This is a genomic window from Chloroflexota bacterium (assembly GCA_035652535.1).
In the GTDB taxonomy this organism is placed as follows: Bacteria; Chloroflexota; UBA6077; order UBA6077; family SHYK01; genus DASRDP01.
The window spans coordinates 1-57671 of the sequence record DASRDP010000121.1 but is presented as its reverse complement, the minus strand read 5'-3'; the positions used below and the strand labels follow the sequence as shown (position 1 = coordinate 57671).

The following is a 57671-nucleotide window of genomic DNA, read 5'->3' as shown; positions in this document are numbered from 1 at the left end:
TCGCTGGAGGTCCTGCGGCCCTTCCTCGAGGATCCCAGCATCCGCAAGTCGAGCCCGAACGTGAAGCAAGCGATGGTTGCGCTGGCGCGCTGCGGCGTGTCGCTGCGCGGCGCAGATTTCGACTCCAGCCTCGCCGCCTATCTCGTCGAGGCCTCGCAGCGCACGCTGAGCCTCCAGGACCTGTCGTGGTCGCGGCTCAACCGCGAGCTACCCGGCATCAAGAGCGTGACCGGCGAGGGACGGTCGGCGCTTCCGCTCGATGCCGTCCCCATCGACCGCATGGCCGCGCACCTGTGCGACGAGTCCGAAGCGCTTGTCGAGCTGGAGCCGATCCTGCTGCGCGAGCTGACCGACTCGGGTCTCGACGAGCTGTACCACGAGGTGGAGTTGCCGCTGGTCGACGTGCTGGCATCGATGGAGCTGGCCGGAGTCGCGGTCGACGTCCCGTATCTGATGGAGTTCAGCCGCGAGCTGCACGAGCGCCTCACGACCGTCGAGAGCGGGATATTCGCGGCCGTCGGCCACGAGTTCAACATCAACTCGTCGCAGCAGCTCGCGACCGTGCTATTTGACGAGCTGGCGCTGGGGGGCGGGAAGCGGACCGCCACCGGGCGGGCGTCGACGGCGGCCGACGTCCTGACATCGCTGCGCGGCGTCCATCCGGTGATCGAACTCATCCTCGAGCATCGGGAGCTGACCAAGCTGAAGTCGACCTACGTCGATGCGCTCCCGCTCCTGGTGCACCCGGAGACCGGGCGGATTCATACGACCTTCAATCAAACGGTGGCCGCAACGGGCCGCCTCTCATCCGCCGAGCCGAATCTCCAGAACATCCCGGTGCGTACCGAGCTGGGACGGCGAGTCCGCCAGGCGTTCATCGCCCCGGAGGCCGGTTGGAAGCTCCTGTCTGCCGACTACAGCCAGATCGAGCTGCGCGTCCAGGCCCACCTGACCCAGGACCCGACCCTCCTCGAGGCGTTCCGTCTGGGCCTCGACGTGCACGCGGCCACGGCGGCCGAGCTGTTCGGCGTCGAGGTCGACGCGGTGACTCCCGATCAGCGCCGCCTCGCCAAGACGGCGAACTTCGCCATCATCTACGGAATCAGCGCCTTCGGTTTCGCCGAGCAGACGGGGCTGACGCAGGCACAGGCAGCCGACTTCATCCGCAACTACTTCGAGCGATTCAACGGCGTCAGCGCATTCCAGAAGCGGCTCATCGCCGAGGCGCGTGAGACGGGCTCCGTGTCAACCCTCCTTGGAAGGAAGCGCACGATTCCCGAGCTGCGGTCGCACGTCCATGCCGTGCGCGCGGCGGGCGAGCGCATGGCCATCAATGCCCCGGTTCAGGGCACAGCCAGCGACATCATCAAGATCGCGATGACGCGCCTCCGGGACGCGATGGCGGATCGGGCGATGCGGTCGCGCATGGTTCTGCAGGTGCACGATGAGCTGCTCTTTGAGGCGCCCGACGAAGAGTTGGACGACCTCAAAGCGATGGCGAAGGAGATCATGGAAGGCGCCCTGATCCTGAGCGTACCGCTGGTCGTGGATCTGCGCGCGGCCCCGAACTGGGGCGCGATGTACTAGCTCAACGTTCCGGCGGGGAAAAACCCCGCCCAAGTCGAATCTGCCGTTCCCGTCCGGTAGGGCTTGTCCCCAGCCGAGCCCACGATCCAGCAGCTGTCCACCATCGCCTGGGTCCTCTACACACCATCGCGGGGCTCGCGCAGCGCTCTGCGGGGCAGCTGAGGCGGTACCATAGCCCGGGCGAAATCGCCCGGGAGGATAGCGATGCGATCAGCCGCTGAGCGGCGCCAGGCATTTCGAACGATGCTCAACGGGGCCGACCTCGTCGTGGCCCCAAGCTGCCCCGATCCTCTCACCGCCCGGCTGGTCGAGCGGATGGGCTTTCCCGCCATCCACGCGTCGGGGAGCGTCTTCCACCGAACCATGGGCTACGCGGACGCCGGCGTCCTCACGATGCACGAGATGCTCGACCGAATCTGGGCCCTCGCGGACGGGTGCGATCTGCCCGTCATCGCCGACGCAGACACCGGCTTCGGAAACGTCGTGAACGTGGTGCGGACAATACGCGAGTACGAGCGGGCGGGCGCATGCGCGATCCACATCGAGGACCAGGTCACCCCAAAGCGGCCCACGCACCAGGGCGTCGAGGGCGAAACCATCTCGCGCAAGGAGATGGTGAACAAGATTCGAGCGGCGGTCGACGCTCGCTCTGACCCGAACTTCATCATCATCGCTCGGTCCGAAGTCAAGGGCGACCCGAAGGAGGTCGTCGAGCGGCTGGCCGAATGCGTCGAGGCGGGAGCCGACGCGGCATGGGCCGGCGGTGACGAGAAGGCCGTTCGAGCGTTGCGAGCCGCGACCCCGGCCGCGCTCGTCGGCGTGCTGCCTCGCGGCGCCACGGCGAAGCAGTACAAGGAGTGGGGGGCGAACTGCGGCGTGATCCCGGGGGCGCTCCAAACGGCGGCGCTCCATGCCCAGAAGCTGTTGCTGGAAGAGCTGAAGCGGACGGGCACCACGGCCGGCTATTTCGCGGGGATTCCCGGCATCGAGGAGATGCAGCAGTTCTACAGTCGGCAAGGGAACGACGAGCTGGAAGCGATCGAAAAGCGGTTCGGCGGCGGGTGAGCGTGGGCGAATCCGCGACTCGGCTCGCTCGGCGGCCCGTCGCCGTGCGGATCGGCGGACTCGCCGTCGGCCTCGTCTTCGCCGCCGTCGTCTATTCTTGGGCGCCAGGGCCGCGACCGGCCGGCGCGGACGACCAGATGGTAATCGGCGTGTCTCAGGAGGGGAGGCCGCTCGTCGTCTCCCGCGTCGGGGATGGTCCGTCGTCGCTTTTCATCATCGGCGGGCAGCACGGCGGCCCCGAGGCGAACACCGTTCGCCTGGCGGAGCAGCTCCTGGCGCATTTTCAAGAACACGTCGATGAGATCCCGCCGAATCTTCATCTGGACGTCATGACCGTCGCAAACCCAGACGGCCTCGCCTCGGGCGCCCGACAATACGCCAGCGGGGTGGACCCGAACCGCAACTGGGGCGGGCCGGACTGGGCGGCCGACGCCGCCGACAGCAATGGTGTGTTTCGCCCGGGTATCGGAGGCGCGGAGCCGTTCTCCGAGCCGGAGACACAGGCCGAGCGCGACTACATCCTGCAGACGGACCCGCTCTTCACCATTAATTACCACAGTCGCGGAGGATTCATCTTCGGCGGCCGCACGGAGCTGTCCGGACGCCTCGCCGACGCCTACGCCGACGCCGCGGGCTACCGGCGGAGCGGGGCCGGCGGCGCCAGGAGCCTGCTGGGTTATCGAGCGACCGGAAGCATGAACGTCTGGATGGGCGACCAGGGCTACGCCGCGATCCTGGTCGAGCTGACGTCGTCGACGGAGGCGGAGCTCGGCCGTAATCTGGCGGGCGTCCGGGCCGTACTCGCCATCCTCAGCGCGGGTTGACCGTCGCCGCGAGCGAGCCGCAGCTCGTTCGTGTGCGGTCTGGCGGCTGGGTTCGGGTCGCGGGAGTGAACCGGTGTGGGGGGAGCGCTCCCCCCACACCGGTTTCGCGATCGGTTGGTCGCGGAGTGCGTCGAGGCAGCGGCGCCAAGGTGACCGGGCCCCCCGCTCCCGCCGAAGCGGGGCGAAGGGCCTCGAATGCCCCCGCTCCCACCGAAGCGGGGCGAAGGGCCTCGAATGCCCCCGCTCCCGCCGAAACGGGGCGAAGGGCCTCGCATGCCCCCTCTCCCGCCGAAGCGGGAGAGGGCGGGGGTGAGGGCAGCCCACAGCCTGGCGCCGCATGCCTCCCTCAGGACTCTAGCGGTCCGACGGCGACATCGGGTCGGCCGAGCTGTTGGCCGACCCCTGGTCTCCACCGGCCGCCGCGCTCTGCGTGCCGCCCTCGCCGCCCACGGCCAGCGACCGCGAGCGACTCTTGCCGCCGTTGCCACCGGTGGCGTTGTTATCGCTCTGGCTCACGACCGAGTTGTCGCTGGTGTTCATCCCGCCGGACGAGTCGCAGCCACAGTCCCCGGAGGAGCCGCCGTTCGACCACTCGGATCCGCTCGACTTCGGAGACGAGCAGCCCCAGGGGTCACGGATCCCGCCGCCATTGGCGCATTGAGGGGTGACGTTCACGCCCTGCGCCGCGCCGATGGAGCCCTTCGAGCCATTCGAGCCAGCCTTGGCGTTGCCGCCGTCGCCGCCCGTGCTCTCGGAGTGGCTCTTCGCGTTCCCGCCATTGGCGCCCTTGTTGGTCGCGCTGACGACCGAGGGCATTCCGTGCGGATGGCTGGAGTAGCAACCACACGCGTTCGACCAGATCCCGCCGGCATAGCCCGGTGAATCGCTCTGGCCAAACCAGCCACCGTTCCAGGAGCCGGAATCGCCCGAGTCGCAGCCGCACCAATCGCTCGATCCCTGGCCGCTCGCAGTGGCCGTCTGGGTGCCGCCGTTGCCGCCGAAGCTCGTCGCCGAGCTGGTGCTCTTGCCGCCGTTGCCGCCGGCGGCCGTGTTGCCGCTCTGGCTCGTGACCGAGTTCGAGCTGCTGTTGCCGCCGCTCGTGCTGTCGCACCCGCACGAGTCTCCGCCGCTCATCCAGGAACCGTGGGAATGCCCACCTCCCTGGTGCGTGTACTGCGGGGCCACGTTGATCCCCTGGATCACGCCGGCCGAGTGCCCGGCGCCGTTGGATCCGGCGCTCGCGTTGCCGCCGTTGCCCCCGGAGCTTTCGGACGAGCTGCGCGCGTTCCCGCCGTTTGCGCCGGCGTTCTTCGCGGATACCCGCTGGCCCGAGGACTGGTGGGAATCACACCCGCAATTGGAGGAATCGCTCGATCCCTGGCCGCTCGCGGTGGCCGTCTGGGAGCCGCCATTGCCGCCGAAGCTCGTCGCCGAGCTGGTGCTCTTGCCGCCGCTGCCGCCGACGGCCGTGTTGCCGCTCTGGCTCGTGACCGAGTTCGAGCTGGTGTTGTCGCCGTGGCCCGTGAGCTGGACGGTCGTCTGCGGCGCCACGTTCACGCCCTGAACGACGACCAGCGAACCGTTCGCCGAGTTCGAGCCGGCGCTGGCGCTTCCACCATTGCCGCCCGTGCTCTCCGAGTGGCTCTTCGCATTGCCGCCGTTCGCGCCGAAGTTGCCCGCGCTGACGCTGCTTCCGCCGTGCGAGCCACCGCAGCACCCGCTGATCCATCCATTGCCGCCGCCGTTGGCAGTGGCTGTCTGGGTTCCGCCGTTCCCGCCGGTGCTGCTGGCGCTGCTGCTGCTCTTGCCCCCGTTGCCGCCGGTGGCGCTGTTGTTCGACTGGCTGGTCACGGAGTTACTGCTGGAGTTGTCTCCATGTCCGGTTCCCTGGATCGCCGTTTGGGGCGCGACGTTCACGCCCTGAATGGCGATGAGGGAATGACTCGCGGAGTTCGACCCTGCGCTGGCATTGCCGCCGTTGCCACCGGTGCTGCTCGACTTGCTCGACGCGTTTCCACCGTTGGCGCCGACATTCGTCGCGCTCGTCTGCTGAGACGGATGGGATGCCTGGCAGCACGGGTTCGAGCCGTGCGATGGCCCCTCATTCGACACGCCCGACGGCTGCGACGGACAGCACGGGTTCGAGCCGTGCGATGGCCCGTCACTCGACACGCCCGACGGCTGCGACTGGCAGCAGCCGGAACCGGTGTTATGGAGCGTGCTCGGCCCGCTGAGCGGCAGCGTTGCTCCGCCCGGCTGGCTCAGTCCACCGCCAGCGGGCGAGCCACCGCCCGGCTGACTCAAGCCACCCACAGCCGGGGAGGTGGCCCCTCCTGCGCCCGGAAGGCTCGGGCCATTGGCGAGGGGAGCCGCCGGAGGCGCGCTGGGTACGATGCCGCCGGGCGCCGCGCCTTGCCCGCCTCCGGAGGACCCGCCGAGCACGCCGCCCGGTGAGAGGACTTGCGCCGACGCCGCGTCGGGCCCGGTCAGGAGAAGGAACGCGCTGGCTAGCGCGAGACCCACGGCGAGGCCGGCCAGGCGGTGAAGGGGCAAGCCCCCGGTTCGGTTGCAGAGTTGCATTGATGCAACCTCCTGGTTGTTGCTGATTCCGTTTCGTTTTCCGCTGGTGACGCGCATCTGCACACGCGATCCGGCGGAGTCCCGTTGAGGACGGGTGGGGCGCCGTGCACCGGGCGACCTGGCAGGGTCGAGACCCGAAGTGGGCGCCGCCACCCGCCTCGATCTCGCGACGACAGGCTCGTTGAATGGGCCCACGGCTGGCGCCTGCGCTGGCAGCAGCAGATGCGCTTGGCGCCGGTCGCGTCCCGAACGACGATGAGTCGCGCGAGGGCGGGTGGGGCGCCTAGCCTGGGGGTGCAGCTGGGGCGAACGCCCAGCTCGGGAGCCGCTCGGTCCGGGCGGCAACACGGCCAAGCGGCCGGAGGAGGATCAGGATTGAAGTGAGAAGGATGGCAACCGCTCCCCCCGCGCTGGCGCCACCGCTGGCGTCGCCGTTGGCGAGCAGGCCGAAAGGCGTGACTGATCCCAGGGGCGGCTGCGGAACCGGACTTCGGAGCGGGGAGAAGGGGCTGAGCGGCGCCACGACCGCGCCGCGGACCGCGCGAGCCGCGATCTTCGGCGCGGAAAGGGAAGATGGCCTGGCCTTTGCGTCGGCCTCTGACCGGCGCGTGGATGCGCCGAAGGCGGCGACGTGGGCCGATTGCGGCGCACCAATAGCCTGGCCGGGTCCGCGCTCGGGCGAGGATCCGCCGCCGCCCATTGGGAGCCGAAGGATCGTCGCGGGGTTCGCCGCCGGCGCGGACGCGAGGACACCATTTCGCGCGGCTGGGCCAGCGCCGGGCCCGTCCTCGTCGCCTGTCCCGTCATGCGACTGGTCCGGGTTGCGAACTGACGACGCCGGGAAGGAGCCGATGACCGCGTCCTGCGCTGAGAAGGGCTGCGGCAGAGCTGAGGCTCCTCCTCCCACCCGTGCTGATGGCGCGTCCGGTGACACGCCGGACGGGCGGACGCGAGGTCGACCACCGAACGACACGCTCTCGGTTTCGACTCCCCCCTCGAGCCCGACGAGAACGTCCTGGACTGCACCGGCCACGCCGTCGACGGCCGTGATGCCTTGCTGGCCCAGCGCATCGGACTGCTGGGCCAGTTCGGCCACGGGGGCAAGGGCTGACGTGAAGGGCTTCCTCATCGGCTCAGTGACCGCCCCGACGCGGTCGCCCAGGAGGCTCAATGCGGTTCCTACCACGGAATTCACCGGGCCGGTGGCTGTCGCACGCGGCTCGGTCAAGTCCGAGACCGGAGCGAGCCCCGATTTGGCGGGCTGGATCGCGGCACCGATCGGGCCGGTTGCGGCCGCGAAGGGCTCCGTCAGCGGCGCCGCGAGGCGCTCAAGCGTGCCGGTAGCAAAGCTGGAGGTTGGCTGGACGAGCGCGATGACGGGAGCGACCGCTGTCACGACGGGCTGCGCAGTGGGCGCGATAGCGGACTCGATGCTCCCGCCGATGATGTTCAGGGTCGGCTCGAGGGTGGTCGCCACCGGCGCGACCGTCGCCGCCAGCGGCTGGGTAACGGGCGCCGCCAGGTTCGCGACGGCGCCTCCCGCGAGACGCACGGTCGGCTGGAGGGTGGTCGCCACCGGCGTGACGGTCGGCGCCAGCTCCTCGGTCAACGAAGTCGTTGGGGCAAGGATGGTCGGAAGCGGGTGGGCCACGGGTCCCGAGAGGCTGTCGATGGTCCCCGCAGCACCGCGGATGGTGGCCTGGAGCAGGGAGCTGCCCGTCTGGGTCAGGGCCGCCGGAGCGAGGGGTGAGGTGGCGGGCTGGGTCGGTCCAGTTGGTCCGGATGTGATGGCCGCGAGCCCGGTCCCTTGCCGAGCCAGCCTCGTGGTGCGCTGTGATGGCGCCTGGATCAGAGCGGGCGCGCTCTCCAGCGGCTGCCGAAGCGCCGACGTCGTCCCGACGACTGGCGATTCGAGGGCACCCGCCGCAGCGGACAGCGCACCGCGGGTTGTCCCGGGCGCCAGGCCGTGGGTTGCCGAGCCAACGGCCGGCAATCGTTGCGGAATCGCGCCCGCCGTCGTGGACGGCGCCGCCAGGGATGCGCCCGCACGCCCGAACGCGGTCGTCGGAATGGAGCTTCGCTCGGACGATCCGGCGGAGGCCGTGCCGGTGCGAGGGGATCGGACGACCGAGTTGACTACGGGCGGCGCGGCGCTCGTCGCCGATCCAATTGCGGCGCTCGCTGGGCTGGACGGCCTGGATGCGCCCCGCGCCGTCAGGTCGCGGGCGGTGCCTCCCATGGAGGCCGCGCTGATTGGGCTGGCGCCGGTTACGGTGTTGACCACGGACGAGACCGGACGGGTCACGCTTGCCACATTGGTCGCTGCGCCGGCCGACGGATCCGATTGCCCGTGGAGTGGGGTTGTCGCGCCCGCGCTGGGTCCCGGAACGGCGGATGGGCCGGATGAGCCGGCCGCCCTTTCGCCGCCCGTCGACGACGACTGGTGGAGCGGTGTCGTGGCGCCGGCGCCGGGCCCCGGCGCGACCGACGGGCTCGACACGCGAGCGGTGGCGCTCTGCACCAGTCGGCCCGCGCTATTCGCGAGCAACTCGGTCGCGTTCGCCGCGCCCCCGCGAGGTCCGGGTTGCGGGGCCTTCGGCGGCGCGCCGGTCGGGCCTGCTCCCGTTGCCGCGTGGCTGGCTGCATTGGCTGCGCTCCCGGCCTGGGAGCCCCCGTTCGATGCGCCACTCGCGATGTGGCTCGCGGTGCTCGCGACGCTGCTCGTGGCGCTCGTCACACCGCCTGCTGACTGGCTTGCACCGCTCGCGGCGCCGGTTACTGCGCGGGTAGCGGTGCTGAGGGCGCCTCCCGTCCCGGACCCTGACGTTCCCGCCGCAGATGCCACGGACGGGATCGCCATACCGATCAAGGCCAGCAGGGCTGAGACCAGAAGCGTGTGCTCAGGGAGATGGAGGATTCGACTCGACAACAGCTCGATTCCAAATGGGATTCGGCAGAAACAAAAACGCAGCAGCTTTACCCCCCAGCCTCTCGCTGGGCGATCGCTGCTGCCTTCATCCGGATGGAACCTCTGCCAAAGCCCCGTCCGGGGGTAGCGTCCGTGACCGAACACCAACGGTATTCATGTAACACGGTCAGCCTGATCGGCACAAGAGTGCGGGGGGAGCTGTCGCACGGCTGTAACGGCGCGCGCCGATCAGCTGCTATAGATGGTTCTGAGGCGCGCCTTCTCCACCTTCCCCATCGCGTTTCGGGGCAGCGTCTCGGCAAACTCCACTCGACGCGGGCACTTGTATGGCGCGAGGCGGGTCCGCGCCTCCGCCATGACCTGGTCCGCCGACAGCTCGGCGCCAGACGCTCGGATGATGACCGCCGTCACTCGCTCGCCCCAATCCGGGTCCGGCAGCCCGATCACGGCGCAGTCCTCCACGCCACGGATCGCGCCCAGGGCGTTCTCTACCTCCGCGGGATAGACGTTCAGCCCCCCGCTGATGATCAGGTCTTTGGCGCGGCCCACGATTTCGTAGTAGCCATCCGCGTCCTGTCGACCCAGGTCGCCGGTACGGAACCAGCCGTCCACGAAGGTCTCGGCGGTCTTCTCGGGCGCGTGGTAGTAACCGGCGAACACATTGGGACCCCGCACCCAGATCTCGCCGACATCCCCCTGTGCGACATCCGTCCCTTTTTCCGCGTCGACGAGCCGAACGCGAACGCCCGGCAGCGGCACTCCGATCTTGCCGGGCTTGCGCTCGCCCTGGAGGGGATTGGAGATGTTCATGCCTGTCTCCGTCAATCCATACCGCTCGAGGATGGTGTGGCCCGTTCGCTGCCGGAACGCGTTGAAGTCGGCGACGCTGAGCGGCGCCGACCCGGACACGAACAGGCGTACGGACTCGCATACCGCGGGAGTGAGATCCGCGTCGGCAGCGAGCCGGTGGTACATGGTGGGCACACCCATGAAGAGGGTTGCCCGCGGAAGAAGCTCGATCACCTGGGATGGGTCGAACCTCGGGAGGAATAGCATGGTCGCGCCTGCCCCCAGCGCCGCGGTGGCGGCCACGAACAGCCCATGGACGTGAAAAAGCGGGAGCGCGTGGAGGAGCACGTCGTCTGCCCGCCAACCCCACGCCTCGTGCAGGGCCTCGGTGTTGGCGATCAGGTTCGCGTGCGTGAGCATGGCTCCCTTGGGCGCTCCCGTCGTGCCGGACGTGTAGAGAATCGCGGCGAGGGGGTCCGCACCCGAGACAGCGACGGACTCGAAGTCCGGTGGGGCTGCGGCCGCGCGCTGCTGAAATGTCCCCGATGTCCCGTCGACGTCCAGGGTCTCAACGCGCCTGGCGCCCGCCTCGCGACTAGCGGCTTCAAGCGCGGCAATTCGCTCGGGCGCTCCGAGCAGGAGCGCGGTCCCCGAGTCGCGCACGTAGTACGCCACCTCGGCGACCGTGCAGCTTGGGTTGATCGGAACGAGCGGAGTCCCAGCGCGCAAGCACCCGAGATAGAGGGCGAGGAAGTCCGGGCATTTCTCGACCTGGACGGCGACGCGGTCGCCTGCCGACAGCCCAGCGTCGGTCAACGCGCGCGCCATTTGACCCGATCGCGCCAAAAGCTCGGCATAGCTTTGCGCGCCACCTTCAGGGAAAACGAGCGCGGGTTTGCCTGGATCTCTGGGGAAGCCCGCCCGAAGGCGGTCGAAAAGGTTTTCGGACACAACGCACCCCCGGCAGGACACGAGTATGCGGAAACGCAGCTCAATCCTACCGGATCGCCTTCAATGCTCCGCCGCGCCGGCGCGGCGGGGTTATAACTAGCCCTGCACCATGCCTGTCACCCAGTCCAGTTGGAGCGCACGAAATGCTGCGACGTCGCGCGAGCCATTTCGCGAGAGACCATCGCCCTTGACTTGCGTGCCGAGCTGGGCGAGCCGCCCGGCTCTTGTCGGCCTCGCCCTCGTCCTCTCTGCCTGCGGTGCCAGCGGGTCCGCGCCAGCGCCAGGTCCTGCGACGGGCGGGCAGGCGGCCCCGCCCGCAAAGACGCTCGTTGTCGGGATCCAGCGCGAGCCCACCGACCTCGGCGTCCTGTTCGGCCAGGCCACGGGCACGACGGCAGGCGGGGCCGGCAGTATCAAAATCATGGTGCACGACCGGCTCGCCGTCGAGAAGGATCTCGATCGATGGGAGCCACAGCTCGCCCTGGCCCTGCCATCGATCGCTGAGGGGACCTGGACGGTCAATGCCGACGGGACGATGGACACGACCTGGCGGCTGCACCGGAACGTCCGTTGGCACGACGGCGCGCCCTTCACATCCGACGATCTCCTCTTCTCGTTCCAGATCTTTATGGACCCCGACCTCCCGACGACCGGCAGCCAGCGCCGCTTCATGCAGTCGGCCAGCGCGCCCGATCCCCTGAACTTCGTGATCCACCGGTCGGGCACGTACGTCGACGCGCCCCAGGGAAACATCGGCGTCGTGCGTCCGCGCCACATCCTCGGGGATCTCTATGAGCGGGACAAAGAAGCCTTCACCAACAGCCCGTGGTTCACGACCGAGTTCATCGGCCTGGGGCCATACAAGCTGGAATCCTGGGAGCTGGGGTCGCATCTGGATCTCGCGCGCTTCGACGACTACTATCGCGGCCGGCCGCCACTGGACCGGATCGTCGTTCGATTCGTGGGCGATCCCAACGCGCTGGTCGCCGGTATCCTGGCGGGCGAGCTGGACGTGGTGCTGCCCGTCACCGTAGATCTCGACGCGGCACTCGATCTGAAGCGCCGGTGGGAAGGGACGGGCAATCAGGTGACCGTATGTATTCGGGCGCGATCCCGAGCGCGGCCAACCGATGGAGCGGCTTCAACCGCGGTGGCTACAACAGTCCCGTTGCCGACGATCTCTTCGAACGCCTGAACGTGACGATCGACGACGGCGAGCGCACGGCCATCATCCGCGACATGTTGCGCGAGCTGATGGGCAACGTCGTCCTTATGCCGCTGTACTGGGAGGTGGTGCCCACCCTCATGGTCAAGGGCGTGACAGGCCCCAAACACGTCGGCACCGATACGACCCGCAACATCTTCGAGTGGGACCGGTCGTGAGGCGGCTTACCTCGTGAATCGAAGGAGCTGGGCCGTCAGCTCGGCGTGGGCGATGTGCTCTTTCGCGTGGCCGTACGTGTTGACGGCCCACTCCACTCCGGTCAAGACCTGGTCGTGGGGGCGCGAGTACGACGCCGTGAGCGCATCCTCGGAGATCAGGGCGAACATCTCGTCGACGCGGTCATCCGCCTCGTCGAGCAGCCGCAGTAATTCGCTCGCGGTCGTCGGGCGCGAAACGAAGTCGGCTGGGAGATTCCGGTCGACTGGATGGCCTGCGAGGCCGAAGAGCATTCCCTTTTCCGAAGCGACCGTGTGGCGTACGAGCACCGCGATGCTGTTGGTTTCGGGCCCAGGGGTCCAGCTCAGGGCTTCCGGCGCGAGGTCGACCACGACCTGCCTGTACCGTTCGTGAATCTCGTGAAACCATCGACCGAGCGTATCGAGGCGAACCTCCACGTTCGGCACCTCCGAATCAATTGCTGACGCGCCAATCATAACCGGGACGCCCGAGGAGCAGAACATGGTCCTGTACCTCTCCCATCAGGACACCGGAGACATGGACCTCCGCATGAAGGAGGTGGTTCCGAGCTTCGAGCAGGCGTATCGCATCATCGGCGAGGGCGTCGCCACGACCCAGTATCGCGTCCGTCTGGTCCACCCGCCGCTGCGGGACGGGCGCGGGACCGGCCGTCCCTGGGAGCGCGACCTGCGGATCCTGCCCGCCATCATCCCGGGGATGGGGACGGCCTGTCGGCTGGGGGCGACGGCGCGCGGGCACGGGGGTGGCGTGCTCCTCGTGTACTGGGACTACGAGACGATGGCGCTGCGGTGCATCATCTCCGACGAACTGGTGCACGGCGTTCGGAGCGCGGCGCCCGACGGGCCCTTCACGAAGTATCTGGCCAAGGCCGACGCGCGTGTGCTGGGCGTCATCGGAACGGGGCGCATCGCCCGCTGGGCGGCCGAGGCCGCGTGGTCTCAGCGGCCCATCGACACGGTCCAGGTCTTCAGCCGAGACCCTGCCCATCGAGAGGAGTTCTGCGCCTTCATCGGATCGCGGCTCGGCGTGAAGACCATCGACTGCCGATCCAGCGACGAGGCCGTACACGGCGCCGACGTCGTGGTCATGGCGACAGCCACTCGCACGCCCGTCATCAACGGCGAGGCCATCAGCCCCGGGTGCACGGTTATCTCCAATACGCCCGAAGAGTTCGACGTCGCCAGCATCCGCCGCGCGAGCCGAATCGTCACGACATCCGCCGAAGAGGTGATGGCCCACGTGCCGCCGATGCAGGCCGTGTATGACCTGATCCAGTCGGGGGAGCTACCGCCCGACGGCGGCATGGTGGAGATTACCGACGTGGTGGCCGGCCGCGATCCGGGCCGGCGCTCGGACGACGAGATCATCGTGTGCCTCAATGCCGGGTCGGGTGTCCACGACGTGGCGGCGGCGAAGTACGTGTACGAGCGCGCGCGGCAGCTCGGCCTCGGGACCGAGCTGCCGACGTAGACGGCTGGGCTCTTACGGCTCCTCCGCGATGCGCTGGATCTGCTCGGCGGTCAGGCGGTAACCCACCCAATCGTCGAGCGGCGCGGCGCCCAGCCCGCGATAGAACTCGATAGCGGGGGCGTTCCACTTCAGCACCTGCCACTCCATCCGGCCGCAGCCCCGCGCGACCGCCTCGCGCGCCAGGGCGCGCATCAGCGCATGACCGACGCCGTGGCGGCGCTCGCGCTCCAGCACGAAGATGTCCTCGAGGTACAGGGACGGCCGCGCCAAAAACGTGCTGTACGTCATGAAATACAGCGCGTACCCGATTGCGCGCCCGCCGCGCTCGGCCAGCAGAACGAAAAACGGCGGCGGCTCGGCCACGGCATCCAGCGCCAGGCGCGCTCGCGCCGCAGGGTCAGGCCCGGGAAGGCGCTCGTAGTCGGCGAGCGCTTGGATCAGCTCGAGAAAGGCGGGGACGTCCCCTGCACCCATCTGACGGACGCGGACGGCGTGGTCGTCGGCCGGGGAAGCCGCCGCGTGCTCGGTCACCGGACGTTCGTCAGGAGGACGGGTTGCCGGTGCCGTCCGCCTCGTCGACGCGTGCGAGGAAGCGAACGGCCGCGCTTCGGGTCTCGGCGGTCTCGCCGTGCCCGGTCCCGGGGAACACCTGAACCTGGGCCTGGACGCCCGCGCGGCGCAGCCAGCGCGCGTACGACTGGGCCCGCTCGACGCGCTCATCGCCCAGGTACGGGTCCCACTGGTGCGGCACGTCGGATGGATCGACGTCCTGCGAGCCGACGCCAATCCAGAAGGGGATCGAAGAGAAGTCATCCGCGTCGAACGACCACCCGAAGAGGTCGGGAAAATCACTCACCCCGAACGGGAACGGCAGCGCCATCGTCCCATCGGTCGACGAGACTGGGAGCGTGTAGGTGCCGGACGACATCATCGCCACGGCCTCGACCCGCCGAGGGAAGGCCAGCGCGAACCGATGGGCGGTCTGCGCTCCGCGAGAGAATCCGTAGACCAGGGCATGTCGCCGAGTGTTGTGGCCGATCAGGTCCGGGAGCCGGTCGAGCATGGTCGCGATGCGCGTCGCGTTGGCCGGGTCCTCGATCCGCAGCTCTGCCGGGTCCCGCCAATCGCCGTACCCGAAGGTCGGCGCTAGGACGGCCCACCCGAATTCGTCGGCTTGCTGGCGCAGGGCGTCCGCCTCGTCGCTGCCCGTGCCGCCCATCCCGTGGAGGACCACGAGGGGCGTCAACGGCCGACTACGGAGTGGCGGAACGTGGATCGCGAACTCCTCCACCTGCAGATCGGCTGACGTGCCGCCCACATCGATTGCCGTTTGATCGGCGCCAGCCTGCGCCGCCGAGTCGGCCCTCATGGGGTCGATAGGCGCCGCCGGCAGCTCCTGGGCGGCCGCGCCGTGCGTGGCCAGGCGAGCGAGGCCGGCGGCGCAGGCGAAGAGCAAGAATCCCAGGGTCCAGGGGCCGAGGCGCGCGAGTGGCCGACGGCGGGCGCGGTTGACTTCGTCGCTGCGCTGCAATGACAGTTTGGTGACCTCCTGGGGTCATCAGTCTAACATAAGAGAATCGTAAGAAGCGGCCGGGACGCTGTGGTACAAATTCGAGCATGGGTCCCACACAGCGCTGCCGCGGACCGGTCCGGACCTACATGACCGCGAGGCTCCTCCCGCCATGAACCGCGCTCCGCCCGCGTCCCACGACTCGACACGCTGGGGCCCCTATGTGCCCACCGAAGCGGGACGGGATGTCCGGATCGATCTCCTTCGCGGCTATTGTGTCTTCGCGATGGTCGTGGACCATCTCGCCGGGCCCTCTGTCCTCTACGGGCTCACCGGCGGCAATCGCTTCTACACCTCGGCCGCCGAGGCGTTCATCTTCATCTCCGGTCTCGTGATGGGTCTCGTCTATCGACGGCTCGTCGAGCGGGATGGGCTGGGCGCATCGCTTCGGCGGGCGATCGAGCGCTCGGCTACGCTGTATCTCCTGACGGTCACCCTCTCGCTGCTCTTCATCCCGCTCTCTGAGCAGCTCGACCTGCACTGGGCTCAGGGCGTGAGCTTCGAGGACCCGGTCGGTTTCGTCGTCTCAATCCTCACCCTGCACCGCACCTACTACCTGGTTGACATCCCGCTCCTGTACACCATCGTGATCCTGCTCTCGCCTCTGGCTCTCGCCATGCTGTCTCAGGGTCGAACGGCTGTGGTCCTCGCGCTCTCGTGGCTGGTGTGGGCCGCCTACCAGTTCTTCCCGGACCAGGCGGAATTCCCCTGGCAGATCGCGGGCAACAATCTCTTCTACCTGTCGGCCTGGCAGGTGTTCTTCATCACCGGCATGGTGCTCGGCTGGCACCATGGGACGCTGACGCGCCGCCTCGCGGCGTTCCCCCGACGCGCCGCGCTGCTCGTTTCAGGCGGCCTCTTCGCCCTCCTCATCGCCATCTATGACCTGACCGGAAATCTCGCATGGCTCTGGCCCACGGACCCGGATCGCGTCCGCACGGTTCAGGTGTTCCTGTTGGAGATGCTCTTCGCAAAAGGAGACGTGCGGCCGGGACGGATCGTCGCGTCCGTTGTGGTATTCGGGTTCTTCTACTTGCTGGTCACGGAGCTGTGGGTGCCGATCCGGCGCGGGCTTGGGTGGTTTCTCATCCCCCTCGGGCAGAGCGCGCTCTACGCGTACGCGGCGCACGTCGTCCTGGCGATTCCTGTGGCGCTGCTCGTCGATTCCCTCACCCTGCCCGATCGGCTCGTCGGCCCGTTCAACGGGGTGATCCAGATCGTCTCGCTCTTGATCATCTGGTTGCTGATTCGCCTGCGCGTCCTCTTCGTGAGCCCGAATCGGGGCTGGGCCCGGTACGCCTGGCCGGCGGCCGCCACGATTGCGTGTCTGGTTCTGCTGCCGCTGGATCCCTCCCCGACGGTGCCTGGCCTGGCATCGGCAACCGTGGAGCCGGACCCCTACGCCTCTCGCGTGGCGCGCGCCTTCGGGACTCCGGTCCCCGGCCGGCCGCCTCGAGGTGCCGATACGCCGGTGGCGCTCCCGCGCCCGAGCCTGCGGCAGCCGCTTGCCCAACATCTCCCATCCAGCGAGCCGCCGGCCAGCCCGTACGTCGGCCAGATTCGCGGGCTGTTTCGGAACATGGAGTTCTACAGCCCGTCCTTGAGCAAGGAGATGCCCTACCTCATCTACCTTCCGCCGGACTACGAGACGGAGGGGAGGCGGTACCCGGTGCTGTACATGCTCCACGGATATAGCGGCTCCAACGAGGAGTGGGCCGCATACGGGCTGATCGACGTCGCCGACCGGATGATCGCTGCGAAGGTCATCATGCCCCTCATCATCGTGTTGCCCCAGGGGGACTACAGCTACTGGGTGAACCTGGCGGACGATGGCCCCAAGTACGGCGACTACATCGCCCACGATCTGGTGCGCCACATCAACGCGACGTACCGCGTGCTGCCGGGCCAAGCCCACCGGGCCATCGGCGGGTTATCCATGGGCGGCGCTGGCGCGCTGACTCAGGCGTTCCACAATCCGCAGATCTTCGGCGTGGTCGGCGCCCATAGCCCATCCCTGCCGCGGGACGACGGCTCGCGGCCGTTTCTGGGCGAGGGGGCGGATTTTCAGACGCGCGACCCGATCTCTCTTGCTCGTAGCGCCCCCGACATCGACCAGCTGCAGATCTGGATCGACGTTGGGGACGAGGACGACTGGCTCGAGCGGGTCGAGCAGCTTCACACGACGCTCGATCGGCGTGGCATCGCCACCGTCTTCCAGGAATTTCCGGGCGACCACGACGGCGACTACTGGGCAGCCCACATCCCTGACTACCTGCGGTTTTACGACCAGGCGCTGAACCCCGAGCGTCGGCTCTGATCCTCACTGCGCTGTCCGCTGTTCGCGATACCCTCTTCGCTGCTACGATGACATGAGGCGCCGAGTTCGGCGGCGAATGACGCGAGGCGACGATCATGGCGACGAATCCCGATGTCGAATCCGGGCGGGAGCCATGGTCGATCCCGTACGATCCCCACGCAACCCTCGACGACATCTTCTACTGCTTTCGCCTTCTCCTCGGGCGGAGCCCCCACCGCGAAGAGTGGAGGGGCCACTCAGGGTATGAGGGCGCCGAGCTCGAAGGGGTCGTGAGCGCCTATCTGCTCTCGCTCGAATTCCAGCAGCGCGGCCTCCTCCGGCGCGAACCGCCGCAGGGGATCGCAGTAACCGAGATCGAAGGATTCAAGATCTTGACCGCCGCGGACGACCTTGCCGTCAGCGCGCAGCTGCGCAAGGGCAGCTACGAGCCCGGCGTCACGAGCGTGTTCCGCCGGTTCGTCAAGCCCGGGATGAACGTCGTCGACGTCGGCGCGAACATCGGCTACTACACCATGCTTTCCGCATCGATCGTTGGACCCACTGGCCACGTCCTGGCCGTCGAGCCGAATCCCCAAAACGTCAAGCTGCTCGAGGCGAGCCGCCGGGTGAACGGCTTCGATAACGTCACCGCCGTGCAGGCAGCGGCCGGCCGCGCGACGGGCCTGCTAATTCTGAACTCGTCTTATTCGAACGGAACGACCTCGGATCTTCCGCCGGAATTCACAGACGCCTTCATGGCGATGGAGACCGTGCCCTGTTTGCGGCTTGACGCCTTGACCGCTGAAAAACGTCCCATACGGTTCATCAAGATCGACGTCGAAGGGGCGGAATACAACGCGCTTTTGGGCTGCCAAAGCGTTATCGAGTCGGACCGTCCGGTGATCGTGACCGAATTCAGCCCCGGCTCCATGCCCGGCATCTCGCACATCCAGGGAGAGGAGTATCTTCGTTGGCTCACGCGTCTTCGCTACCGACTTGGCGTCATTGAGCCGGAAGGCAGTGTCGGAGATTTTGACCGGGACATCCCGGGCATCATGTCGGTGTACGATGCGCGCGCCAGCGACCATCTGGATATCCTGGCGCAACCCCAGGAGACGACGGCGGGGATCTAATTTTTCACGACGCGCTGGGCTTCCGCGAGCCAATCGTGGGCGTGGTGGGCGGGCGGAACCCAGCTCGGCGACCACCCGAGCCACCGCACCGCGAGATGGAGGCGGCATGCATCGAGGGCGTCCGCGAACGCCGGGTCCGCGCATCGGCCGTAGGTGTTGGATGCGCCGCGATACGCGTCGATGATGGCCGACCGCTCCGACTCGCTCCATCCTCCAGCCGCGAGCGCGGCGAGGTCGATGAGTCCGGGCGCGATGGCCGCCATCTCCCAATCGATGGGACAGACCGATTGGGACGCATCGTCGCGAATGAGAATGTTCGCCGCGAAGAACTCCCCGTGGATCACGGTTGCTGGAAGCGACAGGAGGCGGGGAATCGCCGCGTCGTGCGCGTCGACGACCGCGTCAATCTGGTCGTGCCTGGCGCTCCCACGGGCAAAGGCTCGCGCCCGATCGCTCCAGGTACGGTAGTAGCGCTCCTCGTATCGGAGGAGGTGGGCCGATGGCGCGATCGCTCGGGCGGCAGGGGCGAGCTGATCATGAAATCGCGCGGCCCAGCCGGCGGCGTGAAGCCATGATTCCAGGCCGCCGATCTGAAACAACAGCGACCCCTGCACCAGTTCGAGTACCAGCACGTATCGAGCGGATCGCGGCTCCACGATCGCGCCGAACCAGGTGGGGCCGACGCCGTATGGGTCCAGCGCGACGCGATAGGTCTCGATCTCGCGCACGGGGTCGACCACGAATCGCGGCTTCACGCTCGCGCTGCCGGGGTACGCGTCGTGTCCCGCGTCCTTGCACACGAGGCGGATGACCGAACCGTCGGCGCGGGTGACCTCGACCTCGTCCAGCGCCGCGCTGCTTCGACTGGGCGACGGGCGCGACTCGACGGCCACGACGGCGGGGCGTGGGCCGAGCTTCGCGGCAACGATGTCCCGAATCGCATCCGTGAGATCGAAGCCAATCCCGCCGGGTTGCGAGCGGATCACGAGGCCGCCCCGATCTCGCGGAGGATTCGGGACAGGACGAGATCAGAGCCGAAGAGCTCCTCCGCCAGGGCGCGGGCCCGGATCGCATGTCGTCGGTAGTCAGCGCGAACCGCTTCCAGCGCGCTGATCGCCTCGTCAACGGAGGCGAAGGAGAGCAGCCCCTCTCCGGTCGGCACGTGCCGGCTGAAGCCGGTCTCCTGGGCGACGACCGGGCGACTGGTCGCGAGGTAACAGGCCGACCGGTCGCTAAACCAGCCGCAGCGGGACAGCACGTACCCGCTCTTCGCGATTCCCAGCTCGGCGTACGAGCGCTGGATGAAGCGCTGGTACGCGTCGGGCGACGCGGCGACCTTTGTCGGGTCGATGGTCGTCCAGCCGTGCCGCGCGAGGGCGTCCAGATCGCGGCGCTCATGCGCGTGGATCGAGAGAGCGAGAAGGAATCGCTCGCGCGAGCGCGTGGGGATATCCATGAGCTGCCTCGTGGAGTGCGCCTTCTGTCCAAACAGGACGCCGTCGACTTCGATAGAGCCGTAACTGCGCCAGTTGCCGACCGTCGTTATCGGACCGGCATCCGGCGGGTCCACAGCCGGCCAGCGATCGAGGACGACCGGCGGCAGCGTGCGAATCCAGGTCACACCGCAGGTGGGGACCGGGCAGTCGGGCTCTCCGAGACCCAGTCCAACCGTGATGAAATGCGTGTGATCCGCCATCCCGACGTCGATCCCCTCGACCGCATGCCACAGCTGATTGAAGGCGGGGTCGAGATCTACGTACGCGCGAATGGGGATACTGCTGGTGATCTCCGGCCTGGCCAGCACGCCGGAAAGGTTGATGAGCGCGTCGCAACGGGCGGCAGCGCGCTGGAGGTCGCCAAACGTTGCGCCAACGGTTTCCCTGGTTCCAGCGAGGAGGAGCGCCGCCGAGCCGTCCAGGCCAAAGCGCCGGACCGTCGCCAGAAAGTAGGCGGCATTGTCCGAAGCCAGGAGGGATGCGCCGGTCGGCACGAGCGACGCTGCCGCGACCGGCTCGATGAAAAAGACGTCGTGGCCGAGGCGGCGCAGGCCGAGAACGTACTGGAGCGTGGCCCAGGTCGCTCCGCCGTGATGCGGCGTCGCGGCGAGCATGCCGCTCACAAGGAGCTTCTTCACTCACCAATCCTCGCGCATCAGGCGGCGAACGTGTGTTGAGGCCGATCGACGGATCGATCCCGCGAGTCCCCCGGGCGTTTCCGGCAGATGCCATTCGCGATCTTGAGCTGCGTGGCGGCGACTGCCTGCCAGGAATCGTGGCGGACGCGTTCGCTCGCGCGCTCTACGATCTCGCCGCCGAGGTCGGGGTTTTCCAGAATGGTCACTATCCCGTCTGCGATACCCGTCGGCGACGCGTCGTCGATCTGATACACGAGGTCCGCCACGTCGGCGAAGATTCGCTGCCGAGTGGTCAGCACCGGTCGGCTCGAGGCGAGCGGGAGACGAACAGCTCCGCTCGCCGATTCTGCGCTCTCGTGGTAGGGCAGCACGACGACGTCCGATGCCTGGAGGCCGGCAAGAATTTGCCGCGCCTCGAGGTACTCGGAAATGATGGCGCAGTGTCGGTCCAAGCCCAGCGCCCGTACGCGTTCCTGACAGATTTCGTGGTATGCGCGGGAGCGCGCATCCGGATGGAGCGCGGTTAGGGCGAGAAGCAGCACATCGGGATAGCGTTCGCGAAGCAGCGCGAGCGCCTCGATGGTCTCCATCAGCCCCTTGTGAGGAAGCGCGAAGCCAAACATCGCGATGATGGGAGCACGGGAGATCCCAAGGCTCCGCCGAACATCGCATCGGTCCCGGTCGGGGTACGGAGTGTAGGGATGTGGGGATCTGGCAACGTTTCCCCGAACTCCCAGGCTGGCGAGGCGCCTCCGGTCGTCGTGGGTGTGCACGAAGATGCAATCTGCGTCTCGAAGCGCCGGCGCGATCTCGCCAAGAGAGACCACTCGTCCGTCGATCGTCGCGTCGGACGTCGCGTGCAACGTGAGGATCACCGCGCGTCGGCTTTGTTTCAGGAGCCGGATCGCCCGCGCCAGGTCGTGCAGCTCGAAAAAGCCGAAATTGAATTGGAAATGGACGACGTCCGCGTCTGCCTGCTCGATGACGTCGATCGCGCGGCTCAGGTCGCCGTGCCACCGGTCGCGCCAGCAACGCGCGACATTGGGCGAATCCGGACTGAGCGGCTCGCCCTCGGCGGCCACGACGGTCCAGCGCGCGTCCATCGGGGGCGTCGCCGCGACGAGGTTCTGCGCGTACTCGGCGATGCCGCACCGGGTGTTCCACGTGGAGACCATGGCGATATGGAGGGGCCGTGCCCGGGGCGTCCGAAGGCGCGCGATCGTCTCCAGCGCTCGCCCCGCGACCCGGTCCTGGCTGTAGTCCCGTCGAATCGTCTCGAATCCCGCGTCCACGCGTCGCTGTACGGCGCGCGAGCAGCGATCCTCCACCATCCTTCGCATGTGGCGCCGGAGCTGCCCTTCGTCGGGCTCCGCCCATTCGGCCCCCTCCACGCCGAGATGGCTTTCCGAAGGGACGAGCCGGTAGTCGAGGAGGATCGCGGTGTCGTCGCGACAGAAGTCCGTGGACCCGCCGTAGCCGGTGGTGATCACGGGGACCCGGGCGAGCATGGCCTCGGCGACCGGCAGTCCGAAGCCTTCGGCCCTCGTAGGTTGGACCAGGCACGACGCGCTCCGGTACAGGGCAGCCATTGCCGATGGGGGTAAGTCTTCGTCGATGTGAACAATCTCCGGACAGTTGGGCACCGTGCGCCGCAGCTCCGTGACCTGGTCGCCGACGTCGTTGTGGATGTTGGGGAACGTCTTGACGATGAGCGCCACGTCATCGCTTGCCGAAAATTCCGTCGTGAAGGCGCGCAGGAGAACGTCGCATCCCTTTCTCGGAAAGCCGGACGAGATGTGGAGGAACCTGAACGCCTTGGCCGTCGTGAAGGGCGCCGCGTCCTCGTCGGAATTCGCCGGCCGCTCGACGACGTTCCCGATGACCTCGATGGGGATGGCCACGCCCGAGTTCCGAAGCACCGATCGGACGTGGTGGGATGGCGTGAGAACTCCGTCCAGGAAGCGATTGAAGTCGTCGGCCCACTCGGACGGGATCAACGAGTCCTCCCAGGCAAAGTTCAAGAGGTTCGTCTGACGCGGATCGAGGTCTCGGACACGCGGTGGGTACACGTTGCGGATCACGACGTCAGCCGGCCTGCGCGTAGCGTCGCGATGCCACATCGCCTCGAGGTCGGGCTTGTCGACCAGGTCTTCGGCCCGCGGGGTGTAATCACCGGGACCCTCGGTCGGATGGAGGGTCACGTCCGTCCCCGCGATCTGGGAGAGACCGCGGGCGAGGGCCCTGTTGACGATGGCCAGGCTGTAGCTGGTCTCGAACGGGCCCTGAATCTGAATGCGCAGCGAATCGCCGGATGAGGCGCCATCTTGGCGGCCTGTCACGTCGCCAACGATCGCGAGAAGACGCTGCAAGAATCCGCCGGGCCGCAAGGCGTCGACTCGGGCTCGCTGAGCATCCAGGACCTTTCGACGCAGTCCGACGTCCTGAACCACCTCACGAACGAGCGCCGCGACCATCGGGAGCCGCTTCTGGCGGAAGACGAGTCCGGATCCGCCCATTGTGTAGGAGACGGCCCCGGCGTCGAACGCGACGACGGGCACGTCGAACGTCATGGCCTCGACCAACGGCACGCCGAACCCTTCGTGCTCGCTCATCGAGACGTAGACGGACGCGGACCTGTAGTAGGCGACGAGATCAGCGTCGCTGACTTTCCCCGTCAGCATGACATCCCCGTCGACATCGTGCTCGGCGATCACGCGCAGCAGCTCCCGGTAGAACGGATCGGTCCGGTCGTAGTCGCCGACGAGGGTGAGGCGCGCTCGGGGGTCGAAGCGCCGCCGGTAATGGGCGAGCATCCGCACGAGGTCGTCCTGGCGCTTGTTGGGAGCGATTCGTCCAACGAACAGCACGTTCATCGGGCCAGACGATCGGCTCAAGATCTCCTGCGTCGGAGGAACGCGCAATAGGTCGTCGAGTCCAAATGTCACCGGCAGGACGGCAGTCTTGGCGAAGCCGAGGTCGCGCAGCTCGCGCTCGTTGAACTCGGAGTCCGCGAAGGCGAACGCTGCGTGCTCGCGGTACGCGCGCAACTGTTCGCGACCTCGTTCCGCGTATGCGGCGAGGTGCGGGTTGCCGACGAAAAAGGCTCCAGGAGTGATGTTGTGGTAGACGAGAATCTTGTGATCGGGAAGCGAAACGATTCGGTCGAAACAATCGAATCCCATCGAATGATGAACGAGGAGGACGTTGTCCGGGTTGGGTTGGTACCCATCGATGGTGGAGATGCGGTCGCGCAACGCGGGATCGATGTGCTCTGCGTAGATGTGGGATTCGTAGCCGGCCCGTTCCAGCGCAGCGCGGATGGCGAGCATCTCGTTGGTGATGGCGTCGCCAACGGCGGTACCGGAATGGAATTGGTGAATCTGCATCGTTCTCAGTCCCGAGTTGAAAAATTCTCGCGCCGGCTCCTACGCGGCGCCCGGGCTCCTACGACCGCGTAGTCTCGGTAGGCCGCGGTGTCGGCTTGCCCATAGGGAGCGACTCGCAGCACCTTTTCCATCGGGCCATCGCGCGCGGGCGCGGTGAACCTCACGGACTCAACGCGAAGGTTCGCGCGCTCGAACAGGTAGACGAGGAGCCCCGGGGGCACAGGTCGGACGTGCGTTGGGTCAAGGTAAAAGTCACCGAAGGCCTCAGGGCAGCTCGGATTCACGGTCTCCAGCACGATGGGAGCGCCATCGATGAGGGTCCGCTCGGCGAGCAAGAGGAGGCGTAAGATTTGGCTCGGAGCGAGATGCTCGATGAACTGGAACGAAGCGATCCCATCCAGACTCTTCTCGGCCTGAGCGTCCATGTACGCGAACACGTCGGCCTGAATGACGGGAAGATCGCGGCCTGCGCACGCTTCGACCATTTCGGCGCTCCGATCCACGCCGAGGATGCCAACGTCCTGTTCGCACAGAAGCTCCACGAACTCGCCGCGACCGCACGCGAGGTCCACGACGTGGCGTCTGCCGTGGAACAACGCGGCGTAGTGCGACTGCCGCTCTCTGATCTCCGTCCGCGATCCGCGGAACCGTTCCGCGAATCCAACGTAGTCGAACGAGGGCGACTCGGCGAGCGCCTGATCGCTTCCTACTCCGGCCGAAAAGACGGCGCCGAGCTGATCGAGGCGTTCGCAGAGCGACTCGAGGGCGTCAGCAATCCGCGTGATCTCCGCGGCGGTCAGTTGCGCATCATCCTCTTCATGCCCTGGCGCTGTCGGTTGCCGCGCGTGGCTCCCCGTCATCGCGGCCTCCCGTGTCGGTCGGCGAGCATGGCGTCCAGCCCCGCGAGGCTGACGCGCAGGCTGGCACGCAGGGCCTCGATCACGCCTTCGGCATCTGGGCCCGAACCAACTCCGTCGTTCGACGCGGCGCGCTCGGCGACGCCGTCGCCCGTCCGTTCGACTCGGGCATCCCGACGCTCGAGCGCAATGACCCGCGCGTCGATTTCGTCCAGGAAGTCCCCGAGGTTTCGAATGGCGGTGACGATGTGGCGGTTCAGCTCCGCTTGTTCTCTGAGCGCGCGTGACAGCTTGAGCTCTGGGGCTCCGTCTCCATGCTGTCCCGCGCCTGCCGAAGGCACGGCTTCACTGTATGACTTGAGCCTGGCGAGAAGGGCCGCGGTGTCGATGTTCTCCCGGGGTTCCAGAAACGCGTCGTCCATCGGTGAATCCCCAATTCCTGATTGGCCTCGAAGGCCTGGCGCCACGCGGTCGGTTCAGGCGGCGGACTTCTGGGCAATCGACCGAGCATCCGCCGTTCAGTAGGCCAGGTCTATCTCCTCGAGGAGGCTTGTCAGAACGCGGTTGGCGTCAAAATACTCACGAGCAAGCTGAAGCGCGGCCCGAGCGTGGCGCTCATAATCGCGAGCGACGGAGTTGACGGCGCGCGCCGCTTCCTCGACGGTGCGCACAACCAGAAGCCCTTCGCCGACCGGAATGGACCTCGCGATCCCCGTGTCCTGCACGACGGCCGGCCGCCCTGCCGCCAGGTACCGAACGGTACGATCGCTGAGCCACCCACCCTGTGATCTCACGTACATCCCCTGCGCCGCTGAGAACTCGGCGCCAGATTCCTGGACGTACGCGCGAAATCGAGCCGGGCTGTCCGCCACAATCCTGGGGTCCACGAGCCGCCAACCGTGGTGGCCAAGCGCGTCGCGGTCAACCGCGTCGGCAGGGTGAATGTCGAGAGCGATCTCAAACCGGTGCGGACTTCGGCGCGGGAGGTCCAGAAACTTTCGAAACTCGTGGACCTTCAGTCCGTACGTCGTGCTGTTCCATTCGATGGGGCCGTACGGGCCGCGCCAGGTGCCAACCGTCGTGAATCGATCCTTCGCGCCGTCGGACGACGTCGCCCAGTCGTCCAGCGTGACCGGGGGGCGAACCGGCTGCCACGGAAGGCCGCAGGTCGGGACCGGGCAGCCCTCCTGCCCGATGTTTGCGCCGACGGTAAGCCAGTAATGGTGGTGGTCGGGGAGGAGATCGGCCCGCCCCGCCGCCCACCAGAACTGCGTGAAGCCCGGATCGTCGTCGAAGAACGCCGTGCGTCGAAACCTGCCCCGCAGCCAATCGACGCGCAAATGCCCTCCGATGTTCACGAGCAGGGCGGTGTCGTCGGCGAGATCGCGCAGCTCCGTGGCGGTCATGCCGAAGCACAGGCCGCCGCGGCAATCGATTAGCGCCGCGCTTCCGGCGAGGTCGAACGCCTCGGCGACGTCCCACAAGTACGCCAGGTTTACGGATTCTTCGACCCGAGCCGTCGACCCGTCGCTTGCCACGCACACGCTCGGATCGATCTGCTCGATGAAGGCCACGTCAAATCCGAGCTGCTGAAATCCGCGGAGCCAGCTCAAGCGTGACCATGCGTTACCCCCGTTCCCGGGCTTATTCGCCAGGGCGCCGCTGACGACGATGCGGCTCATGGGTAGGCCGACCGCGCTGCATTTCTGTGTCGATGTCGCTCGATCAGGCGCAGGAAACCTCGCTGTTCCGGGCCGCGAGGCGGCGGCGCTTGCTCGGCCGGCTGGCCGTCGAGGCCGAAAACCATGCAGCGACGGTCGCCCCAGATCCGCGTGTGTCGACTCGTCAGGTGCGCGGCAAAGTCCACGTAATGGTCGAGCCACCAGAACGCCGTGCTGGGAAACAGGAGGTAGCCGGCGCCCTTCGCACGGAGAAGCTCCAGGTGAGCGAGCGCCTCGTCGCTGTCTGCCGGATGGTAGCCGGCGTAAACGCCGTCCGCGTTTCGCGGGAAGTGCCAGCCCTCGCGCCCGTCGAAGTCCAGCAGATCGTCGTCGCCTCTGCTCACAACGGCGACGATCGCCCCCGCGGGAACGATGGTTTGCACGACCTCGCGAACCCGCCGAATCAGCCCGCGGTACGGGTCATCCGTCGCGCGAGCGCTGGCGCCCGCGGCTCGATCTTGCCCGCTCGCCCGCAGCTCATCCACGTCGCGGGACAAATCGGAGAGCTGTGACTGCAACCGCCGAGACGCTTCCTCGAATGCGCCGATCGCGTCCATCAGCTGTGCGCGGACCGATGACTCCGTCTCACACAGCCGCGCGATTTCGGACGCGATGTTTTCGCGCTGCACGGTGGGGCGCGCGGCGGCCGTCCGCTGCTCAAATTCGTTCGACGCCATGGTTTCTCTCCCTGAGGTCGTAGATCTGGCACGTCCCCGGCTCGTCGAGGACGCAGGGGTAGCGATCGCCGAGGTGGGCGCGAAATCCCGTGTAGTGCTCGAACCACCAGAGCGCGGTATGCGGGAACACGAGGAACGCGGCCCCCCGTGTTCGGGCAGCCTCGAGCTGCGCGATCGCCTGCGCATCGTCGGTCGGGTGAAAGCCCGCGTACGAACCGTCGTCCCCGCAGGGGAAGTGCCACGCGCGCCAGCCGTTCACGAGAAGGATCGCCGGGTCGCCCTTGCTCACCACGGCGATCGTCGACCCCGCCGGGGCAGCGCGTCCCACCGCGGAATGGATGCGCCGACCGAGATCCTGGTAGTCCCAAAAGTGCGCCCACACGTTCTGGCGATACGCCGCGAGATTCCGCCGCGTGTCGATGGCCTCGAGGCGCGTCGAGATGATCCGGCCGACCGCCTCCTCTGAATACTGGTTGGCCATGTCGCGCCGCGCGGCCTCGCCCCGCTCGCGAGCCATCTCCCGGTCTTCGAAGACGCGACGCATCAGGTCCGCCGCGTGATCGACGGACGGGTCCGCCCAGGTTTCCCCCGCTCGGTACGGGCCGACGGTCTCCTCGATTTGCACCAGGGCGTACTCGACGGGAAAGCTATTGCGGCTCGTCATGAAGTCCATGTTTCCGGACCAGCCGGTGGCGATGACGGGTTTCCCCAGCGCCATGGCGTCGGTGATCGTCAGCCCCGTACCCTCGCTTCGGTGGAGCGAGACGTAGGCGTCGCAGGCGGCCGTGAGATCGCGGATTTGCGCGGTGGACCAGTATTCGTCGTAGATGGCGATCGAGCGCTCGGCGCTCCGATCCAGAAGCTCGGCCATGGACCGAGGATCTGCATGGCCGTTGACACATTTGAGGACGAGCCTCGCGCGGTCGGTGGGGCCGAATGCGCGCTGGAACGCCTCGACGATGGCGCCCGGATTCTTCCGCGCGGCGTGGCTGTGAAAGTCGAATATGAAGAGGAAGACGAAGTCATCGGGCTCGGCGCCGATTCGACGCCTGCCATCTTCGCGTGACCCGGCCTCCGTTGGCGTGAGCGCGGGAGGAATCCGCGTGATGGGGACGGGCGCGATCGGACCGAGACAGTTTTCGATGAACGAGGTGGCAACCCAGATCTCGTCGTAGTAGGCGAAGCGATCGCGCCACTTATCGGGGAAAGCGGGCAGCTCCCAGGCCCATATCCCGATCGTATAGCGGCCGTCGAAGAAATCCGGACCCAGGTGGGCGACCGTCGACACCTGGGGTTCGATATCTGCGCACAGGATGTTGATGGCATACGGGTGGCCCTGCTCCACCGCCGCGAGGGTGTCATCCTGGGAACGGTTTCCCGTGAGGGATGAGAGGTCGTGAAGAGCCAGCGGCGTACCCGAATGTCGAAGCGCACGGACGTATCCGCGCGCCGCTGATCCGACCCCGCTCTCCGTGCGCAAATATCCCGCGAAGTTGACGCCGCGACTCCGACCGCTGCCGACGACGAGGGTCGGCGCCTCTGCCCGCGGCTCTGCCGCCAGGAACGGGGGAGTTGCAGCCGGAGCGGCCTCCGGCTGCACGTCCACCGTGAGCGCGAGGACGTCCCCTCCCGCCTCCTCGAACCACGCGACGCCCTCGTGGACGAGCGCGATCTCCAGCCGATAGCTGCCGGGGCAATCGGGCGCTCGGATGCGAACGGAGTCGACGCTGACGCTTTCGCCTGGGGCGAGATCAACCGGGAGCGGTGTGCGCTCTCCATCCCACACGGCGATCTCCCCGTCGGCGGATCTCCAGTGGTAGGCGAGCCGAACCGGTGGGCAGGTGCCGTCACGGTCGGTCGACGCCCACGGGGCGTGGCTCGCGTTGCGCACCGTGACGCGGATCCCCGTCTCAGCACCTGGCTGCATGACCGAGGGGACCGAGGGGGCGAGCCACGCCACGCGATACGGCGATGGGTCCGGGGTGCTGGATGCGCGCGCGGGACCATCGGCCCCGACCGGGCTGGACCGACCCGTACGGGACGTGCGTCGGCCGACCTGTGCGTCGTGGAGCTGGCGGTAGATGCCTTGTTTTGCCCACAGCGTGTCCGGGTGTCCGATCTCGACCAGCTCGCCGCGGTCCATCACCAGCACCAGGTCCGCGTTGTGAATGGTGGAGAGTCGATGAGCGATCATGAATGTGGTTCGGCCGATCATGAGCTGGTCCAGCGCGTCGAGAATCACCTCTTCCGTCTTCGAATCGATCGATGACGTCGGCTCATCGAGAATGAGAATCGGAGCGTTCTTGAGAAACGCCCGCGCGACGCACAGTCGCTGACGCTCACCGCCAGAGAGTTGGACGCCGCGCTCGCCAACCGTCGTCTCGTAGCCGGCGGGCAGGCGGGCGATGAAGTCGTGGGCATTGGCCGCGCGCGCAGCTTCCACGATCTCGTCGTCGGTAGCGTCGAGTCGGCCATAGCGGATGTTGTCCCGGACGTTCCCATTGAAGAGCACAGGTTCCTGGGGGACGAAGCTTACCTGCGCCCGAAGTGAAGCCAGGGTGATCTGTTTGGTATCGATACCGTCGAGCAAGATCCGCCCGTCGGTCGGGTCGTAGAACCGGGGGATCAGACTGACCAGCGTCGTTTTCCCCGCGCCTGTCGCGCCGACGACCGCGGCTACCTGGCCGGCTTCAACCCGAAACGAGATGTCGCGGAGTGTATCGGGACGGCCGGGGTAGCTGAAATGGACCCGATCGAACTCGATGGCGCCGTCGACGCGCGGGACCGGCGCAGCCGTCGGCCAGTCCCGCACGGACGGCTCGGTGTCCAGGACGTGGAACCCCATTTGCAGGCCGACGAGGCGGTCCTGGAGCAATCCGATCGTGTAGCTGATCTGCTCGAGGGGTTTGTAGACCGCCGCGACGTACGAAAGAATGACGAGGAGCTGCCCGGCGGTGAGGCGGCCCTGCATCGCTTGATACGCGCCCAGGCCCAGGACGAGGGCCGTGCCCACCGCGGTGATGGTATTGACGGCGAGCGTGAACGCCGTCTGCCGAACGGTGATCCCGACCCTCGCATCCACCGCCCGCTGGCCCTGGCTTCGAAATCGCTGCACTTCGTGGCGCTCGCGTCCGAAGGCGATGACCACCCGGAGCATGGCAAGGGCATCGTGGACGATGGAGAGGGAGTCCGCCTCCATTCCCTTGACGATGAGCAGCCGCTGCTGAATGTGGGTGGCGTAGTAGCCGACCGCGTAATACAGGAATGGGACCACGGCCATCGAGACGAGCGCAAGGAGCGGATCGATGTGAAAGGAGACCCAGACCATGCCGATGATCGTCAGCGCACCCTGGGCGAGCGGCTCCACCGCCATGATGATGGCGCCCACGGATGTGGCCTCGAAGTTGATTCCGTACATGAGTCGCGCGGTACTCACCTGATCGGCGTAGGGCACCGAGAGACGCTGCGCGTGCTCAAAACACTCGGCGCGAAAGTCGAGCACGATTCGCTGCTCGAGCTTGGTGTTCACGTAGTTCGCGAGGACGTTCAGGCCTCCGCTCACCGCCGCGATGACGACGCCGGATCCCACGGCCAGCATGAAGAGCGTCCGCCTGTCCTGCCCCCAATCGCCCAGGAACGTGGCCAGCACGCCCGGGATCGGCTTCTGCCCAAGCACGTTGTCGACGAGAATCGTGAGCGGCCACGGAGTGAGGAGGGTCGTCAGCGTGATGGGAACCATGATCGCCGCGGAGACGGCGGCGAGCCCCAGGTATGGGCGTAGGTAGCGCAGGGCGCGGGGAATGTCCTTCACCGACCGCCTCGCTCGTCGCGGTCGAGTCCGGATCGGACGCGCATGGACCGATGGACGGTCTGGTTCACGCTGCGCCCTCGGTGGCGGATCGCTCCGGGTCCGCGGTGTCGGCGCGTTCCAGAACATCGCGCGGGATGGCGCCCAATACGGTCGCGGTCGTGGCGCTCCACTCGGCGATGAGGCGGGTCAGCACCAGCGCCGCCATGAGGGCGAAGACGAGCGCCGTGCCAACCGAAGCCTGCGCCGCGGCGAGTCCAAGCACGGCGCAGATGCACACGATCAGCACCACGCGTCGAAGCGCCACCGGCCAGATGCGGAATCGAAGAAGCTGGCGGCCGCGCCCGTGCTCCTCCGTGGCCATGCGCAGGCGCACAGCGCCAAGCACGCCCCCGCGCGCTTCGATGTCCCAGCGCTCGAATTCGCCGCCGAGCCGAACGTGGGCGGCCCGAGCGCGAATGGCCAGCTCAATAGCTCGTAGGTACGTGGCGGGCGGTTGCCACCGCTCCTGCCAGGAGGTTTTGGTTCTCGGTATGGGCGGGGCGAGCGCATCCGTGACACGCCAGCGCCAGGGTGTCAGCCCGTGTCGGAGGCGACCATCGAGCCGCGCGAGGGGCTGGATCAGAACGAGCCACGCGGTCATGCCGCGAAGCTTCAACAAACGGATTCCGCGCCGGCGCGGGAAGGACGCCCTGGCCGCGGAGGCCGCCGCGTGCAAGAAGGATGTGCCCAGCATCGTCAGGGCAATCGGTATGGTGAGGAGCATGGGTCGCCAGGCGACGCCGAGCAGGCCAAGCGCCGCGACGAAGACGATGAGAAGAAACCAATCGGGCATGAGCGGGAGCGCGTCGAGCATCATGGGGGCCGGCGCATAGACCGACTGGAAGGGCGCACTCCCCCACGTGCCGTGATAGATGCGCCCGCGATTCCACGGAAGGGGCGGCAATCGAACCGGGCTGTAGATGCGCCCGCCCCAAGTCCGATGACCGGCGGCGTTGTACTTCTCTGGCCACTTTCGCTCCAGAAGCGCCTCCGCCTTTCCATAGCCGCGCTGCTGGCGCCAGAACCCGCGAATTGAATCCCTCGGGTGGTGCCAGACCAGCGCGCCGGGGCTGAAGGCGATCCGCCACCCGCGGTCCTGGAGCCGCCAACACACGTCGACGTCGTCGCCCGCCGTCCAGAACTGGGGATCGAAGCCGCCGATGGCCGCGAGCTTCGTCTTCCAGACGGCGAGGTTGCAGCCGGGAACGTGCTCGGCGTCGGTATCCGACAGGAGCACGTGGGTCGGTCCGCCGGGAGCGTTGGCAACGCACTGCGCGACCGTCGAGATGTGCGGCGGTGGCAGGTTAGGGCCACCCACGGCCCCACAATCCGTCGTGGTGGCCGTGTACGCGAGATATTGGAGCCAGTGGCGGTCGGGGATCGCGTCGTCGTCGATGTACGCGATCAGATCGCCCGATGCAGCTTCCATGCCGAGGTTCCGCGCGGTCGCGAGGCCCACGTTCTGACCTGTCTGAAGAAGGCGTACACCCGGCTGCGCGGCGATCTCTGGCGTGGCGTCCGTCGATCCGTCGTCGACGACAATCACTTCGTAGTCCGGGTAATCGAGCGCCTTGAGACCCTCGATACAGCGAGCAATCGTGCGAGCGCCGTTGTGGCTGCAGACAACCGCCGAAACCCGGGGCCAGGGATAATCGCGCGGAAACGGTGTGATTCGATAGGCGGCGCGGATGGCGCCCAGGGCCGCCTTTTCCTGGCGCTCTCGGTCGGTCAATCCGAACGCCCAGTCCTGGACCTCTTCACCGCCGCGATGCCACTCATCCGTCCAGGAGAACACAAAGGTCCCCGCGCAGCCGCTGGCGAACGCCGTTCGCACCTGGCTCGCGACGAGGGACGCCTGCGCCAAGTCGCCATGGCGCAGGCTGTCCAATCCGATCTCCGACATGATGAGCGGCCGGTCTGATGCCAGGTTCTGGAGACGAGCCACGTAGGCGAGGTAGTCGTCGCAATGCTCGAGGTAGACGTTGAAGCACAGAAAATCGAGAAAACCCAGATCCAGGTACTCGGTCGATGGAAAGTTGACGTAGGTGATCAGGCTGTTAGCATCCACTTCCTTTGCGTCTTCGTAGAGCTGGCGGAGGAAGCCTTCGATCCGGGAGGGGCCATACCAGCGAACGATGGCCGCGGGAATCTCATTGCCGATCGAGAATCCGAGGACCGCATCGTGCTGCGCACAGCCATCCAGGGCAGCGCGGACGCGGGCGCGGATCGAGTGCGCGCGGGTCCCATCGTCGAGAAATGCAACGTGATGCTCCCACGGGATTCCGACGAGGACCCGCAGGCGATGCTTCGCCGCAAGGTCGAGCAGCCAAACCGGCGGCGCTGTGTAGGTGCGCACGGCGTTGATGTTGTTGGCCGCCATCCGACCGAAGTCGCGGTCGACGACGCGCGGCTCTGGAAACTCATCGCCGGCCGAATTGGGCCGGAAGCCGCCGTAGGTGACGCCTCGGACGTAGAGCTTTTCGGCACCGGCGAACAGGAATTTCCCAATGGCCCTGGGGCGGGACTGAGCGGCGCCGACCTCAGAGGTCTGGTATGGCTCGACGGTGCGGCCGTTGTGGCGAGCCGGAGCTGCGATGGAGCCGCCGCTACAGATTGTCGCTCTGTGATCGTGCTGTCCCGTACGCGACATCAGTCGTGCAAACGCCTCCTAAGGAGGGGTTTTGGGGAAGCAATGTGCGGAAAAGGAGTGTCTTGTCTTGCTACCTGGACGGGTTCACAACGCCGCGTCGATAAGGACGGCGGCGAACAGCGCTGGCTCCTGATTACAGCGATGCAACGCCGCGTGGAGCCGTGCGTTCACGCGTTACTGCAATTCGGTCCGTTCTCGACCATCTATCGTGTGATCGTCCAGGTCTATCCAGTTAATCCGCACTCGTGACAAGAACGAGCCAGAAAAACATGACAAGAGTATTACGCCCGATTCTTTCAACGTCAAGACGTGGGAAATGAGCCGTATGTTACGTCCGGCCCGTGGAAATGTAACGATGAGGCGTCAAACCTTCACCGCGTGGATGGCACCGTGCGTGCCCGTCGACGCGATTATGGACGTTTGTGACAATTGTTGCAGTTTTCAGGTCACAACTTCGTGACTTGGACCCCGAACCTCGATCTCCTCCCCGTCGGGACCGCTGAACACCGTCCGGAGCCAGTGTTGCTCCGATGGCTCGCGCGCGGCCGTGGGATGCGGCGGCGCCTTCACCGCGACCCCTTCCGCCACAAGCCGGGCCACGTCGGCGTCGAAGTCGTCGGAGACAAAGCAGAAGTGAAAGCCCGCGCCCAAAGCTCGATCGGGGTCGTGGGTGAGCTCGAGCACGCCCTGGCTCGACCGGAGGTAGGCGATGGCGCGTGGGCCACGCGGACGATCGCGCTCGACGAAGTAGGGGTCCAGTCCGAAGTGGCGAGCATAGAACGCGATGGACCGATCGAGATCGCGGACGGTGATGGCGACGTGGTCGAGCCGTCGGATCGTCATTTCGCCTCCAGGGGGATCTCCCGTCGATTGCTGAAGCCGCGCTCATTGTCGAGGTACAGGATCCGCGTCGGCGCGATCCGGTAGAGCCGGACGTCCAGCGCCCGTCCGGCGACCTGCATTCCGCGGAGGAGCTGGCCGGGGGAGAGGAACTGCGCCACGAACGGGTACTTCTTCACGTACGCCGCCAGCGCCTGGGCCAGCTCGCGCTTGCCGGTGATCTCCGCGCAGGTTCCCGCCATCTGGATCCCCTTGATCTGACGCCAGTCCCGGTAGTCTTCGTTGATAGTGGCGGCCACTGATGGATTCGCGGCCACATTCTGCGCATGCCGCGTCTTCGGCTCGGAGAGGAAATACAACGTGAAGTCGCGGCTGGCGTAGAAGACGGTGGTCGCCCACACGCCGTCGGCCCCCACCGTTGCCAGCGAGACGGTGTTGTGGGCTGCAAGGTAGGTGAGGGCCTCGGCCCGGGCGGCGGCCGCGTCCGAAGGCCGTTCGACATCGGAAGCCGGCGTCATCCAGCACGCCATCCAACGAGCGGCGGCACGCGCACGAGGACGGGATCGCCGTCGACGCAGCCGAGGCGCGCGCGCACGCTTTCCGCTGTCACCAGCTCGACCTGGTCCTGGGGGTATCCGGCCACGTGGGGCAGGATGATTGCGCCTGGAAGGGAGTCGGCCACGAGGGCAGGGAAGCAGGTCGCGAGACAGCCGCGAGCGTCGGGCGGGTCGATGGGGATGCCCGGGCGCGTGGAGAGCGCGTCCCATCGGGCTTGCTCCTGCTGGTCGACGATGCGCACGTTGAACGTGCCCGGCCACGCGCGAAAACCGAGCCGCGCTTCGAATTGCCGCTGAACCCAGTCGAGCTGTGTGAATGCCGTTGCCTTTCCCAGGCCCGACACGGCGATTCCGCGCAGCACGACCGGCATCGCCGCGCCGAACTCGCTCACTCTTGACGTCCCTCCGGCCAGCAGTATAGTCGAACCAAAATTGGCCGCCCGACGATCAGGAGGTGTCTCATGGCGACGGTTACTGGCGATGGTCCCCGGCTCACCCTGGGCGAGCGCGACCGAAGATATTCCGAGCTGCGCGCGCGACTGACCGAGCGCGGCGTGGACTGCGTGGTGGTTGTGGGCAGTAACTTGTTGTATCTGTCCAACGGACTGCCCGGCGAACAGGTCGGCGTCTTCCCGACTCGGGACGAGCCCTTCATGGTGGCCCTCAACCGTCGGCACCTCGTAGACGTACCCGCGCAGGTGCTCGTGGACGCGCAGGACTGGGTCAAGGACATCCGCGCCGGCGGCGACGCGGCGACCGTCGCGGACCGCGTTCGCGAGCTGCGCCTCGAACGGGGCACGATCGGGGTCGCGGACTCGCGCGCGGCCATCGGCGGGCTCAGTCACGGCATGTACGCGCAGCTCCAGCAAGCGCTGCCGAACGCGAAGCTGGAGGATGTGACCGACATCTTCCTCGACCTGCGCACGATCAAGAGCGAAGAAGAAATTGCGCTCATCGAACGTGCGAACGTGCTCTTCGACCTGGCCGTGGAGCGAATCCACCGCGTTGCCCGACCGGGCATGCGAGGAATTGAGGTGGTGCAGGAGGGCATCAAGGCCATGTGGGAGGCTGGCGGCGACCTCGACTCGTCGCTCGGCTTTACGTTCGGCGCGGTCCCCAAGCAGAACCCCATCCTCGGCGCGCTGGGGCGCGACCGCCAGATCCAACCAGGCGACATCGGGACCCTCACAGCCCACGCCGAGTACCACCGGTACGGCGGCCACAGCGACCAGGAGATCTCCTTCGGCGAGCCCAAGCCAGCCCACCGCGCGATGTTCGACGCCGTCCTTCACGTTCGCGACGAAGTGCTGCGCCACGTACGGCCGGGCGTTACGCACGGGGAGCTGGCCTCCGTCTACGAGGGCGCGTGCAGACAGACCGGCTTCCGATCTTCGCCCCATTCCCAAATGCACCAGTACGGCATCGACGTGCCTGAATTTCCTGGGCCGTCGTTCCTGATCGCCAGCCGGGGCGCCCCGCGCGGCGGCCGGGGCGACTTCACGCTGCAGCCGGGCATGGTCTACAGCATCTCGCCCACCCTCGTCGCGCCCGACGCCGACGACACGCTCCTCGGTGGGACGAGCCTGGTGGTCACGCAGGACGGCTATCGGGAGCTGGGCGACCGCAAGGTGGAGCTGCTCGTCGCAGCAGGGTAGCCACGCCGCTCAGCGGAGAATTGACGTGGAAGCGGACGAGTGAGGAACCTCGCGGCCTTGAGAAAAGATGACGTTGCTGAGATGCTCCGAAGTATGCGGAGGAGTTCGACGCGGAGGAGCTTGTGCCCCTGCTCTATTGGCGGCGATAGTAGAACGAGCCCAGCAGGCGATTCGCGATGGTGCGACCGTGCGCACCGCCGAGGTAACGCGAATCGCCCGGACTTGGCGGACGTAATTTGGGCGGCGACCATCGGAGTGTCGTCGTCGTTCTAGCGGTCGTCCACGGGCGCCGGCGGCTACCTACAGAATCCGCGGGCTCATGACATCGCGTATGCCCCGCCATGCGCATTCTGCGTCGCCTATGCGTGCAGAAGACCCTTGTGGCGCAATGCTCGCTCCAGGCCCGGATGCATCTTCATGGCGCGCAGCTCGTCGACCGCGAAGCCGAGGTGGCGCAGCGCCGTTTCCTGGCTCGCCTTTCGCCGTTCGGGCAACAGCGTGGCGATGAAACCATCGTCGAGGAGCAGCTCAGCGAGCTGGAGCCGAGTCAGGGCGATCTCGGGCCGAAAGCGAACGCGCTCCGACGCCTCCAGCGCGAGGTCGTACAGCGCGCGCGCCGAGTCGTAATCGCCGGCGAGGTGCGCGGCGCCGCCGACGTGCCGCGCGAAGCATGTCGCGTCGGCGTTGGAGGCCGCCACTGCGGACGCCGCTGGCCGAAGGCGCTCTGCCAGCACCCCGGCTCGTGTGCCGTCACCGACGATGGTGATGGCCTCGAGCAGCCACGCGAGCGTGTTGACCGACATGAACTCGTCCTGGTTGGCCTGCGCATACAGCGGTTGCGCAGCGCTCCGCGCTTCATCGAGCCGGCCACAGTGTGCAAGAGCCAGGACCCCGCGCCAAGGTCCCAGTCCTCCGAACCCACCATCGTCCCAGGCGAGCACGTCCCCGCCGCGGCCGAGGTGCAGCAGGGGTCGGAGCTGGAAGTGGTGGGAGTTGATGCGGCCGACCCCGGTCGCGCCCACCTCCTCGCCCCGCTCGGCGATTCGCCTTGCCACGTCCAGCGCGCCCTCCAAGTCCCCGTCGAGAATGGCGAGGGTGGCCGGGCCGAAGAGAGGGTACACCTGGACGCCGGCGTCGGGCGTTCGGTCCACGAGAGAGGCGATCTCCCGAAAGATGGACTCGAACGCCTCGCGGTCACCGGCCGCGAGGAGGGCGTACGCGGCGCGCCAGAGCACCCGCACCTGGCCACGTGCACTGGCCGATGCCCGGTTCGACGCCACGACGCGTCGCGCGGCCTCCGCACGCTCGGGCTCCTCCAGTGGGGTATCGAGGGCGAAGAGGAGCTGGTAGGTGGCCTCGACCGCGGCCTCGGCGTCGCCGATCTCGCCGGCAAGGGACACGGCGCCGCGGATCAGCGCCCGCCGCCGCCGACGGTCGCGGGTCGCCTGGGCACGCGCGGCGAGGGCCAGGTCGGTGTGTACGCGCTCGAGCGTGCCCGGCGCCGCGTAGCGATCAGCCCGCTCGCACCAGACGCGCCACTCCTCTCCGCCGGAGGCGATCGCCGCGGTAGTGGCTCGGTTCATACCGGCGAGCGCGAGGAGGGCGGCCGAAGCCGCCCTCGCACGGTCACCCAATTCTTCTGCCAGAGCGAACGCCGTCGGCGCGGCGCTCTCGTGGGCCCGACGCGGCTCCCCCGCGGGGAGCAGAGCCCGACCGAGGGCCAGCGTCAGATCGCAGCGACGCGCGGTGTCGTCCGGATCGAGCACCTCCTGAACCTCGATTGCGCGTTCCAGCAGGCGGATCGCCTCGCCGTAGGCGTAGGCCGCCATCGCGCGCTGCGCGCCGCGCTCCCCATAGGCCACAGCCTTCGCCAGGTCCGTCGGGTCGGACGAGTGGGAAAAGTGCTCCGCCAGCTCAGACGTATGGTCGTCGATGCGTCGGGCATGGACCTCTTCGATGGCCCGGCCGACGTCCTGGTGGAGTCGAATGTGCCTAGCTGCGCTCAGCTCCTCGTATAGCGTCTGGCGAAACATGGCATGCGAGAAGCGATAGAGGACGCCCCCGACCCGCGCTTGCTCCTCCAGCACACCAACCTTGAGCCCTTCCTCCAACCCGGCGAGGACCTCGTCCTCGCTGATCCGGGCCACGCGACTCAGCACGTCGAGGGCGAACTCGCGGCCGATGACGGCCGCGACGGTTAGCAGGCGGTTGCACTCCGGGCTCAGGCGGGACAGGCGCTTGCCGATGACGTCGCGGAGTCCTTCCGGGATGCCCAGCCCGGGCTCGCCGCCATCGGCGCGAATGTACCGGCCGCCCTCGCGAGCAACGATGCCCTCCTCGGCGACGTAGCGCAGCACCTCCTGAACGAACAGGGGGTTGCCCTCCGTCTGGCGGTGGATCGCCTCGGCCGCGCTCCAGGGAACTTCGTTTCCCCGAATGGTGTTCATCATGCGATGCACTTCGTCCACGGTGAGGCCGCGGAGGGCAATGCGCTGGAAGGCGGCCACGCGACGAAGCTCAGCCAGCGTGCCCGAGAGCGGGTGCGCACGATCGACCTCCACGTCGCGGTACGTGACGAGGACGAGCAGCCGCGCGCCGGTGAGATTGCGGGCGAGGTGGAGGAGGTAGTCGAGGGTGCCGCGATCGGCCCAGTGGAGGTCCTCCAGGACGAGGAGCACGGGCTGCACCTGGGCCGCGTTGCGCAGAAATCCCGTCACCGCCTGGAAGAGGCGCCAGCGGTCATCTTCCGGGTCGCCGGCTGGCCGAAGCTCCACTGGGACCCGGTCGCGGACCTCCGAGATGATTCGGGCGATCTCCGCGGCTCCACTGCCCAGGTCTTGCTTCAATCCGTCTGGGTCGCGGGCGAGGACGTAGCTTCGGAGCGATTCCACGAAAGCGAGATACGGGAGCGACAGCGAGCCCTCCTCATAGCTATGACCGACGAGCGTCTTTCCGCCGCGCACGGCGGCGTAGGTGGCGATCTGCTCGCAGAGCGCCGTCTTCCCGATGCCTGGCTCACCTACCACGGCGATGAGCGAGCCCTGGCCGGAGAGCGCGGCATCGAAGGCCACTTGGAGCTGCTTCAGCTCTGCCTCTCGCCCAACGAACACGCGGCGATAGATGGGGTTTGCGCCGGATGCCCCAAGCCCGGTCGCTCCATCTGTCATGCCTGAGGCCGACGGTCCCGGCGATGGTCCAGCTCCCGAACCGTGCCCGATGTCCGAGACCACGCCGGCGATGAGCTGCCTGACCTCCGCGGCCGAGGCCGGCCGCTTCGCCGGGTCCTTCTCGAGGAGGCGAAGAATGAGGGCCTCGAGCGCCGGAGGCAGGTCCTGGGCATGCCAGGTCGGCGCCACCGGTGGGGTGTTTAGGTGCTGGGTAATGATGGCGACGGCCTCGTCTCCGACGAAGGGCGGGCGGCCGGTCGTCAGCTCGTACAACATGGCGCCGAGGGAGTAGAGGTCGGAGCGCGGGGTGACCTCGCCGCCGATAGCCTGCTCCGGCGGCATATAGCTCACCGTGCCGACCATCATGCCCGCCTGCGTGAGGCGCGTACGGTCGAGGGCGACGGCGAGACCGAAGTCGCCCAGCTTTGCCGTGCCGTCAGCAGTGAGCCAGACGTTCCCCGGCTTCAAGTCGCGGTGGACGATGCCGTGGGCGTGGGCGTGGGCGAGGGCCTGGCACACCTGGTCGGCGATGGTGAGGGCGGAGGCCAGGGGGACACGGTGGTTGTCGGCGCGCTCGATGAGTCCTTCGACGTCGCCGCCGGCCATGAGCTGGGAGACGAGGAAAGGTGTGGCCCGCCCACCATCCAAAGCGGATGCTCGGGCGGGGGGAAGCTCGCCGATGTCGTATACGGACACGATGTGGGGGTGATCACCGAGGCGGCCCATGGCCTGGGCCTCGCGTCTGATGCGGAGCAGCCCCTCGTCATCGAGCCCATCGGTCTTGATGAGCGCGAAGGCGACGTCGCGGTCGAGCTTGGTGTCGTGGGCGAGGAAGACGCGCTTCTTGCCGCCCTCGCCGAGGAAGCGCTTGACTTCATAGCGCCCATCGCAGAACGCATTGGGAGTCGCGGCCGCGGGCTCCACCGCAGCGGTCTGCAAGGCGCCCTCGGGCGTCGTGGAAGGAGTCGCGCCGGGAGCCGCCCCAGCCGCGCGCTCGACCACCGTGAGAAAGGCGCGCGCGTCGGCGTTGGCTGCGTCGAGCGCCAGCACGGCCTCCACGGCGATCCGTGCGTTCCCCCAGTCGTGGGCAGCGAGCGCGGCCTCGGCCTCGTCGAGGAAGCGATCGACCTGCCGCTGCTGCCGCTCGCTCAGCATGGCGCCCATTCCCCTCGGATGTATTCAGGGCGATCATACCGTGAGTATGATCGCCCCGAGGAGGCGACGATGAAATCGGCAAGAATTTCCCTTAGTCTTCCGGCAGACCTGCTCGGGCTACTCGAAGGATCGCGTGCGCCGGGCCAGAGCCGTAGCGAGCTGATCGTGCAGGCGCTGGACGCAGAGCTGCCCGTCACAGGGTGAGGCGGAGGCATATGCTCGTGGGTACGCCCGGATCCCCGAGACCGAGGATGACGGCCCCGAATGATGCTCCCCGCTACGCGGTTGGCCTTCTCTAAAAAGGTTTCGTACCGTCTGCCCGGTACCGCGCGATCGTCGATATGCTGAATCAGGCCCTCGTGCCGACCGGTCCGAGCGCCCGGAGTCTACTTCTGCCTGGCAGGGCGGGCAACGGGACGGGACGTCGCGCCGGGCCGCGATCCTGCTGCGCCGCGGCCGTCATCCGATGACTGGGGCAATGCGGCGAGCGCGTCGACGAGGTCGCGCAGGCGCGTCGTCCACCCCGCGCCACGACCGAGTGGGATGCGAACCTGGTTGCTGCGCGCTTCAATGGGAAATCCCAGATCGTGGGCGAGCCGTCCCGCGTCGATGGCGCGCGACTCCCGGAATCGAGCCACGATCTGGCCGGCGTCCACCAGAACCTCCTCGATCCCGGCTTCGATGGCGGCGACACGCAGGCTGAGAAGGTAGAAGAGGTTCATGGCTGGCTCGGGGGGAGGGCCGAAGCGGTCCTCGATCTCCGCCATCAGCTCTCCGAGGGCGGGGCCATCGCGGACCGACGCGAGCCGCTGGTAGAGGTTGAGTCGCGCGGATTCGTCTTCGACGTAGTCCGGCGGTAGCGACGCGTCGAGGGGAAGATTGATGCTCGCGGTAGGCGTCTCGATGGCCGCGCCGGAGAGCACGCGCTCCATTCTCAGCCCGCCCTCCCCGGGTTCGCCCTCCCGTTCGAGCGACTGCTCCCGAAGCGTCTTGAGCTGATCGACGGCCTCGGCCAGCAGCCGGCAATAGAGATTGAAGCCCACGGCGCTGATGTGGCCGTGCTGCTCCACGCCGAGCAGGTTCCCCGCTCCCCGAATCTCGAGGTCCTTGAGCGCGATCCGGTAGCCGGCGCCCAGCTCGGTGGCCTCGAAGATCGCGCGAAGCCGCTTCTCGGCGATCTCGGTGAGCTGGCGGTCGCGCGGATACAGAAAGTAGGCGTACGCGCGGTTGGAGGCGCGCCCGACGCGCCCCCGGAGCTGGTAGAGCTGGGACAGGCCGAACTGATCGGCATTCGTCACGATGATCGTGTTCACGTTCGGGAGGTCCAGCCCAGCCTCGATGATCGTGGTGCACACCAGGACGTCCGCGTCGCCATTGGCGAAGGCGAGCATTGCCTCCTCGAGCTCTTCATCGCTCATCTGTCCGTGGCCGACGACGATGCGCGCTTCCGGAACCAACGCGGAGAGCCGTGCGGCCACCTGGTTGATGGAATGGACGCGGTTCGAGACGTAGAAGACCTGCCCGCCGCGGTCCAGCTCGCGCAGAATCGCTTCGCGAATCAATCCCTCGTCGTGCTCGGCGACCGCGGTCCGGATCGGTAGGCGCTCCTCCGGTGGCGTCTGGATCATGCTGAGGTCGCGCACCCCGACCAGCGAGAGGTGCAAGGTGCGGGGGATGGGCGTCGCCGAGAGGGTGAGGACGTGGACTTCTGTTCGGAGCTCTTTGAAGCGCTCTTTGTGGGCGACGCCGAATCGCTGCTCCTCGTCGATGATCACGAGCCCGAGGTCCTTGAAGCCCACGTCCCGCTGGAGCAGGCGATGGGTTCCGATCACGACGTCGACGCGCCCGTCGCGCAGACCCTCGATGACGTCACGCGCCTGCCGGTCGGTGAGGAATCGCGACAGCATTTCAACCCGCACCGGGAACGGCGCGAGTCGCTCGCGGAACGTCTGGAGATGCTGCTGCGCGAGTACGGTGGTGGGCACGAGCACGGCGACCTGCTTGCCCTGGTTCACGGCTTTGAAGGCCGCCCGAAGCGCGACTTCCGTCTTCCCGTATCCCACGTCTCCCACAAGCAGGCGGTCCATAGGGCGCGGGTGCTCGAGGTCCTCCTTCACCTCCGCGGTGGCTTGGAGCTGGTCCGGTGTCTCGACGTAGGGAAACGACGCCTCCAGCTCCATCTGCCACGGCGTGTCCTCGCCGAACGCGTCCGTCGCCGCCAGCTCGCGGCGCGCGTATAGCTCCACCAAGTCCTTGGCGATCCGTTGGACGGCGCCGCGGATGCGCTGCTTCGTTCGATGCCACTCGCCACTTCCCAGCCTGGTCAACGCGGGCAGCGCCTCTCCCGCCCCGATGTAGGGCGAGACTCGATCGGCATGCTCGACCGGTACCCGAAGCCGCCCACGTTCGGCGTACTCGATGTCCAGGTACTCCCGCGCGATGCCGGTTTCGCGGTCTGCGATGCGGACCAGCCCACGGAATCGACCGATGCCGTGGTCGACGTGGACCACGAGCCCCCCAACCTCCAGATCGCTCAAGAAGCGCTCACGGGCGGAGACGGTCAGACGGCGACCCGCCCGTCGGACTTTGGCCCACCCAAAGATCTCGCGGTCCGTGAGGAGGGTAAGCCCGATCTCGCGATTCATCCATCCCTCGCCGAGGACGCCGTGGGCCAGAATAAAGCCGTGCACGGGCTCGCTTTCGCTCGCGGCCATTCCGTCCGCCAGCTCGGTAAAAGCCACGGCGTCGTCGCGCAATAGCTCCGCCAGCCGCGCTGCCTGCTGGCTCACGACGACCGTATGCTCCGCCGGCCGCCCATCGCGGACGGCGGGCGCCCGCGCGTCGTCTATTAGGCGTTGGATGGCGCCCTGGTACGCCGGGGCCGGGACGAATGCGCCGTCGAGGGCGTCCGCGTCGAGGGCGAAGTCGAGCCGGAGGGGGCGCGACGGAGCGCCGAGGTCGCCTCGCCCCAGAGTCTCCTCCAGCTCGGTCCACGTCCAGTAGGGTCGAGGCACACCCGCAGGCCCCTCCCCCCGATCGACCAGATCGATCGCCAGCTCCTCAGCCTGGCGCTCGAGGGAGCGCGCCGTCGTGGCCACGGCGCCGATCTCGTCCACGACCAGTAGCCCGTTCGGTGGCAGATAGCTGAGAATCGACGCGGACCCGAGAAGTCCTCGATACCACTCGAGCAGCGCGAAGGTCTTCCCCTCGCCCAACATGCGCAGCTCGTCCTCGACGTCGTCCCGAACCCGCGGCCGCGCGCGGCTCAGGTCCAGCATCTCCTGCGCTCGGCGGGCGACCGTCGAGTCTCCGACCAGCACCTCGTGTCCGGGTCCGATGACGAACCGATCGACGCGCTCGCCCGATCGCTGCGTGGCTGGGTCGAATAGACGAATCGACTCGACGTCGTTCCCCCACAGCTCGATGCGGAACGCTGGGCGCGTCGCCGGTGGAGCCATCGAGCCCTGGCGGACTCCAAGCGGGAACACGTCGAGGATTCCGCCGCGCCGGGCGAACTCGCCGGGCCCTTCGACCACCGATGTGGGCTCGTATCCCGCGCGGACCCAGTCCCCGATCAGCCGGTCCGGGCGGATCCGATCGCCGACGGCCACGGTCCACGTCGTCGCCCGGCATGCGTCCGGGGCCATGATTCGGTCCATGGCTGCGCGGGCCGTCGCCACGACGAGAGGAGGGGCGGCCGCGGGCTGCGCCGACGTGGCGAGGGCGAGCATCGCCTCGATCCGCATCGAGAGGTGCTCGGGGCCGGGAGGCAGCCGCTCATAGGGGAGGGCGTCGAGGTCGGGGAAGAGATACACCGAGGCCGGGTCCTCTGACCAGGATTCCAGCTCCTGGGCGAGCTGCCGACCGCGTGCGAGGCGGCTCACCAGAACGATCGTCGGGCGACGCAGCTCCGCGTGGAGCGCTGCGAGGAACGCCGGCTTCGCGGCATCCAGGAGCGAGATCCGGAGGGGCTCTCGGACTCGACTGGCGCCGGCGCGGCGCGATGCCTCGATCGCATCGGAAGCCGCCGAGTCGACGAGGCGGTCTCGTAGGGCCGCGTAGCCCGCGTCTCGCCGGATCGTTGAGAGCAGCCGGTTGAGCCTCATGGGGCGTCACGCCGGCCGGGTGGCGCGGAAACGTCGACGCGTTCGGTGGCGCGTCACGGTGAGCCCGGTGCGGAGGTTCGATTGAACCGGTTCATCGTCTCGTCCGCTCCATGCTCGATCCAGCATTCCACGGCATCCGCGGCGGTCGCAATCGCCTTCTCAATCGTGGCCCGCTCCGCTGGGCTGAAGCGCGTGAGGACGTAGTCGATGGGGTCCACCCCCGGCGGCGGACGACCGATGCCCACGCGGAGCCGCGGGAAGTCCTGGCTTCCCAGGGCGTCGATGATGGACTTGAGCCCGTTGTGGCCGCCGGCGCTCCCTCGGGGCCTGAGGCGAACGGTGCCGAGGGCGAGGTCCATGTCGTCGACGACGACCAGGAGATCATCCAGGCTCCAAACGTTGTGGCGCTTGCGCAGGAGCGCGACGGGCGCGCCACTCGCGTTCATCATGGTGGTTGGCTGTGCCAGGACGACCGGCTGGCCCGAAATGGCGCCTTCGCCCACGATGACCGGGCCTCGGCTCCTGCCGGGCACGTTGTGCCGTCGCCCCAGCTCGGCGACGACCGCGAAACCGACGTTGTGGCGCGTGTGGTGGTAGCGCGGCCCGGGATTCCCCAGGCCGACGATGAGCTTCGTCATGTCCTGCGTTTTTACCGAATGGCCAGCAACGCTGGGCCGCCATTGAGACATCCGTGCGAAAGCGAGGGCGCTGGGCGAGAAACGGCGCGCTGAGCGGCGTGATCGGTGACCGATGGGCCGATCAGTAGGCGTTGCGGCCGCGCACCACCGCGGCGATCGTTTGGATCAGGATCTTGAGGTCGAACGCTGGGGACCAGTGCTCGACATAAAACAAATCATAGAGGGTCCGCTCCTCGATCGGCGACTGGCCGCGTAGCCCATTCACCTGCGCCCACCCGGTCACGCCGGCCTTCTCCTGATGTCGCTTCTCGTACCGGGGGATGAAGCGCCGAAACTGCTCCACGAAGTACGGCCGCTCGGGCCTTGGGCCCACGAGACTCATGTCGCCCATGAGGACATTGACGAGCTGAGGCAGCTCGTCAATGGAGTAATGGCGAAGCCAGCGCCCGAGGCGGGTCGTCCGCGCGTCGTCCGGTAGCGCCCAAACCGGTCCCGTCTGAGCCTCCGCGTCGACGTGCATGGTTCGGAATTTGGCGCACGCGAAAGGCCTGCCGTCGACGCCAACGCGCTCCTGGATGAAGAAGACCGGCCCCTGGGAAGAGCTGAGCTTCACTGCGATGGCGACCGCGATCATCACCGGCGAGAGGAGGATGAGGAGCGTCGCGGACAGGACGATGTCCAGCGCGCGCTTGACGAGGAGGTTCCAGCCACGCAGGTTCACGTCGCGAACGCGCAGCATCGGCAGCCCGCCCAGCTCGCTGACGCCCACCTCGCGGACCACGAGCTGGAAGACGTCGGGGAAGACTTTCACGTTGACGCGGGCCCGGTCGCAGGCCGCGACGACGTCGAGGACTTCCGCATGGGTCAATTCGGGGTCGGCGACGACGACCTCGCGGGCACCCGACATCTCGAGGAGCCGCGGCAAATCGCCGAGGCTACCCAAGACGGGCGGGTCGACGCCATTCGCGGCGCCGGGGAGCGACACGGGGGGCGCCGCGCCGTCCACCGCCCCGCCGAGGGGCTCCCCGGTGCCCACGAACCCGATTACTCGGTATCCCAGCTCGGGCGCTGCCAGAATCTTGCGAAGGATGGTGTGTCCCTCGTTTCCCGGGCCGATGATGATCATCAGCTCGGGATCCAGGCCGGCGCGGCGCGCCAGACGCATCCCCTGCTCGATGGCGAGGCGGCTGACCCACACGAACAGGATCGAGAGTCCCCAGGCGTAGATGAGCATCGGACGGGGCACGTCCAGTCCCCGCAGGCTGAACGCGGCGAGCGCCATTGCCATCACGTTCCCGATGGTCACGGCGAGGAAGATCGCGCCCAGGTGCTCGGAATGCGATGCGCCTCGCCTCGGCAGATAAAGTCGCATCAGGGCGATGGTGGCGACGAGCGCGAAGATCTGGAATGCGAGCGTCGGGACATAGTCGCTGAAGGGCGTCAGCCGGCTGGGCCTGGGCTCCATCGCGGCGCGAATCTGGTACGCGAGCAGGAACGCGAGGACGATGGCCGCGACGTCTCCCACCACCATGGCCAGCACGCACGATGTCCGGATGACGCGGCCCGTTCGAACGGCGCGGCGTGGCAGGGGCCGAGTCGCGAGCGCATCGGAGTCACGGACCGCCGCGACAAGGGAAGCACGGGGATGTTCGACGCGCGCGAACTCGTTCGCCACCGTCAGTCGCTCCCGTATCGTGTCACGTCAGGTCTGGGCGATGAGATGGCGACGCTCCCACCATCACGTCGCCACCCGACGCTGGCTGGGTGCTCGCAGCGCATTTTTCACGAGTGACCACATCAACCGCGCCCACACGCCCGCCACGATTACCACGCGGAGCGCCGGGGGCGTCGATGAGCGGTAGTGCTTCTCATAAAACAGCCGCATTGCGTCGTAAAAGGCGATGGTGGCGCGCTGGCTGTCCTGGCGGCTCGCCTCTCCCTTATAGTGCCGCACGACCACTCCCGGATTGTATCGGATGCGCCATCCCTGGGCTTTGATGCGATACGCCCAGTCAAGATCCTCACCGTACATGAAGAAGCGCTCATCGAGCCCACCCACCTGGTCGATGACCTCCCGCCGAACGAGCATGCAGGCGCCCGAAACCGCGTCCACATCCACCTCGACGTCAGCGTCCAGAAACCGCAGATTGTAGCGTCCAAATCGCGGATGTCCCGGAAACAGACGAGATAGCCCGGAGAGCCGGTAAAAGGCGACCGAAGGCGTCGGGAAACTGCGGCGACATGCCAGATCGAGCGTTCCATCTGCAAGAACCAGCTTCGGGCCGACAGCTCCGACATCGGAATGGGCATCGAGATAACCAACGAGTGTCGGGAGGGCGTCTGGTGGAAGCTCGGTGTCTGGATTCAAGAGCAGAACCGTGCGTCCGCACGAACGCTCGATCGCGCCGTTATTGGCTCTCGCGAAGCCAACGTTCGCCGAATTGCGCACCAGCTCGACGTCTGGGAACTCCGCTGCAACCATATTCGCGCTGCCATCCGACGACGCATTGTCTACGACGATGACCTGAATCGTGGGCGGCCCGTTGCTCCGGGCGACCGATCGCAAGCAGGAGCGAAGTCGCTCCCGCGTGTTGTAATTGACGATGATTACGGTCACGTCACAACTGCCGGTGGCGGCGACGGGGCGTGGGCGCGCAGCGGCAACGTCGTCGCGCAGGCCGGCCGCGGGGATGCGGTCGCGGTGGGTGGTCCGCCAGAGGAGGCCGACCGGGTACCCCAGCATCTTCGCAACGTCGCCGACGATCCGGATCGGCAAGATCAGCGCGGCAGCGCGCACGAAGTCGACGGAATCGCCGGGTGTGAACGGCGGGTGGCGGTCTCCTGGCCCGCTGCGCTGGTCCCACCTCGGCGCGTTCGGTTCGCGGCCGTCGTCGTCCGTGGGCCGAGCTCGCGCGCTCGACACCAGCCTGCGCGCCGGACGATACGCGTACGCGGCGGTGCCGACCACGAGCAGGCCCGCGGCGCCGGGCTGCCTCCGGGCTCGCGCGAGGAGGAGAGCCCCCGCCGCGAACGCGATGTAGCGCATGACGTGTTGCGCTCGCCACAGGTCCGCTTTCCCGTCGCCGCGTCCATAGCGATAGTACTGGCGGAAGAATGCGCGGAAGCCGGCGCGAGGCCGAAACCGCGCGATGGCGTCCGGGACCCACACGAATTGCGCCCCGGCAGCCTGTAACGCGCGGTCGAACACCAGGTCCTCGCAAACGTCGAGCCACTCGGGATATCCGCCAGCCTTTTCCCACATCGACCGGCGGATCGCCACCGAACGACTGGACGGGAGAAATCCGCCCGGCTCGATTTCGTCCCCGGTTGGGAGCACGGTGGCCCCGAGGACCCACTCGAAGAGCGTGCGGGGGTCGGAAGTGAAGAACCCGCTGGCCACGTCGATCGAGCAGTCCGCTTCGAGAGGCTGGGCCAACCGCTCGAGCCATGCGGGGTCCAGGCGGACGCCCCCGTCCGTGACCGCGATGATGTCGCCAGATGCGCGAGCGATGGCCGCGTTTCGCCCGCGGCTAATGTTGGCGCCCGGGACCTGAAGCGCCGTGCGATCGGGGCTCTCGGACGCCCACGTTCGTAGGATTTCGTAGGAGCCGTCGTCGGATCCGCCGTCGACGATGATGACTTCGTCAGGAGCGCGCGTCTGGTCGGCGATGGAGGCGAGAAGCGCGGGGAGGCTTCGTCGCTCGTTGAGGACGGTCGCCACCAGTGAGATGCGCGACCGGTGCGCTGGCATGCCCGTACTTTAGCAGGAGTGGGCGGCGATGTCCGGAGTCGACCGGCCGAAGGCGAAGGCGATTCCGTCGCGGCGCTGTTGGAGCCCGGGGTGTGCGTGCGATCACACCGCCCGGCCGTCCAACAGATGAGCGGGGCCCGCGACGGAGACAGACCAGTCAGGTACACTGATCGAAGCGCCAATTTCCGTACACGAGTGGGGACATGCCAAACCGATTTTCCCGACGCACAAGCGAGCTTCATGCGGGAGTCGTCAGCGCTGTCGCGGTCCTGCTGTTAGGGGCTTCGGCGGCCGCCTGCAGCCCGCAGCCGGTCACCGTCGATTCCATCGCCGTCCAGTCCGTTTCGCGCGGCGATCAAAACGCGTCTGCCATCGGTCAGGAGATCCAGACCCGCGCCATGGTCGCGCTGGCGGAGTTGGCCGAGGACGCGACGCCGCCCGACGAGGCCGGATCGGGCCAATCCGCCGACCCCGGCGACGCTCCCAATGCGACCGCCGCGCAGACCGGGGAGGCGGCTGCCACCGCGACACCGACGGGCGCGGAGATCCCGACGCCGGACCTATCGTCCATCAGCCAGATGGTCGACCTATCGGCGATCCAGGACATGATGACGCAGCTCAACCAGATGGGATCGGGATCGACCTCGATCGGCGTGGCGGTCAATCCGACGCCCGCCGCGATGCCGTCTCTGCAGATCCAGCTGACCCCGCTGCCCGAGGGCCAGGGGGTCATCGCAACGCCGACGCCGGCACCCTAGCGGGTCAGCTCCCTCGATTGTGCCCTGACTGTCCGGGACGCACGCGCCGCGGCGCTACGCCCGGAAGAAGAAGAGCAGCGTCATCGTCGCCCCGACCGCAACGACGAACGCCCGTACGAAGCGGGGGTCGATGCGGCGCGCGATGGAGGCAGCGCCATACCCGCCGATGACGGCTCCGCCGAGCATGACCAGCGCGTGCGGCCACACGACGATGCCCGACAAGACGAAGACGATGACCGCGACACCGTTGATGCACGCCGTCAGCAGGCTTTTGAGCGCGTTCGCTTCCTGGATGTCGTCGATCCCCATGGCCACGAACGCGGCGAGCATGAGAATCCCGAGCCCGCCGCCGAAATAGCCGCCGTAGATCGCCATCACGAACTGAGCTACCCAGAGCCCCACGAGTGATCGCCGCGACGTCGCGTCGCTCACCTGGGTCCACCGTGTCAGCCAGCTCGTCAGACTTCGCCCGCACGCGAAGAGGACCGTCGCGATGAGCAGAAGAAACGGGACCAGGCGAACGAAAGTGATCTGCGGCGTGCTCAGCAGGAGGAGCGAGCCACTGAGGCCGCCCAGCAGGCTCGCGCTTGCCAGCACCGCCACGAGCGCCGGGCGGTGATGCGCCAGCTCGCGCCGGTAGGCGGCGACGCTCGCCCATGTGCCGGGCCAGAGGGCGACGGTGCTAGTCACGTTCGCCGTCTTGGGCAGGATGCCAGCGAACACCAGGGACGGAAAGGTCAAAAACGTCCCGCCGCCGGCGACGGCGTTGAGAGAGCCTCCGAAGATCGCCGTGGCGAAGAGCATGAGCCAGGGCAGCACAGGGTCCACGTACGCACTCCGACCGCTTGGATGGGATGATGGGCGCAAGCCGCCGCACGACATGAGTCGGCGTCGGGCTGGGGCGATCCGAAGCGAATGGGGGCGCGGGCCGGGGCTCACCGCGGTGAGGGGCCGCGCGCGATCGCCGTCAACATCCTACCAGAAGCATCGGCCCACCCGCCTGGCGTCGACCGCCCAATGCGCGGGGAGCGGATGCAGGACGGCGTTTCTGGCCCCGCGGCTGTGCTAATCTGGAGAGGGGTCGTTCCCGCGGCTGGAGGCGCCATGAGCATCTGGCTGGCACGGCGTGCCCGATTCGTCGTAGCTTCAATCGCCCTGGCGCTTGTCGCGGGCTGCACGCCGCAGGCTGCGCAGCGGCCGGGCGCCGAATCCTCGGGAAAGCTTGGCGGCTCGGTCGACGTCCTGGCAACCTGGGGCGGGGACGAGCAGGACAGCTTTCTCGCCATGGTCAAACCCTTCGAAGATCAGACCGGCGTTCACGTCCAATACGAGTCGACGCGCGATCTGAACGCCGTGCTCACGACCCGCGTCCAGGGCGGGAACCCCCCGGATGTCGCGGGTCTCCCGGGGCCCGGGCAGATGGCGGAGCTGGCACGGGGCGGCCACCTGGTGGATCTCGCCGGCGTCCTCGACATGTCGGCGATGCGGGATCAGTATTCGGACGAGTGGCTGCGGCTCGGGCAGGTGAACGGTAAGCAGGTCGGGATCTTCATCAAGGCCGCGGCGAAAGGGCTCATCTGGTACGACCCGAAGTCTTTCGCCCGGGCCGGCTACCAAAAGCCGGCCTCATGGGACGAGCTGATGGCGCTCTCCCGCCGCATCGCGGACTCCGGTGTCACTCCGTGGTGCATCGGGTTGGAGGGTGGCGCGTCCAGCGGGTGGCCGGGCACCGACTGGCTCGAGGACATCGTGCTTCGCCAGGCAGGACCGGACGTGTACGACCAGTGGTATCAGGGCAGGCTCGCCTGGAGCTCGCCGGAGATCAAACGCGCTTGGCAATCGTGGGGCCAGATCGTCGCCGATCCCCGGATGGTCTTTGGCGGGCGCCAGGGGATGCTGGCGACGAACTTCGGCGACGCGGGCACCCCGATGTTCGGCGATCCCCCGCGGTGCTATCTCCACCACCAGGCCAGCTTCATCACCAGCTTCTTCCTTCAGGCCAACCCAGGGCTCAACCCCGTCGACGATTTCGACTTCTTCCCTTTCCCGGACATCGATTCGCAGTATGCCGGAGCCGTCGAGGCCGCCGGTGACCTGTTCGGCATGTTCAAAGACACGCCGCAGGCCCGCGCGCTCGTCAAATATCTGAGCACCCCACAGGCGCAGGCCATCTGGGTCAAGCGCGGCGGCGCGATCTCCCCGAACCGACAGGTTCCCCTGACCGACTATCCGGACCCCTTGTCCACCCGCTCGGCACAGCTCCTGACCGGTGCGCGGACCGTGCGCTTCGATGCCTCTGACCTCATGCCGGACGCGATGAACACGGCCTTCTGGAAGGCCATCCTCGACTACGTCAACAATCCAGACTCGCTTGATTCCATCCTCTCGACGCTCGACTCGGTTCGGACCAGCGCCTACGCCACGTAAATCACGAACGCGCCAGCGCCTCCGGAGCATCTGAGGAGCGATGGATCGACTTGTCGTCGCCATTGCCGCCGTGGCGGCAGTCGTCACCTCGGGCGTCGTCTACGTCACGGTTGGCGAGCGCATTCTGGGCCTCCTGCCGCAAAACGGCCGGCGCGCGGCGCGCCCATGGCTGTGGCTGGCGCCCGCCCTCGCGTCGGTCGTGGCATTTCTCGTTCTTCCCACCGTCAATACGGTCCTGCTGTCCGTGCGCAATCCATCGACCGGCGCGTGGATTGGGCTCGCCCACTACGCGTCCGTGCTGGGCGATCCGAGCGTGCAGGTCGCCCTCCGAAACAACCTCCTGTGGATCGTCGTCTTCCCGACCGCGGTGGTCCTCCTGGGGTTGACCATCGCGCTCCTCACCGACCAAGTGCGGTACGAGCGGGTGGCGCAGGCGGTCGTGTTTCTGCCGATGGCGATCTCCTTCGTCGCGGCGGGCGTCATCTGGCGGTTGATGTACGAGTTCCGTCCGCCACCGCTGCCGCAGACCGGCACGCTGAACGCCTTCCTGATGTTCGTGGCGCCTGGATTCGACCCACATGCCTGGCTGATCGACAACCCGCCCTGGAACAATCTGGCCCTCATTGTCGCGGCGGCGTGGGTCTGGACTGGATTCTGCATGGTGGTCCTCTCCGCCGCGCTGAAGGGTGTTCCCTCAGAGATTCGTGAGGCGGCGCGCGTCGACGGCGCGACGGAGCTGCAGGCCGTTCGTTTTGTCGTGATCCCCATGCTCGGCGACACCATCGCGGTCGTGGCGACCACGATGGTGATCTTCGCGCTCAAAGCCTTCGACATCGTCTACGTGATGACGAATGGGAACTACGAGACCGAGGTCATCGCGAATCGGATGTACAAGGAGATGTTCACGGTCCGGGACTTCGGGCACGCGAGCGCGCTCGCCGTGGTCCTCCTGCTGGCCGTCGTCCCGGCCATCGCGCTCAATCTCCGGCGTTTTCGCCAGCAGGGGGCAAGGTGATCACGTTAGCGGCGTGGGCGGGACCTGGTGGCTCGGCTTCCGCTGCGGCGCGTCGGTGGGCGATGCGCCTTCTCGTGCATCTCGCGGTCGTCGGCATAGCCGTCGTGTGGATGCTACCCACGGTCGCCCTCTTCGTCAGCTCGCTCCGCCCGCCCGCCCTCGTGGCCGCGAGCGGCTGGTGGACCGCCTTCACGCCGCCCTTCGCGTTCACCCTGGCGAACTACCAGCGGGTGCTCTCGGCGAACAATATGGCCCAAAGCTTCGCGAACAGCGTGGTCATCAGCCTGCCGGCCACCGTCATCCCGATCGTGCTCGCCGCGTTCGCGGCCTACGCCTTCGCCTGGATGGAGTTCCCCGGGCGAACCATCCTGTCGCTCGCGGTGGTCGGCCTGCTGGTCGTCCCGATCCAGGTCACGCTGATCCCGGTGCTTCAGCTCTTCACGCTGTTCGGTCTTAACGGGACGTTCCTCGCCGTCTGGCTCGCCCACACGGGGTTCGGAATGCCCCTCGCCGTGTACCTACTGCGGAACTTCTTCGCGGCGCTTCCGCGCGAGATGCTCGAGGCCGCGGAGGTCGACGGCGCGTCGCCGCCCCGCGTATTCTTTGGTCTCGTGCTACCGGTGTCCGGTCCGGCCATCGCGTCGCTGGCGATCTTTCAGTTCCTCTGGGTCTGGAACGACCTGCTGGTTGCGCTCGTGTTTCTCGGAGGCTCGCCGGACGTCGCGCCGATGACGGTGACGGTGAGCAATCTGGTGAACTCGCTCGGACAGAATTGGCAGCTTCTCACCGCCGCTGCTTTCGTCTCCATGTCTGTTCCGCTCGCGGTGTTTTTCAGTCTGCAACGCTTTGTCGTCCGCGGAATCATCGCCGGATCGATCAAAGGGTAGCGTTGTGGGATAGAATCCCGCGGCCGAGAACCCTCCGATCGAGCCAGGCGAGCATGATCGAAGCCGAGTCCACCCCCGCGTCACCTGCCGCCTCCGCCCCGCCATTTGGGCGCGGCGCAAATGTCCTCGTTGCCGCGCGTAGCCTGTTCACCCGCCGGATCGCGGGCAAGATCATCCTCCCCTATCTCGTTCTCCTCGTCCTCGTGGCCCTCCTGGCCACGCGCATCACCATCGACATGCTGGACAGCTCGCTGGAGGAGAAGTACCGGGAGGAGCTGGCAGCGGCGGGGCGGTCGGCCAACGAAGCGATGGTGCTGCTCGAAGACCGCAACCTGACGTCGCTACGGCATATGGCCTTCACCGAGGGTGTCGACCGCGCGCTGGCGGACAACGATACGGCGGCGCTCCAGCGACTGATCGCGCCGATCGCCGCGAACGACCGAATCGCCTACGTGGACGTGTTTGGCGCGGACGGCGCGCAGCTCCTCTCTCTGCGCGCCACCAGCCTCGGTCCGGACGCGTCGGCGCGCGTCGACCCCAGCGCTGGGCAGTCGGCGCCGATCCAATATGTGCTGCGCGGCGCATCCGACCAGCTGGGAGACAAGTACGCGGGCATCGTCGCGACCCCGTGGGGGCGGATGTTCGTATCCGCGGCGCCAGTGCGCCTGGATGACGACCTCGTGGGCGCGATCGCGGTGAGCGTGCCCATCGATGAGGTCGCCAGTCGACTGAGCCAGGAAGCCGGCTCCAGGGGCATCACCATCTACGACGTCGACGGCTCGCCGATGGTGAGCACCATTCGGGCTTCGGCTTCGACCCTGGCGGAGGCGCTGACGCTGCCCAGCGACCAGCGCGCAGCGGCCCTTCGCGGCAACGACGTCGTCGTGCGGCGCTCCCGGGTGGGCGACGTTCTGTACGTCGAAGCCCTCGGAGCCCTGGCGATTCGGCGCGAGCCCAACTTCGTCGTCGGGACGGGGAACGTGATCAACATCATCGAGGAGCGTGGCGCTCAGGCCCGCGTCGCGATGATCGTCCTCTTCGCCGGCGTCCTGGTCCTCGTTCTCGCCATCGGCATCGCCCTGGCCCGGCGCATCACCCAGCCGGTGTATGCCCTCGTGGAGGCGACCGACCGCGTCCGCCGCAATGACCTCGACTTCGAAGTTCCCGTACGAACGGAGGACGAGCACGGGATCCTCACCGAGGCATTCAACGAGATGCGTGGCGGGCTTCGCGAGCGAGAGCGGTCGCGGGCAGCGATCGAACGCTACATGAGCCCCAAAGTCTATCGGTTGATCCAGGCCGGCGAGCTGAGCATGGGTGGGGTAAGCCGGGAGATCACCGTGTTCAAGAGCGATATTCGGGACTTCACGCCGCTCTCCGAGAAAATGGAGCCCGAAGCGCTCGTCGACTTTCTCAATCGGTACTTCGAAGCCATGGTCGCCGCGATCACCAAGTATGACGGCGAAGTCGACAAGTACATGGGCGACTCCATCCTCGCGAAGTTTGGCGCCACGGAGTGGTATCCGGATCACGCCCGCAAGGCCGTCCTCGCGATGGTGGAGATGGTCGAGACGTGTGAGGCGTTCAACCAGGCCCTCGTCCGGGAGGGCGCGCCGCCGATCCGAATGGGAATAGGCGGCAACACGGGGACGGCAGTCGTCGGCAACATCGGCTCAACGGACCGGATGGAGTACACCATCATCTCCGACGCGGTTAATACCGCTCAGCGCATCGAGGAGCTGTGCAAGGAAGTCGGATGGGATCTGCTGATCAGCGAGGAAACGTATAAGCAGGCGAGCGACGTCGTGGAGGTTGGCCGTCCTTGGAGCATACGACTGCGCGGACGAACCCGCGACACGCTCGTGTATCCGATTCTCGGGCGAATGAATGCCGTGCCGCCTGCGCGTCGGCGCGCCTATGACGGCCTCCTAAAGGAACAGGGTGGCGCGGCAGCGCCCCGCGCGTAGCGTGCTGCGAAGGCTTATGGGGTGCCGCGCCCGGCGCCCTCGCCAAGAGGCGTATCCCCGGCGCCATGCATGGATGCCGCTGAGCATGGTCCAAGCCCTCGAAGATCCCTGGTGCGGGCTCGGTCAGGCCGCCACCGCCGGTCGCCCGGATGAGCCAGGGGGAGTCTGAGGGGTGGTCCGGCCGGATGATGCCGACGATCATGGGCGTCGAAGCGAGGCGGCCTTTGCACCGGTCCTCTACCTCGCGCTCGTCACCCTCGTCGGAACGTCCCTCGCCATCGTGCTGATCGTGAGCTATCGCGGGGCGATCGCGTTCGCCACGCCCACACGCTACAGCGGGACGTTCCTGAATCGCGAGTTCTTCGCCGACTACTCGCCGGACGCGGGACGCACCACGGATTACGCCGTGATCGCGCCGGACGAGGAGTCCGGCGCGCCGCGCGTCAGCTTCATCAGCGTCTCCCATCGCCTCGGGCCCGTCCGCCCGGAGGTGTTGTCCGAGGCGGCGAGCGACCAGCGCGCCATCGACAACGCTCTGCGGGATACTGAAGACCGGTCGCCCGTGTTCGCGACGACGGACGAGATCGCTGGACGGGCCACCGATCTCCAGCAGGCGCACCGAGCCCCGCAAAGCACCACGGGGACGCCGGTGGCGGTGGCGCGTCTCCTGGATGCCACAGCGGTTCGTCCGCGGCCGACGGCGAGCAGCACTGGTCTTGCGGTGCCAATCGCCGGCACGCCGCGGGCTCAGCCGACCCTGCCCTTTGAAGAGCAAGCTTCGCGCCCCACGACGGCCGCGGCGCTGCCTGGCTCGGCTGAAGCGCCATCCGCAACGCCGACGAGCCCTCCGCGACCG

Annotated in this window: 41 protein-coding genes (1 of these 41 running past the window's edge); 17 read left to right on the top strand and 24 right to left on the bottom strand. The window is 67.5% G+C overall.

All coding sequences use genetic code 11. The features are described 5' to 3' along the window. The 3 genes from polA to VFC51_15125 all read left to right on the top strand — a co-directional run. A protein-coding gene (gene polA, locus VFC51_15135; protein HZT08358.1) for a DNA polymerase I crosses the window boundary here: on the top strand, positions 1–1587 show its 3' portion. Its footprint begins 1221 nt before the window's first position; 1587 of the gene's 2808 nt are visible here — the last part of the coding sequence; its start codon lies beyond the left edge, outside the window; the stop codon is at positions 1585–1587. Between the two features lie 204 nt (positions 1588–1791). Continuing rightward, positions 1792–2652, top strand: coding sequence for an isocitrate lyase/phosphoenolpyruvate mutase family protein (locus tag VFC51_15130; protein HZT08357.1), 861 nt, complete (start codon positions 1792–1794; stop codon positions 2650–2652). 2 nt (positions 2653–2654) lie between these two features. Further along, on the top strand, positions 2655–3476 hold the full coding sequence (locus tag VFC51_15125) for a M14 family metallopeptidase (protein HZT08356.1): 822 nt from the start codon (positions 2655–2657) through the stop codon (positions 3474–3476). 354 nt (positions 3477–3830) lie between these two features. Here VFC51_15125 and VFC51_15120 read toward each other — a convergent pair whose 3' ends face one another. Further along, positions 3831–6056, bottom strand: coding sequence for a hypothetical protein (locus VFC51_15120; GenBank protein ID HZT08355.1), 2226 nt, complete (start codon positions 6054–6056; stop codon positions 3831–3833). A gap of 283 nt (positions 6057–6339) precedes the next feature. Continuing rightward, a complete protein-coding gene (locus VFC51_15115) occupies positions 6340–8049 on the bottom strand; it encodes a hypothetical protein (protein ID HZT08354.1) in 1710 nt (569 codons plus the stop codon). 76 nt (positions 8050–8125) lie between these two features. Between VFC51_15115 and VFC51_15110 the strand changes: the two genes are divergently transcribed. Beyond that, positions 8126–9112, top strand: a complete 987-nt coding sequence (locus VFC51_15110; protein HZT08353.1) for a hypothetical protein — start codon at positions 8126–8128, stop codon at positions 9110–9112. 101 nt (positions 9113–9213) lie between these two features. On the opposite strand, the gene VFC51_15105 is transcribed toward VFC51_15110, so the two are convergent. After that, positions 9214–10725: an AMP-binding protein gene (locus tag VFC51_15105; GenBank protein ID HZT08352.1), complete on the bottom strand. Its 1512-nt coding sequence runs from the start codon at positions 10723–10725 to the stop codon at positions 9214–9216. A 196-nt stretch (positions 10726–10921) separates the two neighbouring features. Between VFC51_15105 and VFC51_15100 the strand changes: the two genes are divergently transcribed. Both VFC51_15100 and VFC51_15095 read left to right on the top strand, forming a co-directional pair. Continuing rightward, on the top strand, positions 10922–11920 hold the full coding sequence (locus VFC51_15100; GenBank protein HZT08351.1) for an ABC transporter substrate-binding protein: 999 nt from the start codon (positions 10922–10924) through the stop codon (positions 11918–11920). 2 nt (positions 11921–11922) lie between these two features. Next, positions 11923–12108 carry a hypothetical protein gene (locus tag VFC51_15095; GenBank protein ID HZT08350.1) on the top strand — a complete coding sequence of 62 codons (186 nt, stop codon included), beginning with the start codon at positions 11923–11925 and terminating at the stop codon, positions 12106–12108. 6 nt (positions 12109–12114) lie between these two features. Here the strand turns inward: VFC51_15095 and VFC51_15090 are convergent, their stop codons facing one another. Next, complete coding sequence (locus VFC51_15090) at positions 12115–12564, bottom strand: DinB family protein (protein HZT08349.1); 450 nt, start codon at positions 12562–12564, stop codon at positions 12115–12117. A 64-nt stretch (positions 12565–12628) separates the two neighbouring features. On the opposite strand from VFC51_15090, the gene VFC51_15085 reads away from it, so the two are divergent. Then, positions 12629–13618, top strand: coding sequence for an ornithine cyclodeaminase family protein (locus tag VFC51_15085; GenBank protein ID HZT08348.1), 990 nt, complete (start codon positions 12629–12631; stop codon positions 13616–13618). A gap of 12 nt (positions 13619–13630) precedes the next feature. Here the strand turns inward: VFC51_15085 and VFC51_15080 are convergent, their stop codons facing one another. After that, the gene (locus VFC51_15080; protein ID HZT08347.1) at positions 13631–14149 is read right to left on the bottom strand and encodes a GNAT family N-acetyltransferase; all 519 of its coding nucleotides are present in this window, start codon (positions 14147–14149) and stop codon (positions 13631–13633) included. Between the two features lie 10 nt (positions 14150–14159). Then, complete coding sequence (locus tag VFC51_15075) at positions 14160–15149, bottom strand: hypothetical protein (GenBank protein HZT08346.1); 990 nt, start codon at positions 15147–15149, stop codon at positions 14160–14162. A 151-nt stretch (positions 15150–15300) separates the two neighbouring features. Here VFC51_15075 and opgC point away from each other — a divergent pair, with 151 nt between their 5' ends. Then, positions 15301–17505, top strand: a complete 2205-nt coding sequence (opgC, locus tag VFC51_15070) for an OpgC domain-containing protein (GenBank protein ID HZT08345.1) — start codon at positions 15301–15303, stop codon at positions 17503–17505. 95 nt (positions 17506–17600) lie between these two features. Beyond that, complete coding sequence (locus tag VFC51_15065) at positions 17601–18617, top strand: FkbM family methyltransferase (GenBank protein ID HZT08344.1); 1017 nt, start codon at positions 17601–17603, stop codon at positions 18615–18617. Here VFC51_15065 and VFC51_15060 read toward each other — a convergent pair. The 12 genes from VFC51_15060 to VFC51_15005 all read right to left on the bottom strand — a co-directional run bounded on the left by VFC51_15060 (position 18614) and on the right by VFC51_15005 (position 35681). Continuing rightward, positions 18614–19603: an aminoglycoside phosphotransferase family protein gene (locus tag VFC51_15060; protein ID HZT08343.1), complete on the bottom strand. Its 990-nt coding sequence runs from the start codon at positions 19601–19603 to the stop codon at positions 18614–18616. The genes VFC51_15065 and VFC51_15060 overlap by 4 nt on opposite strands. Further along, positions 19600–20751, bottom strand: coding sequence for a hypothetical protein (locus tag VFC51_15055; GenBank protein ID HZT08342.1), 1152 nt, complete (start codon positions 20749–20751; stop codon positions 19600–19602). Before VFC51_15055 ends, VFC51_15060 begins: the two co-directional genes overlap by 4 nt. A gap of 17 nt (positions 20752–20768) precedes the next feature. After that, positions 20769–24137 carry a glycosyltransferase gene (locus VFC51_15050; protein HZT08341.1) on the bottom strand — a complete coding sequence of 1123 codons (3369 nt, stop codon included), beginning with the start codon at positions 24135–24137 and terminating at the stop codon, positions 20769–20771. A 5-nt stretch (positions 24138–24142) separates the two neighbouring features. Next, positions 24143–24997, bottom strand: a complete 855-nt coding sequence (locus VFC51_15045; protein HZT08340.1) for a methyltransferase domain-containing protein — start codon at positions 24995–24997, stop codon at positions 24143–24145. After that, the gene (locus tag VFC51_15040; GenBank protein ID HZT08339.1) at positions 24994–25416 is read right to left on the bottom strand and encodes a hypothetical protein; all 423 of its coding nucleotides are present in this window, start codon (positions 25414–25416) and stop codon (positions 24994–24996) included. Before VFC51_15040 ends, VFC51_15045 begins: the two co-directional genes overlap by 4 nt. 96 nt (positions 25417–25512) lie before the next feature. Further along, positions 25513–26676, bottom strand: coding sequence for a hypothetical protein (locus VFC51_15035; protein ID HZT08338.1), 1164 nt, complete (start codon positions 26674–26676; stop codon positions 25513–25515). Then, entirely contained in the window at positions 26673–27392 is a 720-nt protein-coding gene (locus VFC51_15030) for a hypothetical protein (protein HZT08337.1), read from the bottom strand. The genes VFC51_15035 and VFC51_15030 overlap by 4 nt, the downstream gene beginning before the upstream one ends. Then, positions 27373–31203 carry an ATP-binding cassette domain-containing protein gene (locus VFC51_15025; protein HZT08336.1) on the bottom strand — a complete coding sequence of 1277 codons (3831 nt, stop codon included), beginning with the start codon at positions 31201–31203 and terminating at the stop codon, positions 27373–27375. The genes VFC51_15030 and VFC51_15025 overlap by 20 nt, the downstream gene beginning before the upstream one ends. 64 nt (positions 31204–31267) lie before the next feature. Continuing rightward, positions 31268–33892 carry a glycosyltransferase gene (locus tag VFC51_15020; protein HZT08335.1) on the bottom strand — a complete coding sequence of 875 codons (2625 nt, stop codon included), beginning with the start codon at positions 33890–33892 and terminating at the stop codon, positions 31268–31270. Between the two features lie 441 nt (positions 33893–34333). Next, positions 34334–34735, bottom strand: coding sequence for a VOC family protein (locus tag VFC51_15015; protein HZT08334.1), 402 nt, complete (start codon positions 34733–34735; stop codon positions 34334–34336). Beyond that, the gene (locus VFC51_15010; GenBank protein HZT08333.1) at positions 34732–35250 is read right to left on the bottom strand and encodes a pyridoxamine 5'-phosphate oxidase family protein; all 519 of its coding nucleotides are present in this window, start codon (positions 35248–35250) and stop codon (positions 34732–34734) included. The genes VFC51_15015 and VFC51_15010 overlap by 4 nt, the downstream gene beginning before the upstream one ends. Beyond that, positions 35247–35681 (bottom strand): DUF120 domain-containing protein, encoded by a 435-nt coding sequence (locus tag VFC51_15005; protein ID HZT08332.1) that lies wholly within the window; start codon positions 35679–35681, stop codon positions 35247–35249. The genes VFC51_15010 and VFC51_15005 overlap by 4 nt, the downstream gene beginning before the upstream one ends. A gap of 69 nt (positions 35682–35750) precedes the next feature. On the opposite strand from VFC51_15005, the gene VFC51_15000 reads away from it, so the two are divergent. Then, the gene (locus tag VFC51_15000; protein HZT08331.1) at positions 35751–36944 is read left to right on the top strand and encodes a M24 family metallopeptidase; all 1194 of its coding nucleotides are present in this window, start codon (positions 35751–35753) and stop codon (positions 36942–36944) included. Between the two features lie 359 nt (positions 36945–37303). On the opposite strand, the gene VFC51_14995 is transcribed toward VFC51_15000, so the two are convergent. Then, a complete protein-coding gene (locus VFC51_14995) occupies positions 37304–41266 on the bottom strand; it encodes an AAA family ATPase (protein HZT08330.1) in 3963 nt (1320 codons plus the stop codon). A gap of 69 nt (positions 41267–41335) precedes the next feature. Here VFC51_14995 and VFC51_14990 point away from each other — a divergent pair, with 69 nt between their 5' ends. Beyond that, entirely contained in the window at positions 41336–41470 is a 135-nt protein-coding gene (locus VFC51_14990) for a hypothetical protein (GenBank protein HZT08329.1), read from the top strand. A gap of 182 nt (positions 41471–41652) precedes the next feature. Here VFC51_14990 and mfd read toward each other — a convergent pair whose 3' ends face one another. The 4 genes from mfd to VFC51_14970 all read right to left on the bottom strand — a co-directional run bounded on the left by mfd (position 41653) and on the right by VFC51_14970 (position 49761). Beyond that, positions 41653–45372: a transcription-repair coupling factor gene (mfd, locus tag VFC51_14985; protein ID HZT08328.1), complete on the bottom strand. Its 3720-nt coding sequence runs from the start codon at positions 45370–45372 to the stop codon at positions 41653–41655. A 53-nt stretch (positions 45373–45425) separates the two neighbouring features. Beyond that, positions 45426–46010 carry an aminoacyl-tRNA hydrolase gene (gene pth, locus VFC51_14980; GenBank protein ID HZT08327.1) on the bottom strand — a complete coding sequence of 195 codons (585 nt, stop codon included), beginning with the start codon at positions 46008–46010 and terminating at the stop codon, positions 45426–45428. A 121-nt stretch (positions 46011–46131) separates the two neighbouring features. Then, positions 46132–47685, bottom strand: a complete 1554-nt coding sequence (locus VFC51_14975; protein HZT08326.1) for an undecaprenyl-phosphate glucose phosphotransferase — start codon at positions 47683–47685, stop codon at positions 46132–46134. 63 nt (positions 47686–47748) lie between these two features. Beyond that, positions 47749–49761, bottom strand: coding sequence for a glycosyltransferase family 2 protein (locus tag VFC51_14970; GenBank protein ID HZT08325.1), 2013 nt, complete (start codon positions 49759–49761; stop codon positions 47749–47751). 203 nt (positions 49762–49964) lie between these two features. Here VFC51_14970 and VFC51_14965 point away from each other — a divergent pair, with 203 nt between their 5' ends. Further along, positions 49965–50519 (top strand): hypothetical protein, encoded by a 555-nt coding sequence (locus VFC51_14965; protein ID HZT08324.1) that lies wholly within the window; start codon positions 49965–49967, stop codon positions 50517–50519. Between the two features lie 54 nt (positions 50520–50573). Here VFC51_14965 and VFC51_14960 read toward each other — a convergent pair whose 3' ends face one another. Further along, a complete protein-coding gene (locus VFC51_14960) occupies positions 50574–51347 on the bottom strand; it encodes a sulfite exporter TauE/SafE family protein (protein HZT08323.1) in 774 nt (257 codons plus the stop codon). A gap of 276 nt (positions 51348–51623) precedes the next feature. Here VFC51_14960 and VFC51_14955 point away from each other — a divergent pair, with 276 nt between their 5' ends. The 5 genes from VFC51_14955 to VFC51_14935 all read left to right on the top strand — a co-directional run. Next, positions 51624–52946, top strand: coding sequence for an ABC transporter substrate-binding protein (locus tag VFC51_14955; GenBank protein HZT08322.1), 1323 nt, complete (start codon positions 51624–51626; stop codon positions 52944–52946). Between the two features lie 40 nt (positions 52947–52986). After that, positions 52987–53961, top strand: a complete 975-nt coding sequence (locus VFC51_14950) for a sugar ABC transporter permease (GenBank protein ID HZT08321.1) — start codon at positions 52987–52989, stop codon at positions 53959–53961. Between the two features lie 62 nt (positions 53962–54023). Then, on the top strand, positions 54024–54848 hold the full coding sequence (locus VFC51_14945; protein HZT08320.1) for a carbohydrate ABC transporter permease: 825 nt from the start codon (positions 54024–54026) through the stop codon (positions 54846–54848). Positions 54849–54901: 53 nt separating this feature from the next. Continuing rightward, the gene (locus tag VFC51_14940; protein HZT08319.1) at positions 54902–56815 is read left to right on the top strand and encodes an adenylate/guanylate cyclase domain-containing protein; all 1914 of its coding nucleotides are present in this window, start codon (positions 54902–54904) and stop codon (positions 56813–56815) included. A gap of 172 nt (positions 56816–56987) precedes the next feature. Next, a partial coding sequence (locus VFC51_14935; GenBank protein HZT08318.1) for a hypothetical protein occupies positions 56988–57671 on the top strand: 684 nt, incomplete at its 3' end.

Bases quoted from the DNA above. Each gene is read 5' to 3' on its own strand.
- VFC51_15130 (HZT08357.1), top strand. From the start codon at position 1,792: ATGCGATCAGCCGCTGAGCGGCGCCAGGCATTTCGAACGATGCTCAAC.
- VFC51_15120 (HZT08355.1), bottom strand. From the start codon at position 6,056: ATGCAACTCTGCAACCGAACCGGGGGCTTGCCCCTTCACCGCCTGGCC.
- VFC51_15110 (HZT08353.1), top strand. From the start codon at position 8,126: ATGGAGCTTCGCTCGGACGATCCGGCGGAGGCCGTGCCGGTGCGAGGG.
- VFC51_15085 (HZT08348.1), top strand. From the start codon at position 12,629: ATGGTCCTGTACCTCTCCCATCAGGACACCGGAGACATGGACCTCCGC.
- opgC (HZT08345.1), top strand. From the start codon at position 15,301: ATGAACCGCGCTCCGCCCGCGTCCCACGACTCGACACGCTGGGGCCCC.
- VFC51_15065 (HZT08344.1), top strand. From the start codon at position 17,601: ATGGCGACGAATCCCGATGTCGAATCCGGGCGGGAGCCATGGTCGATC.
- VFC51_15050 (HZT08341.1), bottom strand. From the start codon at position 24,137: ATGCAGATTCACCAATTCCATTCCGGTACCGCCGTTGGCGACGCCATC.
- VFC51_15045 (HZT08340.1), bottom strand. From the start codon at position 24,997: ATGACGGGGAGCCACGCGCGGCAACCGACAGCGCCAGGGCATGAAGAG.
- VFC51_15040 (HZT08339.1), bottom strand. From the start codon at position 25,416: ATGGACGACGCGTTTCTGGAACCCCGGGAGAACATCGACACCGCGGCC.
- VFC51_15035 (HZT08338.1), bottom strand. From the start codon at position 26,676: ATGAGCCGCATCGTCGTCAGCGGCGCCCTGGCGAATAAGCCCGGGAAC.
- VFC51_15030 (HZT08337.1), bottom strand. From the start codon at position 27,392: ATGGCGTCGAACGAATTTGAGCAGCGGACGGCCGCCGCGCGCCCCACC.
- VFC51_15020 (HZT08335.1), bottom strand. From the start codon at position 33,892: ATGTCGCGTACGGGACAGCACGATCACAGAGCGACAATCTGTAGCGGC.
- VFC51_15015 (HZT08334.1), bottom strand. From the start codon at position 34,735: ATGACGATCCGACGGCTCGACCACGTCGCCATCACCGTCCGCGATCTC.
- VFC51_15010 (HZT08333.1), bottom strand. From the start codon at position 35,250: ATGACGCCGGCTTCCGATGTCGAACGGCCTTCGGACGCGGCCGCCGCC.
- VFC51_15000 (HZT08331.1), top strand. From the start codon at position 35,751: ATGGCGACGGTTACTGGCGATGGTCCCCGGCTCACCCTGGGCGAGCGC.
- VFC51_14995 (HZT08330.1), bottom strand. From the start codon at position 41,266: ATGCTGAGCGAGCGGCAGCAGCGGCAGGTCGATCGCTTCCTCGACGAG.
- VFC51_14990 (HZT08329.1), top strand. From the start codon at position 41,336: ATGAAATCGGCAAGAATTTCCCTTAGTCTTCCGGCAGACCTGCTCGGG.
- mfd (HZT08328.1), bottom strand. From the start codon at position 45,372: ATGAGGCTCAACCGGCTGCTCTCAACGATCCGGCGAGACGCGGGCTAC.
- pth (HZT08327.1), bottom strand. From the start codon at position 46,010: ATGACGAAGCTCATCGTCGGCCTGGGGAATCCCGGGCCGCGCTACCAC.
- VFC51_14970 (HZT08325.1), bottom strand. From the start codon at position 49,761: ATGCCAGCGCACCGGTCGCGCATCTCACTGGTGGCGACCGTCCTCAAC.
- VFC51_14965 (HZT08324.1), top strand. From the start codon at position 49,965: ATGCCAAACCGATTTTCCCGACGCACAAGCGAGCTTCATGCGGGAGTC.
- VFC51_14955 (HZT08322.1), top strand. From the start codon at position 51,624: ATGAGCATCTGGCTGGCACGGCGTGCCCGATTCGTCGTAGCTTCAATC.
- VFC51_14950 (HZT08321.1), top strand. From the start codon at position 52,987: ATGGATCGACTTGTCGTCGCCATTGCCGCCGTGGCGGCAGTCGTCACC.
- VFC51_14945 (HZT08320.1), top strand. From the start codon at position 54,024: ATGCGCCTTCTCGTGCATCTCGCGGTCGTCGGCATAGCCGTCGTGTGG.
- VFC51_14940 (HZT08319.1), top strand. From the start codon at position 54,902: ATGATCGAAGCCGAGTCCACCCCCGCGTCACCTGCCGCCTCCGCCCCG.